The sequence below is a fragment of the Acinetobacter sp. ANC 4173 genome, assembly GCF_004331255.1.
Taxonomy (GTDB): domain Bacteria; phylum Pseudomonadota; class Gammaproteobacteria; order Pseudomonadales; family Moraxellaceae; genus Acinetobacter.
Genome location: NZ_SJOF01000010.1, coordinates 115,343 through 162,505 on the forward strand (window position 1 = coordinate 115,343; position 47,163 = coordinate 162,505).

46 protein-coding genes and 1 rRNA gene (1 of these 47 running past the window's edge) are annotated in these 47,163 nt (G+C 41.1%); 31 read left to right on the forward strand and 16 right to left on the reverse strand.

The genetic code is table 11. The features are described from left to right. Positions 1-1,068, reverse strand: the 5' portion of a protein-coding gene (typA, locus tag E0H94_RS12595; protein ID WP_131323268.1) for a translational GTPase TypA. Its footprint begins 762 nt before the window's first position; the window shows 1,068 of its 1,830 coding nt (coding positions 1-1,068); its start codon is at positions 1,066-1,068; its stop codon lies beyond the left edge, outside the window. A gap of 170 nt (positions 1,069-1,238) precedes the next feature. On the opposite strand from typA, the gene E0H94_RS12600 reads away from it, so the two are divergent. The 3 genes from E0H94_RS12600 (at position 1,239) to E0H94_RS12610 (ending at position 5,175) form a co-directional block, all read left to right on the forward strand. Continuing rightward, positions 1,239-2,609: a uracil-xanthine permease family protein gene (locus E0H94_RS12600; protein ID WP_131326838.1), complete on the forward strand. Its 1,371-nt coding sequence runs from the start codon at positions 1,239-1,241 to the stop codon at positions 2,607-2,609. 67 nt (positions 2,610-2,676) lie between these two features. Then, entirely contained in the window at positions 2,677-3,702 is a 1,026-nt protein-coding gene (locus E0H94_RS12605) for a class I SAM-dependent methyltransferase (RefSeq protein ID WP_131326839.1), read from the forward strand. Positions 3,703-3,711: 9 nt separating this feature from the next. After that, positions 3,712-5,175, forward strand: a complete 1,464-nt coding sequence (locus E0H94_RS12610) for an amino acid permease (RefSeq protein WP_131326840.1) — start codon at positions 3,712-3,714, stop codon at positions 5,173-5,175. 391 nt (positions 5,176-5,566) lie between these two features. Here E0H94_RS12610 and E0H94_RS12615 read toward each other — a convergent pair whose 3' ends face one another. Next, on the reverse strand, positions 5,567-6,253 hold the full coding sequence (locus tag E0H94_RS12615; protein WP_131326841.1) for a YggS family pyridoxal phosphate-dependent enzyme: 687 nt from the start codon (positions 6,251-6,253) through the stop codon (positions 5,567-5,569). 123 nt (positions 6,254-6,376) lie between these two features. Here E0H94_RS12615 and E0H94_RS12620 point away from each other — a divergent pair, with 123 nt between their 5' ends. Both E0H94_RS12620 and E0H94_RS12625 read left to right on the forward strand, forming a co-directional pair. Continuing rightward, the gene (locus tag E0H94_RS12620) at positions 6,377-7,414 is read left to right on the forward strand and encodes a type IV pilus twitching motility protein PilT (RefSeq protein WP_131326842.1); all 1,038 of its coding nucleotides are present in this window, start codon (positions 6,377-6,379) and stop codon (positions 7,412-7,414) included. A gap of 29 nt (positions 7,415-7,443) precedes the next feature. Further along, positions 7,444-8,562, forward strand: coding sequence for a PilT/PilU family type 4a pilus ATPase (locus E0H94_RS12625; protein WP_131326843.1), 1,119 nt, complete (start codon positions 7,444-7,446; stop codon positions 8,560-8,562). A gap of 135 nt (positions 8,563-8,697) precedes the next feature. On the opposite strand, the gene omp38 is transcribed toward E0H94_RS12625, so the two are convergent. Continuing rightward, positions 8,698-9,747: an outer membrane protein Omp38 gene (gene omp38, locus E0H94_RS12630; protein ID WP_131326844.1), complete on the reverse strand. Its 1,050-nt coding sequence runs from the start codon at positions 9,745-9,747 to the stop codon at positions 8,698-8,700. A 377-nt stretch (positions 9,748-10,124) separates the two neighbouring features. On the opposite strand from omp38, the gene E0H94_RS12635 reads away from it, so the two are divergent. The 3 genes from E0H94_RS12635 (at position 10,125) to E0H94_RS12645 (ending at position 12,508) form a co-directional block, all read left to right on the forward strand. Next, positions 10,125-10,643 carry a GspH/FimT family pseudopilin gene (locus tag E0H94_RS12635; RefSeq protein ID WP_131326845.1) on the forward strand — a complete coding sequence of 173 codons (519 nt, stop codon included), beginning with the start codon at positions 10,125-10,127 and terminating at the stop codon, positions 10,641-10,643. A 101-nt stretch (positions 10,644-10,744) separates the two neighbouring features. Then, positions 10,745-11,920: a thiolase family protein gene (locus E0H94_RS12640; protein WP_131326846.1), complete on the forward strand. Its 1,176-nt coding sequence runs from the start codon at positions 10,745-10,747 to the stop codon at positions 11,918-11,920. A 141-nt stretch (positions 11,921-12,061) separates the two neighbouring features. Further along, positions 12,062-12,508 carry a VOC family protein gene (locus tag E0H94_RS12645; protein ID WP_131326847.1) on the forward strand — a complete coding sequence of 149 codons (447 nt, stop codon included), beginning with the start codon at positions 12,062-12,064 and terminating at the stop codon, positions 12,506-12,508. Between the two features lie 93 nt (positions 12,509-12,601). Here E0H94_RS12645 and E0H94_RS12650 read toward each other — a convergent pair whose 3' ends face one another. The 5 genes from E0H94_RS12650 to E0H94_RS12670 all read right to left on the reverse strand — a co-directional run bounded on the left by E0H94_RS12650 (position 12,602) and on the right by E0H94_RS12670 (position 20,018). Then, on the reverse strand, positions 12,602-13,087 hold the full coding sequence (locus E0H94_RS12650; RefSeq protein WP_131326848.1) for a DUF934 domain-containing protein: 486 nt from the start codon (positions 13,085-13,087) through the stop codon (positions 12,602-12,604). Then, on the reverse strand, positions 13,080-14,723 hold the full coding sequence (locus tag E0H94_RS12655) for a nitrite/sulfite reductase (protein ID WP_131326849.1): 1,644 nt from the start codon (positions 14,721-14,723) through the stop codon (positions 13,080-13,082). The genes E0H94_RS12650 and E0H94_RS12655 overlap by 8 nt, the downstream gene beginning before the upstream one ends. 285 nt (positions 14,724-15,008) lie before the next feature. Continuing rightward, entirely contained in the window at positions 15,009-17,399 is a 2,391-nt protein-coding gene (locus tag E0H94_RS12660; RefSeq protein ID WP_131326850.1) for a glucose/quinate/shikimate family membrane-bound PQQ-dependent dehydrogenase, read from the reverse strand. 131 nt (positions 17,400-17,530) lie between these two features. Beyond that, positions 17,531-18,772, reverse strand: a complete 1,242-nt coding sequence (locus tag E0H94_RS12665) for a carbohydrate porin (protein WP_131326851.1) — start codon at positions 18,770-18,772, stop codon at positions 17,531-17,533. A 127-nt stretch (positions 18,773-18,899) separates the two neighbouring features. Next, complete coding sequence (locus tag E0H94_RS12670) at positions 18,900-20,018, reverse strand: CaiB/BaiF CoA transferase family protein (protein ID WP_131326852.1); 1,119 nt, start codon at positions 20,016-20,018, stop codon at positions 18,900-18,902. 209 nt (positions 20,019-20,227) lie between these two features. Between E0H94_RS12670 and E0H94_RS12675 the strand changes: the two genes are divergently transcribed. From E0H94_RS12675 to E0H94_RS12690, 4 genes are all read left to right on the forward strand, one after another. Next, entirely contained in the window at positions 20,228-21,238 is a 1,011-nt protein-coding gene (locus tag E0H94_RS12675; protein ID WP_016165386.1) for an AraC family transcriptional regulator, read from the forward strand. 242 nt (positions 21,239-21,480) lie between these two features. Continuing rightward, positions 21,481-22,686 carry an acetyl-CoA C-acetyltransferase gene (locus E0H94_RS12680; RefSeq protein ID WP_131326853.1) on the forward strand — a complete coding sequence of 402 codons (1,206 nt, stop codon included), beginning with the start codon at positions 21,481-21,483 and terminating at the stop codon, positions 22,684-22,686. Between the two features lie 146 nt (positions 22,687-22,832). Then, positions 22,833-24,968: a 3-hydroxyacyl-CoA dehydrogenase NAD-binding domain-containing protein gene (locus E0H94_RS12685; RefSeq protein ID WP_131326854.1), complete on the forward strand. Its 2,136-nt coding sequence runs from the start codon at positions 22,833-22,835 to the stop codon at positions 24,966-24,968. 175 nt (positions 24,969-25,143) lie between these two features. Then, the gene (locus E0H94_RS12690) at positions 25,144-25,422 is read left to right on the forward strand and encodes a hypothetical protein (protein WP_131326855.1); all 279 of its coding nucleotides are present in this window, start codon (positions 25,144-25,146) and stop codon (positions 25,420-25,422) included. 62 nt (positions 25,423-25,484) lie between these two features. Here E0H94_RS12690 and E0H94_RS12695 read toward each other — a convergent pair whose 3' ends face one another. Further along, positions 25,485-25,910, reverse strand: coding sequence for a GNAT family N-acetyltransferase (locus E0H94_RS12695; protein ID WP_131326856.1), 426 nt, complete (start codon positions 25,908-25,910; stop codon positions 25,485-25,487). A gap of 26 nt (positions 25,911-25,936) precedes the next feature. Beyond that, positions 25,937-27,160 carry a class I SAM-dependent methyltransferase gene (locus E0H94_RS12700; protein WP_131326857.1) on the reverse strand — a complete coding sequence of 408 codons (1,224 nt, stop codon included), beginning with the start codon at positions 27,158-27,160 and terminating at the stop codon, positions 25,937-25,939. Positions 27,161-27,262: 102 nt separating this feature from the next. On the opposite strand from E0H94_RS12700, the gene trhA reads away from it, so the two are divergent. Both trhA and E0H94_RS12710 read left to right on the forward strand, forming a co-directional pair. After that, entirely contained in the window at positions 27,263-27,904 is a 642-nt protein-coding gene (gene trhA, locus E0H94_RS12705; protein ID WP_131326858.1) for a PAQR family membrane homeostasis protein TrhA, read from the forward strand. A gap of 144 nt (positions 27,905-28,048) precedes the next feature. Next, positions 28,049-29,359, forward strand: coding sequence for an MFS transporter (locus tag E0H94_RS12710; protein ID WP_131326859.1), 1,311 nt, complete (start codon positions 28,049-28,051; stop codon positions 29,357-29,359). Positions 29,360-29,465: 106 nt separating this feature from the next. Here the strand turns inward: E0H94_RS12710 and E0H94_RS12715 are convergent, their stop codons facing one another. Next, complete coding sequence (locus E0H94_RS12715; protein ID WP_413773015.1) at positions 29,466-30,479, reverse strand: metallophosphoesterase; 1,014 nt, start codon at positions 30,477-30,479, stop codon at positions 29,466-29,468. A 133-nt stretch (positions 30,480-30,612) separates the two neighbouring features. Between E0H94_RS12715 and E0H94_RS12720 the strand changes: the two genes are divergently transcribed. Next, entirely contained in the window at positions 30,613-32,211 is a 1,599-nt protein-coding gene (locus tag E0H94_RS12720) for a phospholipase D family protein (protein WP_171462073.1), read from the forward strand. 21 nt (positions 32,212-32,232) lie between these two features. Here the strand turns inward: E0H94_RS12720 and E0H94_RS12725 are convergent, their stop codons facing one another. Then, entirely contained in the window at positions 32,233-33,066 is an 834-nt protein-coding gene (locus E0H94_RS12725; protein ID WP_131326861.1) for a lysophospholipid acyltransferase family protein, read from the reverse strand. 183 nt (positions 33,067-33,249) lie between these two features. On the opposite strand from E0H94_RS12725, the gene E0H94_RS18500 reads away from it, so the two are divergent. From E0H94_RS18500 to E0H94_RS12755, 7 genes are all read left to right on the forward strand, one after another. After that, positions 33,250-33,387, forward strand: coding sequence for a hypothetical protein (locus tag E0H94_RS18500; protein WP_154653755.1), 138 nt, complete (start codon positions 33,250-33,252; stop codon positions 33,385-33,387). A 69-nt stretch (positions 33,388-33,456) separates the two neighbouring features. Next, complete coding sequence (gene hflX / locus E0H94_RS12730; protein WP_131326862.1) at positions 33,457-34,788, forward strand: ribosome rescue GTPase HflX; 1,332 nt, start codon at positions 33,457-33,459, stop codon at positions 34,786-34,788. Between the two features lie 47 nt (positions 34,789-34,835). Continuing rightward, positions 34,836-35,207 carry a hypothetical protein gene (locus E0H94_RS12735; protein ID WP_131326863.1) on the forward strand — a complete coding sequence of 124 codons (372 nt, stop codon included), beginning with the start codon at positions 34,836-34,838 and terminating at the stop codon, positions 35,205-35,207. Between the two features lie 9 nt (positions 35,208-35,216). Then, positions 35,217-35,891 (forward strand): LrgB family protein, encoded by a 675-nt coding sequence (locus E0H94_RS12740; RefSeq protein WP_131326864.1) that lies wholly within the window; start codon positions 35,217-35,219, stop codon positions 35,889-35,891. Between the two features lie 91 nt (positions 35,892-35,982). Beyond that, on the forward strand, positions 35,983-36,429 hold the full coding sequence (locus tag E0H94_RS12745) for a DUF2147 domain-containing protein (RefSeq protein WP_131326881.1): 447 nt from the start codon (positions 35,983-35,985) through the stop codon (positions 36,427-36,429). Positions 36,430-36,611: 182 nt separating this feature from the next. Next, positions 36,612-37,064 (forward strand): DUF2147 domain-containing protein, encoded by a 453-nt coding sequence (locus E0H94_RS12750; RefSeq protein WP_131326865.1) that lies wholly within the window; start codon positions 36,612-36,614, stop codon positions 37,062-37,064. 300 nt (positions 37,065-37,364) lie between these two features. After that, complete coding sequence (locus tag E0H94_RS12755) at positions 37,365-37,724, forward strand: DUF2147 domain-containing protein (protein ID WP_413773018.1); 360 nt, start codon at positions 37,365-37,367, stop codon at positions 37,722-37,724. Between the two features lie 33 nt (positions 37,725-37,757). On the opposite strand, the gene E0H94_RS12760 is transcribed toward E0H94_RS12755, so the two are convergent. The 3 genes from E0H94_RS12760 to pdxA are packed head-to-tail and all read right to left on the reverse strand — an operon-like array spanning position 37,758 to position 40,411. Beyond that, positions 37,758-38,597, reverse strand: coding sequence for a symmetrical bis(5'-nucleosyl)-tetraphosphatase (locus E0H94_RS12760; protein WP_131326867.1), 840 nt, complete (start codon positions 38,595-38,597; stop codon positions 37,758-37,760). Positions 38,598-38,599: 2 nt separating this feature from the next. Then, a complete protein-coding gene (gene rsmA / locus E0H94_RS12765; RefSeq protein ID WP_131326868.1) occupies positions 38,600-39,409 on the reverse strand; it encodes a 16S rRNA (adenine(1518)-N(6)/adenine(1519)-N(6))-dimethyltransferase RsmA in 810 nt (269 codons plus the stop codon). A gap of 33 nt (positions 39,410-39,442) precedes the next feature. Beyond that, positions 39,443-40,411 carry a 4-hydroxythreonine-4-phosphate dehydrogenase PdxA gene (gene pdxA, locus E0H94_RS12770; protein WP_131326869.1) on the reverse strand — a complete coding sequence of 323 codons (969 nt, stop codon included), beginning with the start codon at positions 40,409-40,411 and terminating at the stop codon, positions 39,443-39,445. A gap of 480 nt (positions 40,412-40,891) precedes the next feature. On the opposite strand from pdxA, the gene rplM reads away from it, so the two are divergent. The 9 genes from rplM (at position 40,892) to E0H94_RS12815 (ending at position 46,721) form a co-directional block, all read left to right on the forward strand. Continuing rightward, complete coding sequence (gene rplM / locus E0H94_RS12775; protein ID WP_004695096.1) at positions 40,892-41,320, forward strand: 50S ribosomal protein L13; 429 nt, start codon at positions 40,892-40,894, stop codon at positions 41,318-41,320. Positions 41,321-41,332: 12 nt separating this feature from the next. Further along, positions 41,333-41,719: a 30S ribosomal protein S9 gene (gene rpsI / locus E0H94_RS12780; RefSeq protein ID WP_004829853.1), complete on the forward strand. Its 387-nt coding sequence runs from the start codon at positions 41,333-41,335 to the stop codon at positions 41,717-41,719. A 451-nt stretch (positions 41,720-42,170) separates the two neighbouring features. Next, complete coding sequence (locus E0H94_RS12785) at positions 42,171-42,842, forward strand: glutathione S-transferase N-terminal domain-containing protein (RefSeq protein WP_131326870.1); 672 nt, start codon at positions 42,171-42,173, stop codon at positions 42,840-42,842. Continuing rightward, positions 42,842-43,270: a ClpXP protease specificity-enhancing factor gene (locus E0H94_RS12790; protein WP_131326871.1), complete on the forward strand. Its 429-nt coding sequence runs from the start codon at positions 42,842-42,844 to the stop codon at positions 43,268-43,270. Before E0H94_RS12785 ends, E0H94_RS12790 begins: the two co-directional genes overlap by 1 nt. Before the next feature lie 17 nt (positions 43,271-43,287). Then, entirely contained in the window at positions 43,288-43,944 is a 657-nt protein-coding gene (locus E0H94_RS12795) for a hypothetical protein (protein ID WP_131326872.1), read from the forward strand. A 383-nt stretch (positions 43,945-44,327) separates the two neighbouring features. Next, a complete protein-coding gene (locus E0H94_RS12800; protein ID WP_131326873.1) occupies positions 44,328-44,687 on the forward strand; it encodes a roadblock/LC7 domain-containing protein in 360 nt (119 codons plus the stop codon). Positions 44,688-44,771: 84 nt separating this feature from the next. Further along, positions 44,772-45,737, forward strand: coding sequence for a hypothetical protein (locus E0H94_RS12805; protein ID WP_131326874.1), 966 nt, complete (start codon positions 44,772-44,774; stop codon positions 45,735-45,737). A gap of 9 nt (positions 45,738-45,746) precedes the next feature. Beyond that, positions 45,747-46,295 carry a GTP-binding protein gene (locus tag E0H94_RS12810; RefSeq protein WP_131326875.1) on the forward strand — a complete coding sequence of 183 codons (549 nt, stop codon included), beginning with the start codon at positions 45,747-45,749 and terminating at the stop codon, positions 46,293-46,295. 18 nt (positions 46,296-46,313) lie between these two features. Further along, positions 46,314-46,721 (forward strand): roadblock/LC7 domain-containing protein, encoded by a 408-nt coding sequence (locus tag E0H94_RS12815; RefSeq protein ID WP_131326876.1) that lies wholly within the window; start codon positions 46,314-46,316, stop codon positions 46,719-46,721. 317 nt (positions 46,722-47,038) lie between these two features. On the opposite strand, the gene rrf is transcribed toward E0H94_RS12815, so the two are convergent. Beyond that, positions 47,039-47,153: ribosomal RNA gene (rrf, locus tag E0H94_RS12820) — 5S ribosomal RNA — on the reverse strand. Positions 47,154-47,163: the final 10 nt, after the last annotated feature.

Sequence of the window (47,163 nt, forward strand, 5' to 3'; positions counted from 1 at the left end):
TTCTACACGTAATGCTACGTTGTGAATTAATTCGCGGTCTAAACGTTCACGGATGTTACGTGAAGTAACGAATTTACCTTCTTTACCTGCAAACGGTGAGTTGTTTACTTGGAAAGTCATTGTTACTGTAGGTTCATCTACAGACAATGGTGGTAAAGCTTCAACATTTTTCGGATCACAAATCGTGTCAGAAATATGAAGTTCATCAATACCTGTAATACATACGATATCGCCTGCTTGAGCAGAATCAACATCAACACGCTCTAGACCGTGGTAACCCATAATTTTTAAAATACGGCCGTTACGTGTCTTACCGTCTTTATCAATGACAGTTACAGGTGTATTTAAACCAATTGAACCACGTTGAATACGACCAACACCGATAACACCTACGAAGCTGTTATAGTCAAGTGAAGAGATCTGCATTTGGAATGGACCATCAGCATCAACTGCTGGTGGTTCAACAATGTCAACGATTGTTTGGAATAATGGCGTCATGTCGTCAGCCAATTCTTCTGGAGAAGGGCCAGCAACACCACGTAAGCCAGATGCATAAACAACTGGGAAGTCTAGCTGTTCGTCAGAACCGCCAAGGTTGTCGAACAAGTCAAATACTTGGTCAATAACCCAGTCTGGACGTGCGCTTGGTTTGTCAACTTTGTTAATAATTACGATTGGTTTTAAACCACGCGCGAACGCTTTTTGCGTTACAAAGCGAGTTTGTGGCATTGGACCTTCTTGAGAGTCAACCAATAACAATACACAGTCAACCATCGACATTACACGTTCAACTTCACCACCGAAGTCTGCGTGTCCCGGGGTGTCGACGATATTAATACGGTATTCTGTATTCGTACGAGCATCGGTCCATTTAATTGCAGTGTTCTTTGCAAGAATGGTAATACCACGTTCACTTTCAATAGCGCCCGAATCCATGACACGCTCAATCTCACCTGCGCGATCACCAAGAGCACCTGATTGTTGAAGTAATTTATCGACAAGTGTGGTTTTACCGTGGTCGACGTGGGCAATAATTGCAATATTGCGGAGATTTTTGATATCTGACATAGAATTCGATAAGCCTGAAACTTGAGGGCAAATTATACAGAAAAATAATAGATTTTAGTAGTGACAGTTTATTGACAAGCTCATTTTTTTTCACAAGTGGTCGGCATTTTGTTTTGTAAAGCCGTGTAACTCGATTAGAATAGCGCCATCTTGCCCATAGCATTTGAGTTATGTCTCCTCAGAATCAATCTCCCCATTCGCAAGACCAGCTTGACTTGGTCTATGGTTTAAATGACCGCCCTAAACCTTTCATAGCCTTCCTCGCTGCCTTTCAGCACTTACTTGCCATTATTGTTCCGATTGTTACGCCAGGCTTACTCATCTGCTTAGCTTTAGGCGTATCCCAAAAAGATACCAACATGATTTTATCCATGTCTTTGGTTATTTCGGGCATAGCAACCTTCTTACAATGTAAAAAAGTGGGTCCTTTTGGCGCAGGTTTACTGATTGTTCAAGGCACAAGTTTTAACTTTATTGGCCCAATTATTGGAATTGGCTCCGCCATGGTTGCTGCGGGTACACCTGTAGAATCGGTTATGGCAGCAATTTTTGGCGTGGTGATTGCAGGTTCATTCATTGAGATGGGCGTTTCACGTATTTTGCCTTGGGTCAAAATGCTCATTACCCCATTGGTCACAGGCATTGTGGTGCTGTTGATTGGTCTGACTTTAATTAAGGAAGGCTTAATCAGCATGGGCGGTGGCTATCAAGCCATGTCAAACAACACTTTTGCCAATACCGACAACCTGATTATGTCGTGTACGGTACTGAGTTTAATTATCTTACTGAACCGTATTCGTATTACTTGGGTAAAAAGTTCAGCCATTTTAATCGCACTGATTGTCGGCTATGTACTTGCAGCCTTTATGGGACATCTCGATTTTTCAGGTCTAAAAGATGCTCCTTTGGTACAAATACCAACACCAATGCACTTTGGAATTGACTTCTCTTGGAGCTTGTTTATTCCTATGGCATTTATTTATCTGGTGACCTCTTTAGAAGCAATTGGTGATATTACTGCAACCTCTAAGCTTTCCAACCAACCAGTCGATGGTGCAACATGGATGGAACGCATTAAAGGTGGCGTATTGGTCAATGGGGCTAACTCATTCCTCGCGGGTATTTTTAATACCTTCCCAAGCTCGGTGTTTGCACAAAATAACGGGGTGATTCAGTTGACAGGCGTTGCGAGCCGCTACGTCGGTATCTGGATTGCAGCGCTATTGGTGATTTTGGGTTTACTTCCTGCGGTTGCAGGCGTGATCCAAGCCGTTCCGCAAGCCGTATTAGGCGGTGCTGTCATGGTCATGTTTGGTGCTGTAGCAGCATCAGGCATTAATATTCTTGCAGGAGTACATCTAGACCGTCGCGCCCTGCTCATTATTGCGATTTCACTCGCATTAGGTCTGGGCGTTGCTCAAGTACCACAAATTTTAGAGCACCTGCCTGAATTGTTCCGTAACATTTTTAGTTCAGGTGTTGCAACAGGTGGTATTGCCGCACTGGTTTTAAATATTGTGCTTCCTGAAACGAAGAAATAAGTTTTCATTTCTGTATGCACCTTGCCCAGCATTGTCTGGGCATCGTTTTTACTATGGAGTAAATAAGATGGATCCACGAAGTGAAGTTATTCTTCGCCAGCAAACGTTTCTCTCTGGTTCAGTTCTATTGGTCAATGCACCGTGTGATGAATTGAGTTCAGAACTTGCAGGGACAGTTGAAACCCATTTTTGGACTTGGAATTTTAACGAATTACAATATTTTGAAGCCCAACAAAGCCCTGTACATTTTGGCACCGATTTGCCAGAGGCAGGTTTTGAACAGGCAATCGTCTTTGTCCCAAAATCAAAAGAACTACTCAACTACGTCCTATACCAACTGGTCGGTCGTATGGCCGTAGGTTCTTCCATCTTTTTAGTCGGTGAAAAAAAAGGTGGGGTGGAACGTGCCGCAAAACAACTACAACCTTTTGGCAAAAGCCTCAAATTAGACAGCGCTCGGCATTGTCAAATGTGGCAATTGGTCACCGACAAGACCGTAACCGCAAAACCTTTGGCCGATTGGGCACAACACTACACAGTGCCAACCCCTAAAGGTGAATTACAGATTTGTGCCTTACCCGGTGTGTTTAGCCAAAACCGCCTAGACGTGGGTACCGCCGTGTTATTACCTCACCTTTCACAAGTCACCTCTGGCAAAATTGCAGACTTTGGCTGTGGTGCTGGTGTGATCAGTGCCTATTTAGCCAAATTGAATCCGAAAAACCGCATTTTTTCTTTAGATGTCGATGCCTTTGCACTTGCCTCTACCCAAATGACCTTTGAAAGAAATAATCTTTTACCAGAACAACTTGAGATTAAAGCAGTCCGTGGAATTGAGGACGCACCTCTCTTTTTGCACGCCATCGTCAGCAATCCCCCATTCCATCAAGGTATTCATACAGATTACAATGCCAGCGAAAATTTATGCAAAACTTCCCGCCGTCATCTGAAATCAGATGGCGAATTGTGGATTGTTGCCAATCGCTTTTTGAATTACCCATTACTTATTGAGCAAAGTTTTGGTCAATGTACAACCAAAGCCGATCAACAAGGCTTTAAAGTGCTGTTTGCTAGCGCACAAAAGAAATCTTAAGGAACAACGATGAGCGAAACGACTCAACCAGCTCAACTCAAGCGTAAGCTTGGAGCTCGTCATCTGAATATGATCGCCATTGGTGGTTCAATTGGTACAGGTTTATTTCTGGCCTCAGGTGCAACCATTGCCAATGCTGGTCCTGGCGGTGCATTGTTAGCCTACTGCTTAATTGGTGTGATGATTTACTTTCTCATGACCAGTCTTGGTGAATTGGCAACACATAACCCAACATCGGGTGCCTTTTTCACTTACGGCACCAAGTATGTTGAAGGCGGTTTTGGTTTCGCCCTTGGCTGGAACTATTGGTACAACTGGGCCATTACGGTTGCATTTGAATTGGTTGCTGTCCAATTTATTATGAAATTCTGGTTCCCAGATATACCCGGTTTTTACTGGAGTGCCCTGTTCTTAGCTGTTGTCTTTGGGATCAATGCCCTCACAGTGAAAGGCTTTGGTGAAAGCGAGTTCTTGTTCTCATTGGTTAAAGTCCTTGCCATTATTGTGTTTATCATCATTGGTATTTTCATGATTGCTAAAATCATGATGACTCCAGGTGTCGCAACATTCGCAAACTGGTCCAAAGGCGAAGCACCCTTTGTTGGTGGTCTATCTGCACTGATTGGTGTGGCGATGATTGCAGGATTCTCGTTCCAAGGTACGGAAATGGTTGGGGTTGCCGCAGGTGAATCTAAAGACCCGCAAAAGACCATTCCTATTGCTATCAAGCAAATCTTTTGGCGTATCTTGTTATTTTATGTGGTGTGTATTTTTATTATTGGCACCCTCATTTCCTATGATGATCCATCGCTTCTACAAGCTGCATCATCTGAAAATATTGCGCTTTCTCCTTTTACCTTACTCTACGAAAAAGCAGGTTTTGCCTTTGCTGCGAGTGCAATGAATGCCGTGATTTTGACTGCAATTCTTTCAGCAGGTAACTCAGGTATGTATACCTCAACCCGTATGCTGTTTAACATGGCGCAAAACGGTAGCGCACCTAAAGTATTTGGCAAACTCGACCCACGCGGCGTGCCAATGAACGCACTTTATGCAACAACAGTCATTGCTGCGCTGTGCTTCTTAACCACTTTTATTGGTGAAGAACAAGTATTCAACTGGTTACTGAATATGTCAGGGATGTGTGGTTTTATTGTTTGGCTGGGCATTGCTATTTCACACTATCGCTTCCGTAAAGGCTATATCGCGCAAGGACATAAAATCGAAGACCTCGCCTATCGTGCAAAATTCTTCCCCTTTGCACCTTGGTTTGCATTTGTTCTCTGTTCAATTGTGGTCCTTGGTCAGAACTACCAAGCGGTACTTGCGGGTGAATGGCTATCCGTTTTATCCACCTATATTGGGATTTTCTTATTCTTGGTAATTTGGCTTGGCTATAAATGGAAATACAAAACCAAGTTGATTTCTTATCAAAAAATGGATGTTAGCCCCATGAATGTAGAGCGAGAATAATTTCCTCTTTAAAAAACAGCCTTCGGGCTGTTTTTTTATTATTTGAATGTCCTACATTCAATTAACCCAAACTAAAATACAAAGAACCCTCCAACTCACATAACAGCAGTGAAAATTGATAAATTCATGAACGTTTCAATCTGATCCATCACATTATATGAAACCGAATAGTACAAACTAAAAAAGCTCCGACATCCTGTCGAAGCTTTTTTTGATCTTGCTGTGGTATAACTCCTGTCGCACCTTTTGCATCCGTTCTACACTGTTATTATTATTCTAATGAAACATCCTGTTCCTGATAAATCCATCATATAAATAAATCCTTGGGATTGCGAGACGCTATAAGGATCAAATGCTGTCAGCCAAAACCTACAAAAAAGACCAGCTACATCTATTTCGAATAATCTCGCGCACCAAATAATGCTGTCCCAATCCGCACCATCGTCGAACCTGCCGCAATCGCATCCTCTAAATCCCCTGACATCCCCATGCTTAAAGTATCCCAATCTTCAGGATGTGCATGTAATACTTTAACTGCCTCAAACAACTTTTGAGCATCTAATAACGCAGCAACATTATTCGGTGCGGGAATCACCATGATGCCACGCAGTCTTAAATGCGGAAGTTGGCTCAGCTTTTGTACCAGTTCAGCAACTTCTTCAGGCTGACAACCATCTTTACTATCTTGTCCATCAATATTGACTTGCAAACAGATATTCAAAGGTGGCTGAGTTGCTAAACGTTGACTCGATAAACGCTCAGCAATAATTAAACGATCTACCCCATGTACCCAAGCAAATTTTTCCGCCAGATGTTTAGTCTTGTTACGCTGCACATGCCCAATAAAATGCCACTCAATCTCCAAATCAGCCAAAGTCTCCATTTTTTCAAGGGCTTCTTGTAAGTAATTTTCACCAAACTCACGCTGTCCTGTTGCATACATCTCACGCAATGCTTCACTTGGATGAGTTTTTGATACCGCAAGCAATTGCACAGTCTCTGCCTTACGTCCTGCCTGTTGACACGCAGCCTCAATTTGCCCTAAAACTTGATTTCGCGATTCTTTCAAACTATTCATTGACGATATTCTCATTTCATTCATCTTTTTTTACGTTCAAGCGACACTAACTGTTGGTTAAGCGGCAGGAAAGCCTTATTATTCTATCAAAATAATTAAGATTTATATGATCTCGGGGAATTCATGGACATTACAGAATTATTGGCTTTTTCTGCAAAAAACGGGGCTTCTGACTTACACTTATCTGCGGGTATGCCACCAATGATTCGCGTAGATGGTGAAGTACGTCGCATTAATTTACCAGCTTTAGAACATAAAGAAGTACACAAATTGGTGTACGACATCATGAATGACAAACAACGTCGTGACTTTGAAGAAAAATTGGAAACTGACTTTTCCTTCGAAGTCCCAAGCATCGCACGTTTCCGTGTAAACGCATTTAACCAAAACCGCGGTGCTGGTGCGGTATTCCGTACCATTCCTTCAAAAGTTCTCACGATGGATGACTTAGGCTTAGGACAAACCTTTAAAGAGCTTTGTGACTTACCACGTGGTTTAGTTTTAGTCACAGGCCCAACGGGTTCGGGTAAATCAACCACTCTAGCAGCCATGATCGACTATATTAACGACAAGCGTTACGACCATATTTTAACCGTTGAAGATCCTATCGAATTTGTACACCAATCAAAAAAATGCCTGATTAACCAACGTGAAGTGCATCGTGATACGCATGGCTTTAACGAAGCATTACGTTCTGCACTACGTGAAGATCCAGACATTATTTTGGTTGGTGAGATGCGTGACCTTGAAACCATTCGCCTAGCCCTAACCGCGGCAGAAACAGGTCACTTGGTTTTCGGTACACTGCATACCACTTCTGCGGCCAAAACCATTGACCGTGTGATTGATGTATTCCCCGCTGAAGAAAAAGATATGGTTCGTGCCATGCTTTCTGAATCACTACAAGCGGTTATTTCACAAACACTCTTAAAGAAAAATGGCGGTGGCCGTGTCGCCGCACATGAAATCATGATTGGTATCCCTGCTATTCGTAACCTAATTCGTGAGAATAAAGTTGCGCAAATGTACTCTGCGATCCAAACAGGTGCTAACTATGGTATGTCTACCTTAGACCAAAGCCTTAAAACACTGGTATCTAAAGGTATCATTAGTCCACAAACAGCACGTACTGTTGCCAAACAACCAGAATCATTCTTATAAGAATATCAAAACGGAATTAGGATAAGGCTATGGACTTTAACGACTTACTCAATCTCATGATTCAACAAAAAGCATCTGACCTTTTCGTCACAGCTGATGTTGAACCATCTATGAAAATTAACGGTCAAATTATTCCTGTTGCGAAAACCAAATTAACAGGTGAAATTGTTGGTCAGCTCTTAAATTCAATTATGAGCGATAAACAACGCAAAGAATTTGCCGAAACACGCGAATGCAACTTTGCGATTATGAATCGTGATAAAACAGCACGTTTTCGTGTCAGTGCTTTTCAACAACGTGACCAACCTGGCATGGTGCTGCGTCGTATTGAAACTCAAATTCCAACAATGGATGAACTCAAGCTTCCTCCAATTCTCAAAGATTTAGCCATGACCAAACGTGGCATCATTATCTTTGTTGGTGCAACAGGTACTGGTAAATCGACATCGTTGGCTTCAATTATTGGCTTTCGTAATCACAACTCGAAAGGTCATATCATTACCATTGAAGACCCGATCGAATTTATTCACGAACATGCGGGGTGTATTATCACTCAACGTGAAGTAGGTATCGATACTGATTCCTTTGAAATTGCATTGAAGAATACTTTGCGTCAAGCCCCCGATGTGATTCTGATTGGTGAGATTCGCTCACGTGAGACCATGGACTATGCGATTGCCTTTGCTGAAACAGGACATTTAGTTTTTGCAACACTGCATGCCAACAATGCCAACCAAGCCATTGACCGTATTATCCACTTCTTCGAAGCAGACCGTCATAGTCAATTGTTTATGGACTTATCCTTAAACCTAAAAGCTATGGTAGCGCAACAACTCATTCCGACCATTGATGGTAATTCACGCCGTGCGGCAATTGAGATTTTAATTAACTCACCTTTAATTTCTGACTTAATTCGAAAAGGTGACATTCATGAAATTAAAGATCTAATGAAGCGTTCACGTGAACTCGGTATGCAAACCTTTGACCAAGCACTTTATGATTTGTATAAAGCCAAGCAAATCACCTATAAAGATGCATTGAAACATGCCGATTCACCAAATGATTTACGCTTACAAATCAAACTCTCTGAAGAGGGTGCTGATCGCCTAATGAATGCAAGCTCACATATTACCTTTGATAGTCAGTAAATAAATACAAATTCAAGATTGAAGAAAAACGAGCCTATTGGCTCGTTTTTTCATGTGAAATAAATGCTTTATTATTTTAATAGCAAAGAAAAAGCAGCCTTAAGGCTGCTTTTTCATATCAAAATCAATGATTAATTATTGAGCTTGACCAGGTTGTACTGTAACAGTACGGCTACCAGAGATTGTCGCGAATACACGACGGTTCATAGCACGACCTTCTTTAGTTTTGTTGTCAGCAATCGGTTGATCCCAAGCGAAACCTTGAGTAGACAAACGAGATGCATCTACATTGTATTCATTTACAAGAGCAGATTTAACAGAGTTAGCACGAGCCAAAGATAAACGTTCGTTCAATGCACGTGGACCAGTGTTATCTGTGTGACCTTCGATGCGAGCAGTAGCGTTTGGATATTCAACTAACTTCTCAGCAACTTTAGCAATTTCTGGCTTGTATTGATCTTTGATGTTCGATTTGTTTGTATCAAAGAACACACGAAGTTCCATGTTAAGGTCTTCAGTCAATTGCTCAGGAACTGGCTCAACTGGAGTAACTGGAGTAACTGGTTCAACTTCTACTACTGGTGCAGCAGGTTTCAAGTGACCACCAAGAACAACATTTAGACCAGCTAAAGCTGTGTAGTCCCAGAATTTATTGTCGAAGTTATAAGTACCACGTGCTTCAGTACGTAGTGACAAAGCATCGTTTAAGCGCCAGAATGCACCTAGACCCGCATTACCGATTGTGCTTTCCTCTTCCCAGTCAACATCTTCGGTTTCATACTTAACATGGCCCGCACCTAACAACACGTAAGGTTTGATTTTGCTGTCATAGTTTTTAGTGATCAAGTCAGAAGTTGCGTAGAAATTACCAGCAAGTTGTTGTTTTTTATACTCGTCAGCTTTTCCACCATCAACGAACTCTAGATCACCTTTGACTTGCGAATATTCAGCTTCAAAACCTAACCATGGAGTCAATTCGATACCAAGAGCAGCACCTACAAATAAATCATCTTGTAGTTCTACTTCGTTATCAGAACCTGTGCCAGAAAAAAGTTTGCCAGTGTTGTTGTGCTGAGTTTCATTAAAGTTATAACCAAGCATTAATGGCGTAATGGTTACACCTGCATTAGCAGCAGCCAAAGGTGCAGCTACGAGCATCGCTAAAGCAATACGACTCATTTTCATGGATTTATCCTCCAGAGATAAACAATTGTTGTTCAAGCTAAGCCTAAAATTTTAGCTATCCTGAGATAGGCTTTTTTAAATACCCCAGTTTTATTTTTAAGCTACTCACCTTGAATAATACAAACACTTAATTCGTTTGTCCAAGTGTTTGATAATTTTAATCAAGTAAATTATTGACAAAATTACTTACAATTTCAGTTGTAGTTCAGTAAATTTATGATTTCTTGCTTTTTAAGAATAGCGTTGTTGTCACTTGCGCTTCACTATAGCATTTTCTCATGCACTGAGAAACACATTTTTCATTATAAAATGAATAAAAAACAAGACATTAATATTCATTATTAACTTAAAAAATACAGATACTTAGGTTGTTTTATATGCACATCAATAAACATAGGGCTTATACATTAATAGAACTTGTTATTACAATATTGGTTTTGTCAATACTTGTTACGCTTGCTTTACCTTATTACCACGAAATGAAAGCAAATCAAGAACGCAGAACAATTTTTAGGCAAATTGTAGCGAACATACAGCTCGCAAAACAGCATGCTGCTATACATCATACGAATGTTGTTATGTGCTCATCACAAAATATGCAGAGCTGCAAAGAGGAGATGTGGGAACAAGGCTTTATCCTATTCCTCGATTTCAATCAAAATAGACAGCTAGATTTGAATGAGACCTTAATTACCCAAGAACATACTAACTTGTCCTACGGCACATTAAACTGGCGTGGCACTTTACACTTCCCTAGCCTTAATTTTATGGCTGAACACGGCCTTCCCATTGGCTCAAATGGTAGTTTTTATTACTGTTCTTCAACAGTAAAACATATGAAAATTATCCTGAATAAAATGGGCAATTCACGTAGCATTGACCTCAGTAATTGTTGAAAACTGGTGGGTCGACCGCAAAAACTACATCTAATTTACAGTTTTCAATATACTACATGAGATTGAACAATAACCAATTATACTCGTTCGGAGATGTATCAATGACTGATGTCGTGATTGTAAATGGCGCACGTACTGCAATGGGCGGTTTTCAAGGAAGTTTATCTGGTCTAACAGCACCAGAGCTTGGTGCAACAACCATTAAAGAAGCGATTGCTCGCGCTGGCTTACAACCAACCGATGTAGAAGAAGTCATTATGGGCTGCGTTTTACCTGCTGGTCTGAAACAAGGTCCTACACGCCAAGCGATGCGTCAAGCAGGTTTAGCGGATTCAACAGGTGCCGTTACAATCAATAAATTATGTGGTTCAGGTATGAAAGCTGTCATGCAGGCTGCCGATATGATTAAAGCGGGTTCTGCTGAAATCGTGGTGGCAGGTGGCATGGAATCAATGACCAATGCACCGTATGTCTTGACCAAAGCCCGTGCGGGTTACCGTATGGGTCATGGTGAAGTTAAAGATCACATGTTCCTTGATGGCTTAGAAGATGCTGAAACTGGTCGTTTAATGGGTTCATTTGCACAAGATATGGCCAATAGCCGTGGCTATACACGTGAGCAAATGGATGAATTTGCTATTCGTTCATTACAACGTGCGCAAACTGCGGTCAACGAAGGTTACTTTGCAGATGAAATTGTTCCTGTGACCGTTTCAACGCGTAAAGGTGATGTTGTGATTGATAAAGATGAGCAACCATTTAATGCCAATATCGATAAAATTCCTACATTACGTCCAGCATTTGCCAAAGATGGCACCATTACTGCTGCAAATGCCAGCTCAATTTCTGATGGTGCGTCGGCTTTAGTCTTAACTTCGGCGAATAATGCATCTGCAAAAGGTCTACAGCCTTTAGCTAAAATCTTGGCTTATGCATCAAACTCTCAACATCCTTCTGAGTTTACGATTGCTCCTGTTGGCGCTATCGAGAAAGTGTTAAAGAAAACAGGTTGGGATGCACAAGACGTTGATCTTTGGGAAATCAATGAAGCGTTTGCAATGGTGACCATGTGCCCAATGGATGACTTTAAACTTGATCCTGCAAAAGTGAACATTAATGGTGGTGCTTGTGCGCTGGGTCACCCAGTCGGTTCAACAGGTTCGCGTATTATCTTGACCCTTATTCACGCATTAAAGCGTACAGGTGGCAAAAAAGGAATTGCAGCGTTATGTATTGGTGGCGGTGAAGCAACGGCTGTTACGATTGAACTTCTCTAAATTCGTATATTTTACTATCACTCATTGTGAAATAAAAAATCCTCCGTAATGGGGGATTTTTTATGCTTACATTTTTTCATTATTCTTTTTTATATAGGCTGTTAAATTAAAGCACTCAAAATAAAAACGGAACCTATAACAATGCAACTCAACCATTATTTGAATTTCCAAGGTGAAGCCGAAGCTGCTTTTAATTTTTATAAATCTGTATTTGGCGGTGAGTTTGCCATGCTAAAACGTTATGGTGAAATGCCCTCTGATGGAAAATCCCAACTCAGTGATGCCGAAAAAAATTACCTTCTTCATGTCTCCTTACCGATTAATGAATTTACAATCTTGATGGCCTCCGACACCACCGAACAATTTTGTGCAGCGAATAGCCCTTTTATCAAAGGTACCAATCACTACATTTCCATTAATTTAGAAAAACATGAACAAGCAGAAGCACAACGCCTGTATGAGAGCCTCTCAGAAAATGGGCAAATTGAAATGCCCTTAGAAAAAACTTTTTGGGGTGCACTTTATGCGGCATTTACTGATCAGTTTGGCGTGAAATGGATGGTGAATTGCCAACTTGAAGAGGTGTAATGTTTCACCAAAAAACAAATGATATTTTTGCAAAGATGACTGTTATAAAAATAAAAAAGCCAGATTTTATCTGGCTTTTTTAAACTGAAGAACTTAAGCCCCAGTTTGATAGCTTGCTTGAGCAACCGCAGTAGATGCTTGATACGGATGTCTAAAATCATTTAAACCTGCTGCAGCTTCTTGAATATCTTTACCTTCTTTAATCACAAAAGTATCGAAACCAGAACGCTTCATATAGTTTAAGACATCCTTAAACACATCGCCTGTTGCGCGTAATTCGCCTTGGAAACCTTGGCGACGCAACAATGCAGCAAATGAATAACCACGACCATCATTGAAGCCTGCAAAATCAATAAAGATTGCATCTAATTGATTTAAAGGAAATTCATTGATTTCAGGAGAAGCATCTACAGTAATAAGTAAAGCTTTTTTACCTGTAATATGGGTAAGTTGATCCAACTGATCAACAGTCAACACCACATCACCTTGCGGTAATACAGCATCTTCGCCAATGAGTTGGTAACTATTGTCTGCCACTGTGCCATCTTTAGAGAGCACTTGAAGTGCGGTATTAAGCATAAGCACGCTCCTTGAATGGTTGAATGCCAACACGGCGATAAGTTTCAATAAACTCTTCACCTTCTTGACGCAAATCAAGATAGGTATTCAAAATTTCTTCAATAATGTCAGGTACAACTTCTGCTGCAAATGATGGTCCTAAGATGTCACCAATTGAAGCATCATGGTCCGCATTACCACCTAAAGTAATTTGGTAGAATTCAGCGCCTTTTTTATCGACACCTAAAATACCAATATTACCCACGTGGTGATGACCACAAGCATTCATACAGCCTGAGATATTCAAGTCGATATGACCCAAATTGTAAACCGTATCTAGGTCATCAAAACGACGTGAAATCGCTTCAGAAATTGGAATTGATTTCGCATTTGCCAATGAACAGAAATCACCGCCTGGGCAGCAGATAATATCGGTAATAAAGCCGATATGCGCACGTGCCAAGTCGTGTTGTTCAAGAGTTTGCCACAACTCAAACAAGTCTTTCTGTGGTACATCGACCAACGAAATGTTTTGTTCATGCGTGGTACGTAATTCACCGAACGTATATTTGTCTGCAAGGTCTGCAATCAAATTCATCTCTTCAGTGGTCACGTCACCCGGTGCAATACCTGCGCGTTTTAGCGAAATGGTGACAATACGATAGCCCGACACTTTATGAGCATTGGTATTAATGTTAAACCATTGTTTGAACTTAGGATGTTCAGCAAATAATGCAGTGAAGTCTTCATCTGCCCATTGCTGATATGCAAATGGAGTAAACTCTTCATCAAGTTTCGCTAAAGTTTCAGCATCTACTTTTAGCGTTTGCACAGTGTGAGCAAATTCTGCTTCCACTTTCTCAGCAAACACTTGAGGGGTTAATGCTTTGACTAAAATTTTGATACGGGCTTTATATTTGTTGTCACGGCGACCATGTAAATTATAGACACGCAGTACCGCTTCAAGATAAGCAATCAAATCTTCACGTGGCAACCATTCTTTGATGATTGAACCAATGATTGGTGTACGACCTAAGCCACCACCCACTTTGATTTTATAACCCATCTCACCCGCTGCATTTTTCACGATATAAACACCAATATCGTGGAATGATGTTGCAGCACGATCCACTTCTGCTAAAGCAGACACCGCAATTTTGAACTTACGTGGTAAGAATGCAAATTCTGGGTGGAAGGTTGACCATTGACGAATCAATTCACAGGTCGGGCGTGGATCTGCAACCTCACCCGCAACTACACCCGCATATTGGTCAGTTGTGGTGTTACGAATACAGTTACCTGAAGTTTGAATTGCATGCATCTGCACAGTTGCCAATTCAGCAAGCATGTCAGGTACATTTTCAAGTGCAGGCCAGTTAAACTGAATGTTTTGACGTGTTGACACGTGTGCATAACCACGGTCATATTCTTTCGCCAATTCCGCAACCTTGCGTAACTGCGTCGAGCTCATCAAACCATAAGGAACAGCAATACGTAACATCGGCGCATAGCGTTGTACGTATAAACCATTTTGGAGACGTAGCGGACGGTATTCATCTTCAGTGAGTTTACCCGCTAAATAACGTTCCGTTTGGTCACGGAACTGTGCAACACGTTCATTGATCAGTTGCTGATCAAAATCAGTATATAAATACATGGCGTACAGCTAGTAGTTTCATTATAACGGCTGACAGCATAACGATATTTAAAGTATCAACAAAACGCGTTTTTTACATATTTAATAGCGGTTTTATTGATAAGCCTTTTTTGTTTTTCTAAAAGATCGAATCTATAAGGCTTAAGCACTCTTTTAGCCGTTTTGGACTTTGTTCTTCTATACATATCTTATTTATTGCTAACGCTATAAATAGGACCGTCATGTTCCAATTCAGTCAGCAAAAAGCCTGACGAATCAGGCTTTTTTTATAGAAGATGTAGTTCATTATTGCAAAGCATAGGTGACCAAATAATCCCCCATCTTGGTGCCAAAGGAACCATGCCCGCCTGCCATGATCACCACATATTGCTTACCATTACTTTCATAAGTCATTGGTGTTGCCTGACCACCTGCGGGTAAACGCCCTTCCCACAACTGCTCACCATTGCTGACATTAAATGCGCGAAGATAATTATCCTGTGTGCCTGCGACAAACATCACATTGCCTGCGGTTGAAATTGGCCCACCCAAGCCAGGCACCCCTATTTTTAATGGCGGCAGTTGGAACAATTTCGGTAGACTGTCACGAATAGTCCCAATCCGTTTTTTCCAGACCACTTGATGGGTTTTTAAATCTACACCCGCCACATAGCCCCAAGCAGGTTGCTTACACGGCAAACCGAGCGGAGATAAGAACGCACTGATTTCCACACCATAAGGCACCCCATACATTGGTTGTACCCCTTGTTCAGTCCCCGCGCCTTTGGCAGTTTCTTGACGGTTCGGATCTGCGGGAATTAAACGGCTTACAAAGGGCAATCCGATTGGATTCATGACAGCAACTTGACGGTCTGTATTTACCGACATCCCCCCCCATTCAAATACGCCTAAATTCCCAGGAAACACCAAAGTGCCATTTTCTGAAGGTGGGGTGTAAATACCGTCATAATTCAAACGGTGGAAATAGACCCGACAAATTAACTGGTCAAACATGGTCGCGCCCCACATGTCTTTATCTTTTAACTTGTCTTGAGGTGCCAGATTTAAATCAGAAAAGGGTTGGGTTGCCGAATAATGTTCGCCTTGGGTTTGTGGTCCGCGTTTCACTGTTTGAGGGACTGCGCGCTCGTTTATAGGCACAATCGCTTTGCCTGTACGTCGGTCTAGTACAAAGATATTCCCTGTTTTGGTTAACACATAAATCGCTGGAACAGTTTTACCAGTGGCATCTTGAATATCTGCCAATGAGGGTTGTGCAGGCACGTCCATATCCCACAAATCATGATGCGTGGTTTGAAAATGCCAAACCAACTTGCCAGTACTGGCATTGATTGCCAACATCGAATTGGCGTAGCGCTCTTTTAACTCGGTACGATCTCCGCCCCAAATATCGGGGGTTCCTACCCCTGTCGGTACATACACGATATCTAGCTTAGAATCATAAGCCAAAGGTGCCCAAGCATTTGGCGAGTTATGTACAAAGGTATTATTTTCGTTTGGCATGGCATTTGGATTTTGTGCACCTGTATCAAAGACCCAAAGTAATTCACCTGTATTCACATCATAGCCACGAATCACCCCTGAAGGCTCTTTAGAAGAGTAGTTATCCGTGACTGAACCCGCAATGACCACCGTTGTACCCGAAATAATCCCTGGTGATGTCGGGTTATAGCCCCCTGGATAGGCATAAGGCATAAATTTTTGTAAATTTACTTCGCCTTGCTCTCCAAAATCAGAACACACTTTGCCTGTATCGGCATTCACTGCGACTAAACGTCCATCATTGACAGGAACAATGACCTTGCGTGGACACTCGGCAGAAACCGATTTTCGATTTTGTAAACTGGTCGCAAACTCGGCTGTATTGTTGGCATCGTAATACATTACCCCACGACAGGTGAGATGCTGAAAGGTATGGTCGGCTTTCAGTTTTGGGTCAAAACGCCATTTTTCCTTGCCCGTTGCTGGGTCTAAGGCAATTAACCATTGATGGGTGGTACACATATATAAGTTATTACCCACTTTAATTGGTGTCACTTGATTGGTGGTTTCCCCCGAATCTTGATCTGTTTTGACATCACCTGTGCGGAACGTCCAAGCCACTTTCAGATTTTTAACATTTTGATCATTAATCTGCGCCAAGGGTGAATAGCGCACCCCAGCTTGAGTACGCCCATAAGCGGGCCAATCTTGTTCTGCCACCCCATCAATGGCTTGAGCCGATGCAGGTTGCGGTTGTTGAATGACGCCATTAATTTCTTGGGGATCATTAAAAATGGCATAGACCATAACTGCAATAGCAATCAACAACGTGCCCGAAAGGGCGATTTTGCTGCCTTGGACTTGACTCATATTGCGCGTGATTGCAGGAATGAGTAACCATAAACCCAATACTCCCAAAATATCCAGACGAGGTGCGAGTGCCCAAAAATCAGTTCCAACCTCCCATAAGCTCCAGAGTATGGTTGCTAGCATCAAGAAACTGTACACCCATAAAGAGGAACCTTGACTCTTTTTAAGTAAGAAGGCTGATGCCAAAATTAGCAGACCAGCAATTACATAATAGATTGAACCACCAAGTAGAATGAGCCATACACCCCCAATCAACAGATAGGCAGCAATTAAAAGCATCACAATAGCGGTAAAGGTTCGCATCGTATTTGATGGGTTACTCATTCCATTCACCTCATTCACTTTATTATTTATCGCTAGCCCAGTAAAAACAGCTAGATTATTTTGTGGTTTGTTTCGCTATTCTTATTCGTATTTAAATCATTGATCTAGGAAAGATGGTTTTTCTAACACCATTAAAAGGCGGTTTGAAACTTAATCCCACCAACCCAAACATTTTCTCCATTTTTATCCGCACCCACATGTCGAATATATTGAAGATTTGGACGAATCGTTAACCAATTGGTGGCATGTAACCCATAATACAGTTCGGTGTTATATTCTTCCTCTTGCCCCGTATTTAAGTCATCATTTAGATGGATTCGGGCAAATCCCAAGGCAATTTCATCTTGCGGGCGCATATCCAACACACCTGTATAGATCAAACCAATATTTTGCATATTGTCGACATTGTTGGTTTTATCATCATGTACAGTCAGGTTTATAAATCCTGTAAGTCCGCGATGCGGATCTTGAGCGTGTTGCAGCAATTGTTGTTTTGCGACAACCCACATGCCTTGCTTATGAGAGGTAGTGTTAGGATTCTGAATTTCAGCTGCATCTGCACTACTGTAGTAATAGCCTAGTCGATATTCACCTGTTTTGCTTTGTGTACCAATTTTGGGCTGCCAGACCATCTCTATGGGTACCATGACGCCATCGGAACCCGAAGTACTTAAATTAAACCCCTGACTACGCTTTAAATTCTCAGGGTTATATTCATATACCCCAATTTGGCTAAAGAGTTCAGGAGAAACTTGATATTTCAGTCTGGCTGCCCACTGACTGACGGGCCAATTAAACCATTGATCCCCCACCCAATTGCCAACTTGAGAACCGCATAAAGCTAAGTTCTGAAAGTCACAATCAAAGCTATTAAAATCTTCCCCTTCGCCAAAACGCCCAACTTTAAGATCTAACTGTTGATTGAGGAATTGTTTCTTCATCCAAAAATTGGTCAAACGCCACGTTTGCCCACGCCCCCAAACTTCTTGGGTTGAACTTAAATGCCCATTCAAAGCATCCGATGTTTGTGACAGCGAATGCCCGTTACGTTCAGTAATAATGATTTGCGCTTCAGTGTCTTGCCAACCCAGTATTTTATCTAAATCAAAATGACTGCCTAACACGAACTGATCGGCATATTCAGTACCGTGACTCGAATGCTTTTTTGCGCCCAGTAAAGTGGCCATTTCCCCTGTATAGCCCAAGTTAAAACGATAACCTTGAGTTTGTAATGCTGTTCGGGTGCCATTCCAATCCCCAAACATCCAAGGGCTGTCTACGGCAAAGGCTAATTGCGCATGAATTACAGAATTGATGCTCAAGCCCATTAAACACAATGTGAACCATTTCCTTGAGATTCGGAGCTTTTGCATACCTGCAACCTTTTATAATTTTTTTATTTCTATCAGGTTACGCCTGTTTTTTATGGTTAAAATATAATCTTTTTGTCGTTTTTTGTTAAACTATTGATATCGAATAAAACTTTATAAAAAGCACAGGCTACCAAGTGCCTGTACCTAATGCTTGCCCCATAAAGTCATAGCGCATTGCTGAACGAGAAAATTTGATTGGACATGCCAACTGCGCTTGAGTCTCTGTGGAATGTTCATGTAGTGGAACGTGGACCACCCAATGCCGTTGTTGCGCCAAATCTGAATGCAAAGCTTCATCCAACTTTAAAACAGGTTCTACACAGACATCTTGGGTCGAAAACAGTTGCTGCCACTCTAACAAGGAACGGGTTTTAATTTTTTCCTGTAGAGCGTGTTTGACCTCAAGACAATCTTCCGCCTGTAGTGAAGCCCCTTTCTCTAATAAAACTGGCAATTCTAACAACTGAGCCAAACCCGACATAAATTGTGGCTCTAAACTGCCAATTGAAAGATAACGCCCATCTTGCGTTTCATAGTAATCATAAAAGCTAGCGCCATTCAGTATTCCCGATTCTGGCTGTTGTGTGATATTTCCTGCCAATGCGGCGGCAGCGGCCATACTATTTAACGCTACCGCACAATCGGTCATGGAAATATCAATATATTGCCCTTTTCCACTCTGAGTACGTTCAATCACGGCCGTTAAAATGCCGATCACGGCATGTAACGAACCCCCTGCAATATCCGCAATTTGAATACCTAACGGCGGCGGTCCACTCTGTGCACGACCACTATGCCCCACAATCCCCGATAAGGCTAAATAGTTAATGTCATGCCCTGCCTTATCTTTATAACTCCCTGTTTGGCCATAGCCAGTAATGGAACAATAAATTAGTCGCGGATTAATTTCCGCTAAAGTGGCATAGTCCAATCCCAGTCGTTGCATGACACCCGGGCGAAATTGCTCTACGACAATATCGTATTGGCTAATCTTTTCCTTAATCGCCGCGATGTTCTGTGGGTCTTTTAAATCCAGAGCCACGGATTGTTTATTTCGATTCAAATAAAGATGTGCCGTTGCCTGTCCATGTGCATAAGGTGGAAAAAGACGAATCAAGTCGGGGCGTGTTGGGGATTCCACATGAATCACTTCCGCCCCCAGATCAGCTAAATATAAAGTGGCAAATGGACCGGGTAACAATGTTGAAAAATCGAGTACTTTCAATCCCTGTAAAGCATGTTGCATGTTATTTTTACTCTTGAACTCTTATATTTTCATGTATCTTAGAAAGATAAAATCAACAAAACAATGTCATGTTCAGCCATTTACCTTGATCATTTCGGCAATTTACCATGTAGAAAGGCAAATTTCCCTATTGTAAATTGCCTATAAAAAATTTTTAGCGTCATTTAGGTCATACGCAAGTGAATATAAAAGAGACTGAAGGATTTAACATGAGCCGCGATACGATTAGTATCCATTTTGTCAATGCGGCGCTGACTGGCGTAAAACGCCTCGGCATGGATGTCGAAACTTTACTTTCGCACGTCGGAATAGAAGCCGAACTGTTACGTCAGCCTAAAGCTCGAATTTCTCCAGAACAATACACTCGTTTTGTGAAAATGTTATGGATGGTGACTCAGGATGAGCATATTGGTTTCGATACCCAACCTCGTCGTTTGGGTACGTTTGCCATTATGTGTCAGCTGATCATCCATGCGAAAACCTTAGGTGATGCGCTCGAACTATCAACTCAGTTTTATAAATTGTTTGGTGATGAATGGTGTGTTTCGCTCGAACGTGATAAGCATGAAGCTCGCTTAGTTCCACTCATTCCAACTGAAATGGATCCAAATCATTTCATTACTGAAAGCATGTTAATGATTTGGCACGGTTTAGCCTCTTGGCTGATTGAACGTCGCCTGCCTTTAGAGCGCGTACATTTTGGCTACCCGCGCCCTGCCCATGCAGATGAATATGATGCCCTGTTTTTCGCTCCCGTGATGCAGTTTGACATGCCACGTACCGAAATCACCTTTGCGGCGGATTATTTAGATTTACCAATTCGTCAAAATGAAGAAACCTTAGAAGAATTCTTAAAAGCAGCGCCTGCACAGCTACTGGTCAAATTCAAAAACACCAACTCGCTCACCTCTCGTATTCGTGAAGTGTTGAAGAGTCAAATTGGTGAAGAAATGCCAACGCTGAATGATGTAGCGTCAATGTTATATCTTTCACCGCAAACTTTACGTCGTCGTTTGGCCGCGGAAGGTAAAAGCTACCAAGGTGTGAAAGATGCGCTGCGTCGTGATGCTGCGATTCACTTGTTACTCAATCCAAACCTCACATTGGAAGATGTCGCACAGCAGGTTGGTTTCAGTGAAACCAGTACATTCCATCGTGCATTTAAGAAATGGACAGGCGTAACCCCAGGGTTATACCGTCAATTACATGGTTATTTATAACCATTAACTGATTTTTCAGTTGATGCCCAGATTCTACAATCTGGGCTTTTTTTATGGCTTAAAAAGCATCATCACAACAATACCCTCACCTTTTTCAAACCCATACTCAAACTACAAAACGGTTTCACATCTCAATTGACCAAAATGATCATGCTGCCTATGCCAGTCTTGTCATTGCGCTTCTACAATTAATCATTACACTCGAAATGCAAAACTCATGAAAATACATAAGGAATAACGAGATGAGCGAGGCTTACATCATTGATGCAATACGCACGCCACGCGGAAAAGGAAAAAAAGAGGGTTCACTGCATGAGGTGAAACCGATTAGCTTAGTCGTAGGATTATTAAAAGAATTACAGCAGCGCCATCAACTCGACACCTCAAAAGTTGATGATATCGTTCTAGGTTGTGTTACCCCAATTGGTGATCAAGGTGCGGATATTGCCAAAACTGCTGCGATTGCCGCAGGTTGGAACGATGATGTGGCAGGGGTTCAAATCAACCGTTTTTGTGCTTCTGGTTTGGAAGCTGTCAATTTAGCCGCACAAAAAGTCCGCTCAGGTTGGGAAGATGTGGTGGTTGCAGGTGGTGTGGAGTCCATGTCACGTGTTCCAATGGGGTCTGATGGTGGACCATGGGCATTAGATCCTGAAACCAATTTGAAATCCTCTTTTGTTCCGCAAGGGATTGGTGCAGATTTAATTGCAACCCTAGATGGCTATAGCCGTGCAGATGTCGATGCTTTTGCAGTCGCTTCACAACAAAAAGCGGCGGCGGCTCAAGCAAATGGTTATTTTGATCACTCAGTCGTGCCGGTGAAAGACCATGCAGGTGTAACAATCCTAGAGAAAGATGAATTTATTAAAGGAACTACCACAGCCGAAGGTTTAGCAAAGCTGAATGCCAGCTTTGAAATGATGGGACAAATGGGTTTTGATGCAGTTGCTTTGCAAAAATATCCAGAAGCACAAAAAATCAATCATGTTCATCACGCAGGTAACTCATCAGGCATTGTCGATGGAGCGGCTCTGGTTTTATTGGCTTCTGAAAAAGCGGTCAAAGAACAAAATTTAAAACCACGTGCTAAAGTTTTGGCGACTGCATTGGTCGGTACAGACCCGACTATCATGTTGACTGGTCCTGCTCCTGCTGCACGTAAAGCATTAGAAAAAGCAGGTTTGAGCATCGATGACATCGATCTATTTGAAGTGAATGAAGCCTTTGCTGCTGTTGTGATGCGTTTTATCACTGAACTTAAAGTTCCTGCTGAGAAAGTCAATGTCAATGGTGGTGCAATTGCTTTAGGCCATCCATTAGGGGCAACAGGTGCCATGCTTTTAGGAACTTTACTTGATGAATTAGAGCGTCAAGGTAAAAAGCGCGGTTTAGCAACCTTGTGCGTTGGTGGTGGTATGGGCATCGCCACCATTATTGAACGTGTATAAAAACTGGCCGCATTGATCTTGCCACGTTGGAAACATCTTCAAAAATGCTCATTTACACATCGTAAACTGCGCTTTTTTCAGATATTTCCGCCTCGCAATCTCTGCTTCGCCAGCATTTTTAAGAAATAAATTTAGGACGATGATATATGAGCGCTATTCAATACAAAAAAAACGCGGACAATATTGTAATTCTTACGCTTGATTCAACTGGTCAATCTGCCAATACCATGAATGCCGAGTTTCGTGACTCGCTCGATGAGGCGACTCAGAAACTTAAAGCAGAAACAGAACTTTCAGGTGTTATTTTCCGCTCGGCTAAGAAAACTTTCTTTGCAGGTGGTGACCTAGATGAGCTGATTCAAGTTCAGCCTAAACATGCCACTGATTTTTTTCATATGGTGGAAAAACTCAAAGCTAATCTGCGCGGCATTGAAACCTTGGGCGTGCCTGTGGTTGCTGCCTTAAATGGCACTGCGCTTGGCGGCGGTTGGGAAATCGCATTAAGTTGCCATTATCGTATTGCGATCAATGATCCAAAAACCAAATTTGGTTTACCTGAAGTGACTTTAGGCTTACTGCCTGGCGGTGGTGGTATTGTACGTATGGTGCGTCTGCTCGGTTTACAAAATGCATTCCCCTTCTTAATGGAAGGCAAGCAATTTGGGGTTGATCAAGCAAAATCTTTAGGCCTAATCCATGATACTGCGGAGAATGAACAAGAGCTTTTAGATAAAGCAATTGCTTGGGTGAAAGCCAATCCAAAAAGTCAGCAACCATTTGATGTAAAAGGTTACAAAATTCCGGGTGGTGATCCTAAAACCCCTGCGGTTGCGCAAGTGCTTGCGATTGCTCCTGCGATGTTAAGAGACAAAACTAAAGGCTGTTATCCTGCGCCTGAAGCGATTATGGCTGCCGCAGTTGAAGGCGCTCAAGTTGATGTGGATACCGCACTGCGTATTGAATCACGTTACTTCACCCAACTGACTGTGGGTCAAGTTTCCAAGAACATGATCGGTACATTCTGGCATGGTCTAAATGCAATTAAGTCTGGTGCAAGCCGCCCTGCGGATATTGCTAAATGGCAAGCCACTAAAGTGGGTGTGTTGGGTGCGGGCATGATGGGTGCAGGTATTGCCTACTCAACCGCAATCAAAGGCATTCCTGTGATCCTTAAAGATGTCTCTGTTGAAAATGCAGAAAAAGGCAAAGCTTATTCGCAGAAACTACTCGACAAACGTGTTGCACAAGGTCGCATGACCGCAGAAAAACGTGATCAGGTTTTATCGCTCATCACGGCGACAGCTTCTGCTGAAGACTTACAAGGTTGTGATTTAATTATTGAAGCGGTATTTGAGAATCAAGAACTCAAAGCCAAAGTCACGCAAGAAGCTGAACAATATTTAGCTGAAGGCGGTATTTTTGCATCGAATACTTCAACTTTACCCATCACAGGTCTAGCAACAGCAAGTCAAGATGCCAAAAACTTTATTGGCTTACATTTCTTTAGCCCTGTCGACAAAATGCAGTTGGTCGAGATGATTAAAGGTAAACAAACTTCAGCTGAAACATTGGCTAAAGCCTATGACTTTGTTCAACAAATTGCGAAAACACCAATTGTTGTCAATGATAGCCGTGGTTTCTTCACCAGTCGTGTCTTTGGTACATTCATTCAAGAAGGTATGCGTCTACTTGCTGAAGGCATGCACCCAGCGAAAATTGAAATGGCAGCATTAAAAGCAGGTATGCCTGTTGGTCCACTCGCGATTCAGGATGAAGTGTCTTTAACGCTAACTGAGCATGTGGCTGGTGAAACCCGCAAAGCCTTACAAGCAGAAGGGAAAGAGCTACCAAAAACCCCAGTAGATGAAGTGGTTTACACCATGATTCATGAATTGAATCGTAAAGGTAAAGCCGCAGGTGCAGGTTTCTATGACTATCTGGAAAATGGCAAAAAACACCTATGGGAAGGCTTAAACCGTTGGCAAAAAGATCATGACATTTCTGAACAAGATATGATTGACCGTATTTTGTTTGTGCAAGCACTCGATACCTTACGTTGTTACGAAGAAGGTGTGTTGGAGTCGGTTATTGATGCGAATGTCGGTTCAATTTTTGGAATTGGTTTTGCACCGTGGACAGGTGGCGCAATTCAATTCCTGAATCAAAATGGGATTGAAAAATCGCTACAACGTGCTGAACAATTGGCTGCCCAATACGGTGAGCGCTTTAATCCGCCACAAAGTTTAAGAGATAAAGCCCAACGCAACGAACTTATTCAATAATTTCTCTATCGATAAACGCTGGTTTGGAGGAACCCTCTTCCAAATCAGCTATATCTCATGAGCTAAAATAAGAACAATTAAGCTTTTGATAAAATTTGGTCTGTATCCACCCCATTTTATGTTATAAAGTTACATAATTTTTAAAAGTTTCTTTTTATCGATTGGGTTATTTGTTATGTCAGACAATACTTCTCCTGAAAAATCCCCATGGGGTTGGAAGGCCCTCATTATTGCCACAATTTTAAGTATTATTTTTCTGGCTGTTTTTTATTTAGCGATGCAGCATGAACCTGACTATATGCCAGGTAAGCAAAGACTCGCACGTGAAGCACAAGCCAGCAGTGCGCCAGTAGAACACCAGATGGACATGAGTGCCGAAGAACACAATATGACGGCTGAAGAACATGCTGCCATGACGGAGTCCTCAGCTTCTACAGCTCATCACGGTCATTAAGCAACAAAAAGCCATCTCTTAGAAGATGGCTTTTTTATGCCTGAAATTTAGGATTTTTAGCCCTATGCAAGCAAAGACATCTGCATATCGATATGCGGAATGCCACAATCTAAATAGGCTTCTCCACGGACTTGAAAGCCTAAAGTTTGGTAAAAAGACATGGCATGCACTTGAGAAGAAAGTTGCAGTAAAGGACGTTGTTGGATCCGCGCTTGCTGGATAATCTCTTGCATCAAAAGCTTGCCAATTCCTTGTCCACGATACGGTGCCAATACGGCTACACGACCAATACTGTGATTTGGCAATAAGCGTGCTGTCGCAATGGCCTGTTCCCCATCCAAGACTAAAAAATGCTGTGAAACCTCATCCTGTGCATCCCACTCATCTGCTGCAGCAATCTGCTGTTCCTGAATAAATACTTGCTCACGAATTGGTTTCGCTTCGGTCTGTAATTCAGCCCAAGTACCTGTACGCAGCTGTAATGTCATGTCGAATTCCTTTTGAATCTTGCTGCTTAGCACTTAGCCCCAATATCACGTTGATCCCATTGATTATTGAGCAATAATTCCAAGGAGTGTTTCTGAATGCCGTACATATTTTTTAAAGCCTCAATTTGCGCCAATACCGTAGCATCAGGTGCAACAAAATCGGCACGTTTGGTGGCTAAAATCATCTTATTTTTGCTGGTATGTTCTAAAGCAACAAATTCAAAAACCTTGGTTTCATAGCCATAGGCTTTTAACAGTAATGCGCGAATAGTATCTGTCAACATTTCTGCCTGTTGACCGGCGTGAATACCAAAGTGCAACATCGGCTTCAACACGTCTGGGCTTTTCAGTTGAGGACGCAGTTCTTTATGGCAGCACGGTGCACACATAATCATCTGTGCATTTAAGCGAATCCCCGTATGAATAGCGAAATCGGTTGCCACATCACAAGCATGCAGTGCAATCATCACATCTAAACGTTCAGGCTGATAGGTGCGGACATCGCCTTGAAAAAAATCCAGTTGGTTAAAGCCTGAAGCCTCTGCTACATGTTGACAGAACTGCACCATCTTTTCATTCAACTCCACGCCTGTTACAAATGGAACTTGCTGCTGCTTCGCCAAATAATCATATAAAGCAAAGGTCAAATAGCCTTTACCCGAACCAAAATCAACCACATGCAACGCCTGATCTTGATTTGGAAGTTGCGTCAAAGCCCCCGAAAAAATTTCCACGAATTTATTAATCTGTTTCCATTTACGCGCCATGCTGGGAATAATCTGACCTTGAGCATCGGTAATCCCCAAATGCTGCAAAAACACACTTTCTTGCTCCACAAAACGATGTTTGCTTCGATCATGCGCTTGAGTTGCCCGATCTTCATTTTTTGCCATCGCTGTTTTTTGAGTAATGGTCAGTAAATCTTTTTTCTTGTTGCGCTTGAGTTGTACATCTTGAGTCGATGCAAACAAATTGCCTTGCTTGCAACAGGCTAAATGCTCCGCAATGATTTGCATGGCATCTGAAACTGGGTAGTTTTTGGTGACATCTTGGGTTTTATGTCGATATAAAACATTCAAGACAGGTTGCTGTTGTAGCTCAATCAAGCGGAAAGTCATTTTTTCTAACTGTTGCATTTCCCCCTTGTATTGGCTCAGAATTAAACGCTCAAAACGTTGTGTATCAAATGCTTGCTGCACAGCATCGAGAAACTGTTGTTCCTGAACAGAAGGAGAAGTCGAGTCAGACATACAATAAACCTAATCAAATTTGCGACTAAATTTTAAAGCGTCTTACACGAAAAGCAAAATTGAATTACTATACAGTTGTATTTTTAATAAAAAGCAGCCGCTATGACCGCTCCCCATACGCAAGATTATCATCCAACCGAAGAGCAGTTTAATGTCTGGAGCCATGCGCTCGGCGTAATCCTTGCCTGTATCGGGACTATACTGTTGGTGATTAAAGGGGCATCTTTAAGTACGGGACAATGGATTGGTCTTTGGGTATATGGTTTTAGCATGATTCTGCTGTTTACAGGTTCCACCCTGTATCACATGGCGCAAACCTACGAAAAACGCTTTTGGCTGAAAAAACTCGATCACACCGCCATTTATTATTTAATTGCAGGGACTTATACCCCGTTTCTCTCGATTGCAATTCCAACCGAAAAAGCTCACAACTTACTGATTGCACTTTGGGTGATTGCCCTACTTGGAACACTATTCAAATTAATTTTCATTCATCGTTTCCAGAAAGTTTCGCTCATTGCCTACTTGGTTATGGGCTGGCTTGCGGTGTTATTAGTCAATGATATGCAACGTTATTTATCTTCCGATGCGCTCTTTTGGCTGGTTTTGGGGGGGCTGGCGTATACCGTCGGAGCATTGTTTTATGCCTTAAAACGGGTAAGATATACCCATGCGATCTGGCATGTATTTGTACTGATAGGCGCGGGATCACACTTCCTCGCGATCTATCTGTACGTGATTTAATCGGCTTCTCTCGCGTTTTAGTGACCCTAAAAGAGTAGATGTGAGTTCGATTTCCCGTTGTTTTTTTAAGAAATTACGCCTTTTTTAAAAAGATTACGCTTTTAAAACTAAGTTTTTTTAATTTTAGTAAGTGTAAGGTTATCCATGGCGTCATCAACTACAGCTACAACAGAAGTAGCAACAAATTCAAAATTTCGTGTACTCACAGCAAGCCTTGTGGGTACCACCATCGAGTTCTTCGATTTTTATATCTATGCCACGGCAGCGGTCATTATTTTTCCGCATCTGTTCTTCCCTGCAAGTACAGACCCAATGACCGCCACTATTCAGTCACTGGCGACCTTTGCCATTGCCTTTATTGCCCGCCCGATTGGTGCAGCTCTATTTGGTCATTTGGGAGATCGGATCGGTCGTAAAGCCACCTTGGTCGCAGCCTTACTTACTATGGGTATTTCCACAGTCTGTATTGGCTTATTACCCACTTATGCTCAAATTGGTATTGTAGCACCTTTACTGCTTGCACTTTGCCGTTTAGGTCAAGGACTTGGTTTAGGCGGTGAATGGTCGGGTGCCGTGTTATTGGCAACCGAAAATGCCCCTGAAGGCAAACGTGCATGGTATGGCATGTTCCCACAGTTGGGTGCACCAATCGGTTTTATCTTGGCAACAGGTTCATTCTTGACTCTCGGTGCATTCATGTCTGAACAGGACTTTATGCAATGGGGTTGGCGCATCCCATTTATTGCCAGTGCTATTTTGGTCATTGTGGGTTTATGGATTCGTCTCCAGCTACATGAAACACCGGCATTCCAAAAGGTACTCGACAAGCAAAAAGAAGTGAATGTACCTTTTAAAGAAGTCGTGACCAAACACTTACCAATGCTGGTTCTAGGTACTATTGCAGCGATTTGTACTTTTGTGGTGTTCTATCTAACGACCGTATTTGCGCTCAATTGGGGAACCACGAAACTTGGCTATTCACGTGCTGAATTCTTAGAATTACAATTGATTGCAACTCTTTGTTTTGCTGCTTTTATTCCACTGTCTGCGGTATTGGCGGAAAAATTTGGGCGGAAAACTACCTCAATTGCAGTCTGCGTACTTTCAGCCTTATTTGGTTTGGTTTTCTCAAGCATGCTCGAATCTGGCAACACCTTTGTCGTGTTCTTATTCTTGTGTACAGGTTTAGCCATTATGGGCTTAACTTATGGCCCCATTGGCACAGTCTTGTCTGAGATTTTCCCGACTTCTGTGCGCTATACAGGCTCGGCTTTGACCTTTAACTTGGCGGGTATTTTCGGTGCTTCTTTTGCACCACTGATTGCCACTAAACTGGCAACAACTTACGGATTATACGCGGTGGGTTATTACCTTACGGCGGCTTCCATTCTTTCATTGCTGGCATTCCTTGCCATTCGTGAAACTAAAAATGATGATGTAAATAATCAAGTTTAATCACAATTACACCCGATAAAATCTTAAAACGATGAAAAGCCCTCAAACCTTACAAAGTTTAAGGGCTTTTTTATGCGAATACCGAGATAACATCTAAAGCTTTGAATTAAACCAATTCAATAATATCGATGGTGGGCGGAACGCGAAATCGAAATGGAACACCGACCATTCCTGTGCCGACTGTCACAAACACATCTGCATGTTCATGGTTATACAGTCCTTTTTTATGTCCCAGAATAGAGACTTTTTTCATCACATAATCCGTTAACCACGGTAATTCGACCTGTCCACCATGGGTATGCCCCGACAACATCAAGGGACGATTCGGCAGTTTAGGCACCATATCCACTGTATCTGGGTTGTGAGAGAGAATTACCCAAGGCTTGTCTTGGGGTAAATCTGGCAGATAACGCATGTCTGCCTTGCCAGCCCACAAATCACCCACCCCAATTAAACGAAATTCTTCAAATTCAACAATCTGCCCTTCAATATCAATGACATCATTCTCACTGAGTGCATGACTCAATAAAGCCTGTATCGGCGGACCAGGATATTGCTCATCATGATTCCCATATACAGAATAAACGGGGGCTTGAATTTTTTTTAAGGGTGCCAATTCATCAGCCAAAGTATCTTCTGGTTCATAGGTCCAGTCCCCTGCTACCACCACCAAATCTGGCTGCTGCTGATTAATTTTCTCGACTATAATTTTTAGTTGTCGTTCATGTCCTGAAAACAAGCCGATATGTAAGTCAGCCACCAAGGCTATTTTCACTGGCTTTTGAATTCGGCTTCCAGCATCTAATTGATATCGTGTTGTTTTGACTTGAACACAATGTGGCTCTACAAAGCGAGCATAAAGTAAAACAATACTCAGTAAGAATACAAACCCTGCTTCGTGCAATGAGTAATAGCCACTCCAACCTGCATAAAGACTAAAGACTGCCAAAGGCCAGAGTAAATAAGACAAATAAAACGCGAGTAAATGCACAAATGCTTTAAATGGATGGATCGTTTCTGTATGCGACTGGCTATGCCATGCCTGTGCAATAGCCCAAAGTGCAATCAGCACGAAACTTCCATAAAAAATGTAAATCATTGAGTCTGTTGTCAATATCATTACTCACTATACCAATTACTAATTCTCTATTTTTATTTATCTTTTCATAGCTGACAATTATACTCAAACCAAATCTAGCGATTATAGTGTGATGAGTATAATGGACCCGAACAATCACGTTGTGCAGCGTCAGATGTCTGTCGTTAAAAAGAAGACCTCATCCAAGGCAGTAATTTTACTTTGTAGTAGTGTATTATTCGGTTTGCCTGCTTGCTCGACTCTCCCCCAATATACGCCACAACCCATCGTCAATTCATTTGATATTGACACTTCTCATACATCATTAGCCCAAATTATTGATCCACTCCGTGAACAAAATCCGAATTTAACCGGTTTTCATGTCCTGAATGATCCGCTAGAGGCTTTGGCTGCACGTATTCACCTTATTGAACGTGCCGAAAAAACGTTAGATTTACAATATTATATTTGGGACAACGATAAAATTGGTGCCATCGCTTTACATGCGATTATTCAGGCGGCTGATCGTGGCGTTAAAGTTCGCCTGCTGATTGATGACAATAATGCAGGCAAAATGGAAGGCATTTATTTAGCACTGGCACAGCACCGCAATATCGATGTCAAACTGTACAATCCTTATGGTTTCCGTAACTTCCGTGCGATGGATATCTTACTGGATTTAAAACGTGTCAATCGACGCATGCACAATAAAAGCTTTATTGCCGACAATCAGATTGCCCTGATTGGTGGACGCAATATGAGCAATCAATACTATAATGTCAGTGATCATTATCAGTTTTCTGATGTCGATGTCATGTTGGTCGGCACGGCAGCAGATGAAATTGCATCATCTTTCAATGAATACTGGAATGACACCTATGCCTATCCTGTCAACCAAATTGTTGATCCTCAAAAGTACACCTTGCGCTATGAAGGTTTGAAGCAACAAGTCACCGAACACTATGCCGATACTACGGTACAAAATTACCTCGATTTAGCCAATCGCTCACAAGCTTTTGAGCAATGGTTGGATCATAGTATTCAGTTTGACTGGGTCAAAGCCAAAGTCGTGAAAGATTCTCCCAACAAAACACGCGATAAAGCGGCACCAGAAGATTACTTAAATCACCAACTCATTTCATATTTAGAAACGCCGAACTCAAGTTTAGATATTGTTTCTGCTTATTTTGTCCCTGAAAAGAAAGGTGCCGATATGTTAGAAAAAATTTCGCAACAAGGGGTTCAGGTTCGGGTGTTAACCAATTCCTTTATTGCCAATGACGTGGCTTTGGTTCATGCCTTCTACGGAAAATATCGCCAAGACCTTTTAGAAAACGGCGTACAAATGTATGAGTTTCTGGCGGCCCCTGAACAAGAAAACTGGTATCGCAATACAGAAGAGCTTTCACAAAAAGCTAAAATTAGTTTAAGGGGACTCAGCCACTCTAGCTTACATGCGAAAATGTTGGCGATTGATGAAAGCCAAGTGTTTATTGGTTCTTTTAATTTTGATCCACGCTCGGCATATCTCAATACCGAGATTGGGGTGATTTTAAATAGCCCACCTTTGGCTAAAGCAGTACATCAAACCATGGACCAGAACTTGTCCAAATATGCCTATAAACTGGTTTTAGATGCCAATAATAAAATTAATTGGCAACTGACCCACCCCAATGGAAATATCAAAACGTACACGACAGAACCTAAAATGAAGTGGTGGCACAAAGCAGGAGTTAAGTTTATTTCTTGGTTACCTGTAGAAGGCTTTATGTAATACCCCTGTTTCCAACGGTGCTTAAACCAAAGCACGGTTGGACGTTGCGGGTACCGAATGTAACACTCGTTGATGTAACTGCACTAGAGCTACATTCATTTCACGTTGTACGGTTGCGGTTAAACTTTCAACCGTGTGCCCTGCGGTATCAATCATCGGTAAAGTTAACAAATGTGCCGTCACTTTCGGCATTTCCAACACATTTTTAATATGATCAATAAAGGTGACATCACCAATAAATGGCGCCACCATATCTAACTCACCCTGCTGATTCACATAACAAATTACACAGACCTGAACAGGTCGCTGCGCTTCAATTGCAGCCCCTAAAATTCGACCATGTACTTTTTTAATCCGTGTACCATCGGACGTGGTTGCTTCAGGAAAAAATAACACGGGAATATCTTGTTTAAGAAAGTTGGTAATCTGTTCGCGAATTTTGATTGAATCCCCCGAACCTCGTTTAATAAACAAAGTTCCGCCCGCTTTTGCCAACTTGCCAAACACAGGCCATTTTTCAATTTCAGCCTTGGCCAAAAAGAATACCCGTGCCCCAGAACCTAATACCGCAATATCCAGCCAAGAAATATGATTACTGACCCACAAGGCTGGTTCACGCGGAATCGTACCGTGTACTTCAACGTCAAGATTGAACACCTTGCATAATTGACGGCAAAAATACTGAACATAGCGAGTATTATTGGCATTGTTCGGGTCTTTATATAAACCATGACGGGCAACCAGATAAAATCCTTCCGAAACCACACCTAAGCCTGCACTGAGCTTTCGACCATACAAGAACAGCTTAGAAATTGGATTCAATGAAGACGTTTGAGCAGCTGAATTTTCTTTCATATATTTTGACTAACCAGCAAAACCTTGTGAGTATTTGATGAACTTTGCTTCATTCTATACTGTTCATTCTTTACATGCATTGATTATAAAAACCGAATATGGACATTACAAAATCCAATTTTAATTCAAATGAGAACTTCATTATGATGGTTTTATAAGCATTAAAATGAATAGGTGTAACATATGCGAACTCATACACCACCTCAAAAATCCAAGTCATCTCATCACTGGTTACATACACTACAAGTGGTCATCGGCTTTAGTATTCTGTATTTTGCTGCCATCATTCTGTTTGCAAAATTATTCGCTGCCACGTTATAAATCAACGAATCTCAAGCATCTCGGCCCTTTTTCCACTAGAATAGAATTTTAAAGTGGAGAAATGGCTGAGTGGCAAATTTTAAACGACATCAAGGTGGTGAACGCATTATTCTGGTTAGCGTTTCTGTGCAAATGCTGGAAAATCTTGATGCCGAAGAATTCAATTTGCTGGCTCAATCGGCTGGTGCTGAAATCTTGGCACATATCCACGCGCAGCGGATTAAACCCGATGCCAAACTTTTCATTGGCTCAGGTAAAGCCGAAGAAATTGCTGAACTGGTTGCAGAATATGAAGCCGACTTAGTCATTTTTGACCATGCATTAACGCCTGCACAAGCCCGTAATCTCGAATACATCCTCAAATGCCGAGTGGTCGATCGGAATGAATTAATTCTGGATATTTTCGCTCAGCGTGCGCGTACTTTTGAAGGTAAGCTACAAGTTGAATTGGCTCAATTACAACACTTATCCTCCCGTTTAATTCGCAGTCGTGGGACACTCGACAGTCAAAAAGGTGGGATCGGTTTACGTGGCCCTGGTGAAACCTTGCTCGAAACGGATCGTCGTCTATTAAAAATTCGCATGGGGCAACTCAAAGCCAAACTTGATAAAGTTCGACAAACTCGTCTGCAAGGTCGTGTTGCCCGCCAAAAAGCGGCTGTTCCAACGGTATCTTTAGTTGGCTATACCAATGCAGGCAAATCCACCCTCTTCAATGTTTTAGCCAGTAGCGATGTTTATGCGGCTGACCAACTGTTTGCAACCTTAGATCCAACCTTACGTCGACTTTCATGGGAAGGCATTGGCACTGTAGTTTTGGCTGATACCGTTGGTTTTGTACGGAATCTTTCTCATTCTTTAGTCGAATCATTTAAGGCCACCTTAGAAGAAACACTAGAAGCCACCTTGTTGCTTCATGTGATTGATTCAAGTAGTCCAGAAATGTTGGAACAAATTGAAGCCGTTGAAAAAGTCCTCAAAGAAATTGGGGCTGATGTTCCTGTACTTCGGGTCTACAACAAAATTGACCAAAGCGCTGAAGATGCAAAAATTGTGTACAGCCAGCCTAACTGTCCAGAACGTGTTTATGTCTCAGCCCATACAGGGCAAGGCATCGAGTTGTTACAACAAGCAGTGCATGAATGCTTGATGGGACAAATTCAAAACTTTGAACTGACACTCAAACCCGCTTATGGCAAATTCCGTACCCAACTTTATACGCTCAATGTGATTCAATCCGAACATTATGATGATGAAGGCAATCTACATCTGAACGTTAAAATTGCACCTGCAAAATTGGAACAACTGATTCGTCAGGCACATTTACCGCTTGATGAAATTCTCGGGGAGAAAGCAGCACTGTTCAAGAGAACGCTAGAGGAGTTTGAAATCAAACCCTAAATCGGTTAAAACGTGATAAGTAAAATTTTTTAATGTAATGACAAATCATGGATTGGGTAAAAACAATAGATTGGCCTGCATGGATGGGTACTCTGACGCTGATTGTGGGATTTCGTGAATTTTCCGTCTGGATCATGAGGCAATTCAACCATCCAGAATTGGGCAATTTAATTGGACTCATCAGCCTCCTGATACTGCTTTTAATCTGGCGCAAGTTCCGAAAAGTCCCTGCGCGTTTGGTCGATACCAACAACAAAATCATGAAAGAAAGTGCCTTTGCCTTTTTACCGATTAGTGCCGGTTCTTTATTGATGTTGGTCCATATGGGCAGTGAAATTCCGCTATTTGTCGTGGTTCTGGTGGTGAGTACCCTTATTCCACTCTGGATTTACGCCAAAATGGCAAAGCACTGGCTATAGGAAAAGCATATGTTCTCAATTCTGTCTGGGTTTCTCATTACACTTATTGCCTATCTATGTGCTAAACCAATTAATAAGAAAATTCCACAAATTCCCATGATCGTCATCGGCATGTTTTTTGTGATTGGTTTACTGTTTTTATTCGGCATTCCCTACGAATCCTATATGCAGCAAACCAATACCATCTTTAGTCATTTACTCGGCTATGTCACCGTGGCACTCGCCATTCCTTTAGCTGCCATGCGTTATGATGATTTGCCCCCTAAAGCCATTATCAGTATCTTGGTTTTTGCAAGCATCAGTGCAGTTGCTCTACCTATGGGTTTGGCCTATCTGTTGCATATGACTGATTCAACTATTATGGCGTTTGCGACCCGTGCCGTAACCACCCCGATTGCCATCAATATTGCGACTTTATTGCACGCACCAGTCACGCTAGTGATTCTAATTGTCATTTTATCGGGCGTGATTGGCGCAGCATTTTCTCCACTGATCTTACGCCATATTAATGATGAACGTGCCTCAGGACTGGCGCTAGGTCTTGCTGCGCATGCCATTGGCACAGCTCAGGCTTGGCAACGAGGGAGTGTTGCGGGTCGCTATGCCGCATTTGGCATGGCAGTAAATGCCGTTTTCACTGCAATTTGGCTGCCAACTTTCATACTTTACTTGCAAGATATGTGACTAACAGAACATTCCACAGGTTGTTTTGTACAGAAAACATCCCTAAGATAGATTTTGTTTAGTCGATTAAGTCAATAAAAAGGAATTTATGATGGGGAAAGCTAAATTTATCAGCGCACTTGTTTTATCTGCTTTTAGTAGCATGACTTTTGCGGAAGATATTTCAGGGACATGGAAAAACATTGATGATAAAACAGGATCATCTAAAGCCGTTTTAGAAATTCGTCAGGAATCAAATGGCACATACACAGCTAAAGTTGTGAAAGTGACCCCACGTCCGGGCTATACACCCAAAGATACATGTATTGATTGTCCAATCCCTTATACCAATAAGCCCATTTTAGGTATGGATGTGCTCAAAGGGTTAAAGCATGAAGAAGGTTTAAATTATTCGGGTGGTAAAATTATTGATCCACTTTCTGGCAAAATTTACAGTACCAAAGCCAAAATGAGTGCCAATGGCAAACGTTTAACCCTGCGTGGATATGTTGGAATCTCTGCACTCGGACGTAGCCAGACTTGGATTCGTCAAGAATAAAAAAACTAGCGTATTTAGCCGCCTTAAAGGCGGCTTTTTTATGTGCTCAAAGCTTATCTTTATGACAAATTGACTAGTAAGTTTATTGTTTTTAGTTGGTTTTATCGGGACAAACCAATAAGTTACCTAACATATCTGCGTAATTTATATAAATACGTCACTTTTACACGAATAGGGAATCAATGAAAAAAATCATCTCCTTGGGTATTTTAGTAGGGCTTTTCTCTGCAACATCGATCTCATTTGCACAAGATATTGTTGGCACTTGGCAACAAATTGATGATAAGTCTGGCTCACCAAAGGCAATTATTGAGATTCGGAAAGAATCAAACAATACCTATACGGGGAAAATCACCAAAATTACCCCTAGACCAGGCTATACCCCACGTGAGCGTTGTAACAATTGCCCTGCCCCATATACAAACCAGCCCATTTTAGGTATGGAAATCTTAAAGGGATTGAAATATGTAGAAGGCACGAGCAATTATGAAAAAGGACGTGTGATTGATCCTCTTTCCGGTAAATTTTACGATGCAAAAATGAAACTTAATCCGACTGGTAAGCGTCTATCTTTGCGCGCATATTTAGGTGTTTCAGCGTTAGGACGTAATCAAACTTGGTTAAGAATTGAATAAATCCTTATTCAAAGATGGATTGGGTGATTTTTAGCTCAATCCAGCATGACGTTAAAAAATCCTCGAAGCCACTAAGAATCAATAATAAATTTAACAAACTATACCATTCCCAGTTGAGCAGTTTTCTCATTGCCGTGCCAAAGAAACGTACCTCGCATATTCATTTACAAGGAGATAACAACGGAAAGCATTTCTAATGGATAGAAAAATGAAAAAATTGTCACTTCAATCGTTATTTTCGGTTCAATGATTATCTAACATTCTATTTTTGCTCAAGATAATACTGACGTTTGGCAACACATTGATGAGAAGTCAGGGAATACCCAAGCCACCATCGAAATTTGGAAAGAATCTAATAATACTTATTTGGGTCCTGTGATGGATTTAATCAAACAACCTGACTATTCTCCTCCACCCAACTGTCTGAATTACCCTACCCCGTATACCAATAAACCGCTTTTAGGAATGGCTGTCTTAAACGGACTAAAAAGCGTTGAGGGGACGTCTAGCTACAATCAAGATCGTGTGATTGATCCACTGAATGGTCAAATCTATGACGCCAAAATGAAACTTAACCCTTCTGGTAAGTGTTTATCCCTGCGCACCTATATTGGAGCTTCTATTTTGGGACGTAGCCAAATTTGGGGAAGCATCCAATAAAGTCAAGAAAAGCCACAATCTTGTGGCTTTCTTTTAATCTATAACGGGGTTGTCAACAGCAAAAATTTGGTGATCTTCCAAACGATACGCCAATAATTGATTGCCCCAAACACACCCACCATCTACATTTTGAATATGCGGATTAATCGTTCGACCTTGTAAAGCAGCCCAATGGCCAAAAATCACTTGATGGGTTTCAGTGGCTTTCGATTCAAACTCAAACCAAGGTTGAAATCCTTCAGGCATCGGATCTTCAAGCGCATCTTTAAAGCTAAATTCCAAACGACCTTCTGCATTGGTCAAGCGCATCCGCGTCAGATAATTGGTAATACAACGTAAGCGCGCATTTCCCTTTAACTCATCCGACCATACATCAGGATGCGTACCATACATTTCTTTTAAGAAGGCATCCATGATCGCAAATTCTTCATGACCAATAACGGCTTCCACTTCTTTCGCTAAAGCTGCGGTTTGTTCCGCTGTCCAGAGACATGGAATACCCGCATGCGTCAAAATAGTCTGTTCGTTCGGAAACAAGCAAAGCGGTTGCTTGCGTAACCAATCAATCAAATCATCACTATCAATAGCATCAATCACATCTCGGGTACGGTCTTTATCTTTCACTTGTTTCAAGCCGCGTGCACATGCCAAAAGTGTCAGGTCATGATTACCCAATACCGTCGCAGCAGAACCACGCTCTACCAGTTTTTTAATAAACCGCAATACACCAATCGAGTTTTCACCACGTGCGACCAAATCGCCTGCGAACCAGATAAAATCTTGATCGGGATCAAACTGAATGGACTTCAATAATGCCTTTAAGGCTTCGAAGCAGCCTTGCACATCGCCAATGACATAATTGTAACGCGCCATGGTTACACCATTTGATCGGCTAAAGCTACAAACTGAGCCAAGCTTAATGTTTCAGGACGTGCCATTGGATCAATACCCGCTTGTTCAAAACCATCTTCACGTAACATGCCTTTTATACTGTTGCGCAGAGTTTTACGACGCTGGGTAAAGACATGCGATACCAAACGCGCTAAAGCTTTTTCATCTTTGGCAATAATCGGTTTGGTTGCGTAAGGCTCCAAACGGAAAACAGCAGATGTCACTTTAGGTGGTGGATTGAATGAACCTGGTGGTACTTCAAACAAAAAAGTTGGCTTACAATAATATTGAATCATTACTGATAAACGCCCGTACTCTTTCGTATTTGGCGCTGCGGTAATACGGTCCACCACCTCTTTTTGCAACATGAAATGCATGTCTTTAACTTTGTCACCAAATTCCAAGAGGTGAAACAAAAGTGGGGTCGAGATGTTATACGGCAGGTTACCAACCACACGTAGCGGACGACCCTCTTCAAATAAATTAGTGAAATCGTATTTCAGTGCATCCGTTTCAATAATGGTTAAACGTTCAGGATGAGGTACACGCCCTGGCAGGCCTGCCGCCAAATCACGGTCTAGTTCAACCACGGTCAACGCATCACATTCGCCAATTAAGGGTGAAGTCAATGCCGCTAAACCAGGGCCAATTTCAACAATATTATCGCCAGTTCGCGGGTTCACTGAACGTACAATTTTCGCAATGACACGTTGATCATGCAAAAAGTTTTGACCAAACCGTTTACGAGCCTGATGCCCTTCTTGTTTCGGGTTAAGCGCATTAATTTGATACATAAAACATTTCCAACGTGAGATTGATTAAGTAAATCAGTGTCGAGCTAAATCTAAAGCCAAGTCTACAGCAACATTCAAGCTAGAACTTTTTGCCTGTCCTGTGCCTGCAAGGGAGAGTGCTGTGCCATGATCTACAGAAGTACGAATAAACGGCAAGCCCAAAGTAATATTGATGGCTTCACCAAAACCCTGTGATTTTAGCACAGGTAAACCTTGATCGTGATACATTGCCAAAACAGCATCGGCATCTTTCAAATTCTCCGGTGTAAACAAGGTGTCCGCGGGTAAACTCAAACTCAAATTGATCCCTTGAGCACGATAGCTTTCCAGCACGGGATTAATAATTTCAATTTCTTCCATGCCCAAATAACCACCTTCACCAGCATGAGGATTCAATCCACAAACCAATACTTTAGGGTTCGAAATTTTAAATTTAGTTTTTAAATCATGCAGTAAAATATCTATTACTTGATGTAAGCGCTCTTGAGTAATGGCATCTGGCACGGCTCTTAACGGCAAGTGTGTCGTCGCCAATGCGACACGTAAGGTTTTGGTTGCCAACATCATTACGACACGATCAACCCCAGCAAACTCTTGGTAATACTCAGTATGTCCACTAAAGTGGATACCTGCATCATTAATGACGGACTTTTGCACGGGTGCAGTCGCCACACCGACACTTTTCCCCGACATGGCGTACTCCGCCGAGCGACGAAGTTGCTCTAAAACATAAGCCGAATTTTGAGGGTTGAGCTCACCCAAAACGACCGTCTGATTTAAGGCAACATGCTCCACATAAAGTTGACCGATAAGCGATGAATTTTCTTGACCTGAATACTCAATCAGCTCAACAGAAATACCTAAGCATTCTGCACGTCCACGCAATAAATTGAGATCGCCAAGGACCACAATAGGACGCTCATCTATACGTCCTGCAAGACTCAAGCAAATATCTGGACCAATTCCAGCAGGTTCACCACTGGTGACATATAAAGGAAGCATAAGCAACTCAGAGAAAATGCGTGTCGCTCATTATACATCGTCTATTTCCAGATCGATGAATGACAAAACGCATATCTAAAACTTGTTTATTTCAATTCTAACTGCGCTTTTTTCAACTGACTGAAAAACCTTATCACGGAGCAAAGTTTTAAATCACAAAATTTAAGAATAAACAATATATTGTATAAAACACAAAGTATTCAAATGCTATCAGTAGCCTGTATTTCAAAGACTAAAACCCTTTCATTCTTTTTTGTTCTTATCCACATGCAAGCCTCAGCATACCCGCCATGACCATATTCGTATTTTTTAAAAAGAATAAACTTTGATCTCTTCCTTTATATGGGGAAATACCTTAGAATACGGCTCTTGAAATTTTATATTTTCATTTGTGATTCTTAACGTATTCGTTTAGAATCGCGTCTCCTTTTGTTTGGACAGATTCCATAGTCCAAACCAACTATAATAGGTAGTGGTTTAATGAAAACTCTCAGCGCTAAGCCTGCTGAAGTTCAACACGACTGGTACGTTGTTGATGCTTCTGGCAAAACTTTAGGTCGCCTTGCGACTGAAATCGCTCGTCGTCTACGTGGTAAGCACAAGACTTCTTATACTCCTCACGTTGACACTGGCGATTATATCGTTGTAATCAATGCTGAAGAAATTCAAGTGACTGGTAAAAAAGCACTTGATAAAAAATACTATCGCCACACTGGCTTCCCTGGTGGTATCCGTGAGACTAACTTTGAAAAGTTAATCGCTCACAAACCTGAAGCAGTTTTAGAAAAAGCTGTTAAAGGTATGTTACCAAAAGGTCCTCTTGGTTATGCAATGATCAAGAAAATGAAAGTGTATGCAGGTACAGAGCATCCACACGCTGCTCAACAGCCACAAGTTTTGGACATCTAAGGGATACAGCACATGGCTACTAATTATGGTACAGGTCGCCGTAAGACCGCAACTGCACGTGTTTTCTTGTCAGCTGGTACAGGCAAGCTCGTAATTAACAACCGTACTCTTGAGCAATACTTCGGTCGTGAAACTGCTCGTATGGTTGTTCGTCAACCTTTAGAGCTTCTTGACGTTACTGAAAAGTATGACCTTTACATCACTGTTGCTGGTGGTGGTATCGGCGGTCAAGCTGGCGCTATCCGTCACGGTATTACTCGTGCGTTGATCGCTTCTGACGAAACTTTAAAACCTGCTCTTCGTCAAGCTGGTTTCGTTACTCGTGATGCTCGTGAAGTTGAACGTAAGAAACTTGGTTTACGTAAAGCTCGTAAACGTCCTCAATTCTCTAAACGTTAATTCGTTTACCGAATCGGACAAAAAACCTCGGATTTTCCGAGGTTTTTTTATATCTGAAGTACAGCTATTCTGGCTTAGAACAAAACATCTGTGCATCACATCTGACAATGATGCTCTGCCCATCTACATTATAGACCTTAAAAAATTAATGGTCTTTTAAGAGCAATTCCCCCCTTTACACTCTTCGAACTCTATAGCTTTTAATCCCTGCATCTGACAGTTCAATCAACTCTGTGACCACAATCTCCTACACCATCTCTAACATCGCATCAGCCACCTAAACCGACGCCAAATCCATACTTCCTACAAAGTGCGATTATTTTCATTTGCTTTTCTCTCTTCGGGTTTATTTAAGAATAAATCTGTTCATAAGCAGCATATTATTCAGCATGGCGTGATTTCCGACGCTAATTTTAGTATTCTATATGATCAATCAAAATTTTTGAGACTTATGTCTTTAGAAAATCCTGCAACTCCCATTCAGGGAATTACACTTTATAGTCACGCTGATGATTTTCGCTCGCATTGGATTCGTTATGTGCTTGCCGAAAAGCAAATTAAATATAATCTCATCTTGCTGGATTACGACGATGAAGATCTGGCGAGCCTGAACCCTTATCATCAACTTCCAATGTTGATTGAAAATGATCTGAAATTATTTAACACCAATATCATTTCAGAATATTTAGATGATCGCTATCGTCAAACTAAACTGTATGCTGATGCTCCAGCACCACGTGCCGAACAGCGTCAATATATTTGGCGTTTTGAACAAGATTGGTTGAAATTAGCTGATATCATGCTTCGTCATCCAGACAGCCTTAATAAAAATGATAGCGCTAAAGCACAGAAGCGATTAAGAGATACGCTGATTTCTCTTACGCCATTATTTCAACATTATCCTTATTTCATGTCAGATAACTTTACAATTTTAGATTGTATGCTAGCACCCATTTTCTTACGCTTAAATTCTATGGGAATAGAATTACCGCATAAATTATGTCGCCCAATCCTCTTATACTGTCAACGTATTTTCCAACGCCCTGCATTTATCAAATCCTTGACCTTGCAGGAAAAAAATCGTTATAGCCAGTTTTTATCTTCACCATCGAGTAAACCATAATGTCTGAACAGGAAACCAACGTATCTCCTACCCGTCCCTATTTGGCCCGTGCTATTTATGAATGGATTTGTGATAACAATCTCACCCCATACTTATTGGTCGATGCCACACAACCAAACACGATGGTACCTGAACAATTCATTCAAGATGGGCAAATCGTCCTCAACATCGTACCGCATGCAGTACACCAACTGCATATGAGTAACGATGCCATTACCTTCTCTGCACGTTTTGGTGGTGTATCTCGTGATATTTATGTGCCACTATATGCAGTATTAGGTATCTATGCACGTGAAAATGGGCAAGGCTTATTTTTTGATCCAAATGAATATGAAAATGTTCAAATTCAGCAAGATGATTTAAAATCAGAACCTAAACAAAACCAAGAACAACCCAAGAAAAAGCCAAGCTTGAGGTTATTAGATTAGAACAAGAGGAAGTTATAATGGCTTTTGACTTAGTACAATATTTTGCAGAGCAAATTCACATTCAAAAGCCAGAGCTTCTGAATCAATATCAGTCTAGTGAGCGTAAAGCACATTTGGCAGAAATCAATACACTCAGTCTTGCCAAACTGATTAGCTTATGGCGTACAGATGAAAATAAACTCTATCAAGAAATTCAGTCACAAGAACAACTTTATATTATTGATATTGCTCGTCACCTCACCACTTCAGAGCAGAATTACTCCACTTTAAAGAAAGCTGAATTTGAACATACGATTACAGAAATCTTGTCTTTACAGTTAACTGAATTAAAACAATTAGATGATACAGGTCATTATGGCATTAAAGGCTTACGTGAACTGATTACAGGACAAGTCGAACATTTATCTGGGCAAGCAACTGACTGGGTTTGGTCAATAAGTGAGCTAATAGAGCTCAAAGGATCTAAACCGATGCCCGAAGAAGAGCTATCATTAGAGGAAACTATGAAGGAGTTTAATCAAATGGTTCATCAGAACAATGTTGCAGAGCATCATGAACAAGTAACTGAAGTTGAAAAAACTGTGGTTCCAACTTGGGCTAAAATTTTAGAACCAGTTGTCGCTTTAGCCATTTTATGGGTCCTTTATTCTGCAGCAACTCAGATGTTTGCATAAAATACGATCAGAGAGTGTGGTTGAATCATGACTGCACTCTCTTTTTTATATAAAAATAATAAGTTAGTCTCAATTATCTATCAGTTTATTTGATTAATCTTCTTTTACTTTTGATCCCTTGATAAGATTTATATATTGTTACAATTATATTATGGCCATAATATGATATCCAAATATATATTTTTTACTATTCTCATCTTGGTTATGTGATATAAATCACATTAATCCTGAGTAAAACAATCTGAAATTTACTAAAATTCTCATTCGACTTTAGTCCTAAAAATAATTTCTGTTGATAATATTTCAGTGCCATTCATATAATCAAATGGATTTGATACCAAGTTAAATCAATCCTAAAAATCTAAAAACATAAGAGAATCAATATGGCTAGAGTATCATTAGAAGCATTATCAGAAATTGATGGTTTCCATGCAGCTGCATTAGTTGATGGGGAAAGCGGTTTGGCTTTAGCAACACAAGGGGGTGGTGACATCGATCTGGAATTAGCAGCAGCAGGAAATACTGAAGTTATACGCTCAAAACGTCGTGTTGCAAATGCACTGAATCTGAACGATTCAATTGAAGATATTTTAATCACCCTCGGTAAACAATATCACCTGATTCGCCCATTAGAAGGCAATGAAAAACTGTTTTTATACCTTGTATTAGAACGTTCTAAAGCAAACCTTGCAATGGCACGACATGAACTTAAAAGTTATGAAAAGGGTTTAGATTTTTCATAATTCATTCTCCCCCCTTTTCTGAATTGTACAAAAAGGGGGAGTTTTAGAATTAACATTTTAACTTGTTAGATATGCAGAGATAGTATGACAGAGCAATATCTTAATATTGCGATAACTGGTTTAAGTATTCATCATTCTGAAGAACTCAAAACCCAGCTACGTAATCTCATTCCACAAGAATATAAAATTAAATGGAGTACAGCAGCAGATCCCACTATCGATTGCTTATTCATCCATGAAAATTTTTATGAAACTGACGGCATTCAAAAAATAATCCAAAGCCGTAATTTTCCTTGGTTAAAAATAACCAAGAATAATAACAATCAGAATATCATTCAAGAAAATACATTATCACTACCGATCATTAATCCACAGAATTTTTCTGATTGGATTTTACAACATCTACTCAAGGCCTCATTAGAAAACTCAAATGAGCATATCTTTGAAATAAATCCAAAGAAAACACCTTATAAACTCGAATATTTCAGCAAGATGCTCGACAAAGAGCACAACTCAAAACTACATCTTTTCGATACTTTAGGCACAATTGCTATTATCGATGTCAAAAAAAATATTGCTTGGCTCAATACAGAACGAGAACAGGCTTTTACAGATTCTGGTTTTGGCTATGACATTGCCAGTACTAGCAGCTTTATGAAAGTTTCAAGAAAACAGACTTATCTTTTAAATGACTGGTTATGGCAATTCTTTTGGGATTCTCCTTTATTTTTAAAAGAAATTGCACCAGAAGATGGCCATTTTAAGATTCATATGTGGCCAAAACCCTCTCAACACCTAGATCGAAAAGTTATATTCCAACTTTCTAGTTGTTTTATTCAAGGAGGGAAAGTTTCAAAAATTGCAACTCAATTAAATATTCCTTTAGAAACAGTTCAAAGATTCATAGCTGCCAATATTGCAGCAAATAATCTTTCCCGAATCAATATTTGGGATAAACACTTTAATCCACCAGAGACTCCCGTCACGACTGAAGACTCAGGACTTATTAAAAGTTTCTTTGGAAAATTAAGAAAAAAATTGGGCATATAGGAAAATATTATGATTTTACAACGGTTCAAAATTGTTTTTGCTGGAGGTATGGGAGCTGGTAAAACTGAAGCCATTAAATCATTATCAGAAATTCCAGTGTTGCAAACTGAAGCTTTTAATACGGATTCTCAACGCCATAGTAAAATGGAAACGACGGTGGGTATTGATTATGGAGAAATCACCCTAGATGACAATGTCACTATCGGACTCTATGGAACACCTGGGCAGAGTCGTTTTGACTTTATCTGGTCAGCGATTACTAAAGGCGCAATCGGTGCAATAATTCTTATCGACCATCATTCTGACAATCCTATTCAGGAACTCGAAAGCTATTTAGAAACCTTCCAAAACTTTACCGATAATATCTCGATTGGCATTACCCACACCGATCTTATCACTGAAAATTCAAAATCTACAGGGATTTATAAAGATTGGTTATTACAAAATGACTTGTTTTCACCATTATATTTTATTGATGCACGTAAGAAAGAAGATGTACTCTTATTATTAGAGGCGTTAATCACATCCATTGAAATTAACTCCAATATTGCCAATTAATTTGAATAGAGGTTTGATATGTTTACTCTAGAGCAAAGCCGTACGGCACCCAAAGAGTTAATTCAATTCGCCAAAGATGAAATTCACGGCTTACTGATGAATGTCCGTGGTGTCAATTATGTGATGCTTTGTAGCACTGATGGCTTTGAACTGGCTCATGTCCATAAAAAGGACGGTTACAATAGCACAAAGCTTGCAGCCGTGAGCAGCTCAATCCTAGCAATGGTCGCAGCATTTATGAATGAAATTCATTTGGAAGGCTGTCAATCCATCACCTTAGATGCTGAAAATGGCAAAGCTATTCTCACCTCTATTACATCAAACAAGCATCCAATGATTATTGTGACTCTTGCTGAAAAAGATGTGCTACTAGGACAGCTCCTTTATGCCTTAAAAACTTCCAGCAATCGTATTTCAGATTTTTAACCGTTGATTTAGAAAAACACTGAAGAAATAGCCTTACAGTTACAAGTAGCAGCTTTAAGGTTATTTATAATAATCTTCATGCAATAACAAGTGAATTTAAAAATCCAAAGTGTTCTCATCATTATTTTATATGTCAAACCTACATTTTTAAGCTTCTCATTAATTATGATTATCTCAAAATAACGATAAAACCCTCTAATCTTATTATTCTCCCTCCAATAAAGTATTATCTATTAAAGAAGCTTTAATGAAGTATTTTTTTAAAGATGCAATAAAAAACACCCCCTAACGTTGGTTAGGGGGTGTTTGAATTAATGAGCTGGCGATGACTTACTCTCACATGGGTAACCCCACACTACCATCAGCGCTAAGAGGTTTCACTTCTGAGTTCGGGAAGGGATCAGGTGGTTCACTCTTGCTATTGTCGCCAGCACAACTGTTT

Coding starts and splice junctions, on each gene's coding strand:
- E0H94_RS12600 (WP_131326838.1), top strand. CDS start 1,239: ATGTCTCCTCAGAATCAATCTCCCCATTCGCAAGACCAGCTTGACTTG.
- E0H94_RS12605 (WP_131326839.1), top strand. CDS start 2,677: ATGGATCCACGAAGTGAAGTTATTCTTCGCCAGCAAACGTTTCTCTCT.
- E0H94_RS12610 (WP_131326840.1), top strand. CDS start 3,712: ATGAGCGAAACGACTCAACCAGCTCAACTCAAGCGTAAGCTTGGAGCT.
- E0H94_RS12615 (WP_131326841.1), bottom strand. CDS start 6,253: ATGAATAGTTTGAAAGAATCGCGAAATCAAGTTTTAGGGCAAATTGAG.
- E0H94_RS12620 (WP_131326842.1), top strand. CDS start 6,377: ATGGACATTACAGAATTATTGGCTTTTTCTGCAAAAAACGGGGCTTCT.
- E0H94_RS12625 (WP_131326843.1), top strand. CDS start 7,444: ATGGACTTTAACGACTTACTCAATCTCATGATTCAACAAAAAGCATCT.
- omp38 (WP_131326844.1), bottom strand. CDS start 9,747: ATGAAAATGAGTCGTATTGCTTTAGCGATGCTCGTAGCTGCACCTTTG.
- E0H94_RS12635 (WP_131326845.1), top strand. CDS start 10,125: ATGCACATCAATAAACATAGGGCTTATACATTAATAGAACTTGTTATT.
- E0H94_RS12640 (WP_131326846.1), top strand. CDS start 10,745: ATGACTGATGTCGTGATTGTAAATGGCGCACGTACTGCAATGGGCGGT.
- E0H94_RS12645 (WP_131326847.1), top strand. CDS start 12,062: ATGCAACTCAACCATTATTTGAATTTCCAAGGTGAAGCCGAAGCTGCT.
- E0H94_RS12650 (WP_131326848.1), bottom strand. CDS start 13,087: ATGCTTAATACCGCACTTCAAGTGCTCTCTAAAGATGGCACAGTGGCA.
- E0H94_RS12655 (WP_131326849.1), bottom strand. CDS start 14,723: ATGTATTTATATACTGATTTTGATCAGCAACTGATCAATGAACGTGTT.
- E0H94_RS12660 (WP_131326850.1), bottom strand. CDS start 17,399: ATGAGTAACCCATCAAATACGATGCGAACCTTTACCGCTATTGTGATG.
- E0H94_RS12665 (WP_131326851.1), bottom strand. CDS start 18,772: ATGCAAAAGCTCCGAATCTCAAGGAAATGGTTCACATTGTGTTTAATG.
- E0H94_RS12670 (WP_131326852.1), bottom strand. CDS start 20,018: ATGCAACATGCTTTACAGGGATTGAAAGTACTCGATTTTTCAACATTG.
- E0H94_RS12675 (WP_016165386.1), top strand. CDS start 20,228: ATGAGCCGCGATACGATTAGTATCCATTTTGTCAATGCGGCGCTGACT.
- E0H94_RS12680 (WP_131326853.1), top strand. CDS start 21,481: ATGAGCGAGGCTTACATCATTGATGCAATACGCACGCCACGCGGAAAA.
- E0H94_RS12685 (WP_131326854.1), top strand. CDS start 22,833: ATGAGCGCTATTCAATACAAAAAAAACGCGGACAATATTGTAATTCTT.
- E0H94_RS12690 (WP_131326855.1), top strand. CDS start 25,144: ATGTCAGACAATACTTCTCCTGAAAAATCCCCATGGGGTTGGAAGGCC.
- E0H94_RS12695 (WP_131326856.1), bottom strand. CDS start 25,910: ATGACATTACAGCTGCGTACAGGTACTTGGGCTGAATTACAGACCGAA.
- E0H94_RS12700 (WP_131326857.1), bottom strand. CDS start 27,160: ATGTCTGACTCGACTTCTCCTTCTGTTCAGGAACAACAGTTTCTCGAT.
- trhA (WP_131326858.1), top strand. CDS start 27,263: ATGACCGCTCCCCATACGCAAGATTATCATCCAACCGAAGAGCAGTTT.
- E0H94_RS12710 (WP_131326859.1), top strand. CDS start 28,049: ATGGCGTCATCAACTACAGCTACAACAGAAGTAGCAACAAATTCAAAA.
- E0H94_RS12715 (WP_413773015.1), bottom strand. CDS start 30,479: ATGATATTGACAACAGACTCAATGATTTACATTTTTTATGGAAGTTTC.
- E0H94_RS12720 (WP_171462073.1), top strand. CDS start 30,613: ATGTCTGTCGTTAAAAAGAAGACCTCATCCAAGGCAGTAATTTTACTT.
- E0H94_RS12725 (WP_131326861.1), bottom strand. CDS start 33,066: ATGAAAGAAAATTCAGCTGCTCAAACGTCTTCATTGAATCCAATTTCT.
- E0H94_RS18500 (WP_154653755.1), top strand. CDS start 33,250: ATGCGAACTCATACACCACCTCAAAAATCCAAGTCATCTCATCACTGG.
- E0H94_RS12735 (WP_131326863.1), top strand. CDS start 34,836: ATGGATTGGGTAAAAACAATAGATTGGCCTGCATGGATGGGTACTCTG.
- E0H94_RS12740 (WP_131326864.1), top strand. CDS start 35,217: ATGTTCTCAATTCTGTCTGGGTTTCTCATTACACTTATTGCCTATCTA.
- E0H94_RS12745 (WP_131326881.1), top strand. CDS start 35,983: ATGGGGAAAGCTAAATTTATCAGCGCACTTGTTTTATCTGCTTTTAGT.
- E0H94_RS12750 (WP_131326865.1), top strand. CDS start 36,612: ATGAAAAAAATCATCTCCTTGGGTATTTTAGTAGGGCTTTTCTCTGCA.
- E0H94_RS12760 (WP_131326867.1), bottom strand. CDS start 38,597: ATGGCGCGTTACAATTATGTCATTGGCGATGTGCAAGGCTGCTTCGAA.
- rsmA (WP_131326868.1), bottom strand. CDS start 39,409: ATGTATCAAATTAATGCGCTTAACCCGAAACAAGAAGGGCATCAGGCT.
- pdxA (WP_131326869.1), bottom strand. CDS start 40,411: ATGCTTCCTTTATATGTCACCAGTGGTGAACCTGCTGGAATTGGTCCA.
- rplM (WP_004695096.1), top strand. CDS start 40,892: ATGAAAACTCTCAGCGCTAAGCCTGCTGAAGTTCAACACGACTGGTAC.
- rpsI (WP_004829853.1), top strand. CDS start 41,333: ATGGCTACTAATTATGGTACAGGTCGCCGTAAGACCGCAACTGCACGT.
- E0H94_RS12785 (WP_131326870.1), top strand. CDS start 42,171: ATGTCTTTAGAAAATCCTGCAACTCCCATTCAGGGAATTACACTTTAT.
- E0H94_RS12790 (WP_131326871.1), top strand. CDS start 42,842: ATGTCTGAACAGGAAACCAACGTATCTCCTACCCGTCCCTATTTGGCC.
- E0H94_RS12795 (WP_131326872.1), top strand. CDS start 43,288: ATGGCTTTTGACTTAGTACAATATTTTGCAGAGCAAATTCACATTCAA.
- E0H94_RS12800 (WP_131326873.1), top strand. CDS start 44,328: ATGGCTAGAGTATCATTAGAAGCATTATCAGAAATTGATGGTTTCCAT.
- E0H94_RS12805 (WP_131326874.1), top strand. CDS start 44,772: ATGACAGAGCAATATCTTAATATTGCGATAACTGGTTTAAGTATTCAT.
- E0H94_RS12810 (WP_131326875.1), top strand. CDS start 45,747: ATGATTTTACAACGGTTCAAAATTGTTTTTGCTGGAGGTATGGGAGCT.
- E0H94_RS12815 (WP_131326876.1), top strand. CDS start 46,314: ATGTTTACTCTAGAGCAAAGCCGTACGGCACCCAAAGAGTTAATTCAA.